Raw genomic sequence first — 55,216 nt, 5'->3', positions numbered from 1 at the left:
GGTGTACGACGCGGACGCCCATGCGACCTGCGTCGAGCCGCAGACCGGCCCGCCCGATGCATTCACGCTTGCGCCGCACGTGTTGCAGCCGGGGCAGCACCTCCGCCTTGCCTTCGAGCTCGCATGGTGCGCGGACGACGAGTGCGTGGCGGCGCGTAGCAAGGCCGACCACGCTGTTTCCTGATTACCGCAGGAGAACCACGATGCGCCCCAGTCGCACCCGCATGACCCCCATCCAGCGCATCGCCCTGGCGGCGCTATCGTGGATGTGCGTTGCAGCCCACGCCCAGGACGATGCGATGACCGCCATCGCCACGCCGGATCAGCCGACTGCGATCGTGCTCGGCACCGGACCAGGGCCGGCGGCGCCGCAGGCGGAAGCCTGGCATCGCCAGTACGGCAGCGTGTTCGCGCGCAACGTCAGCGTGGCCACGCTCACCCCGTTCCTGCCGGATCCGGCCAAGGCCACTGGCACGGCCGTGATCGTCGCGCCCGGCGGCGGCTTCCGTTCGCTCTCGATGCAGAACGAAGGCTGGGACGTGGCGCGCGCGCTGGCCGACCGTGGCGTGGCCGCCTTCGTGCTGAAGTACCGGCTGCAACCGACGCCCGCCGACCTGGACGGTTTCGCGCGCTCCATGCGCGAGATGCTTTCCGGCCCGGCGCCCGCGCACCGGATCGATCCGGCGGCCTCGATCCCGCAGCTCGCTCCGCAGATCGCCGATGCGCGCGCCGCGTTCGCGCTCGTGCGCGGTCGCGCGGAGGCATGGGGCGTCGATCCGCAGCGCATCGGCATGGTCGGTTTCTCCGCGGGTGGCATGCTGACGCTGGCCACCGTACTCGCCGGCGAAGACGCCAGGCCGGCCTTCATCGGCAACATCTATGGACCCCTGGCGCCGCTCGACGTACCGTCCGATGCGCCGCCGCTGTTCGTCGCGATCGCCGCCGACGACGGCCTGTTCGCCGATGGCGGATTCGGCCTGATCGAGCGTTGGCGTGCGGCGCGCCGGCCCGTCGAATTCCATCTGTACGAGCAGGGCGGGCACGGCTTCGGCATGTATGCCAAGCCGACGACGAGCACCGGCTGGTTCGACGCCTTCGCGGCATGGATGAAGATGCACGGCTGGCTGGAACAGGCGGGGAAGGGCAACCGCATCCGCACGAAGGAGCAGGCGCCATGACACCGTATCGCCTCGCGTTCGCCGCATGCCTTGCCGCCGTGCTGATGCTGCCATGGGTATGCGAAGCGTTCGGGCAGGAGCCGTCGGCCCCCACACCGCGGTCGAATCCGCTGTTCCGCGACAAGTTCACCGCCGATCCCGCCCCGCTCGTGGTGGGCGACCGGCTCTATCTCTACGTGGGCCACGACGAAGCGCAGCGCGACGAGATGTTCAACATGCGCGAGTGGCTGGTCTACTCGACCGCGGACATGGCGACCTGGGTCGACCACGGCCCGATCATGAAGGTGAAGGACTTCGCCTGGGCCAAGGCCGATGCCTGGGCGTCGCAGGTGATCGAAAAGAACGGCAGGTTCTGGTTCTACGCCGCCGTGGAGCACGACGATACGCATCCGGGCAAGGCCATCGCCGTCGCCGTATCGGACAGCCCGACGGGCCCGTTCGTCGATGCGAAGGGTTCGGCGTTGATCACCAACGAGATGACGCCCAAGGGCACCCACAGTCGGGAAGACATCGATCCGACCGTGTTCACCGACGACGACGGCACCACCTGGATCGCATGGGGCAATCGCCAGTGCTACATCGCCAGGCTGAAGCCGAACATGATCGAGATCGACGGTCCGATCACCGATATCACGCCGCCGCACTTCGAAGAGGGCCCGTGGCTGCACAAGCGGGGTGCGATGTATTACCTGACCTACGCCTCGCTCGATCGCGCCAAGCACCGCGACGAGAAGGTGTCCTATGCGACCGCGCCGTCGATCCGGGGACCCTGGACCTACCGCGGCGAACTGACCGGCTCGGGCAAGTACAGCTTCACCATCCATCCCGGCATCGCCGAGTTCAAGGGCCGCTGGTACCTGTTCCTGCACAACGCCACGCTCGCCATCGGCGACCAGAACGGCGCCATCGGCAGGCGCGCGGTCACCGTCGAGTATCTGCAATACAACGCCGACGGGAGCATGAAGCCCGTATTGCAGACCGAAGCGGGCATTTCCGTTCCGCCACCGCGGTAGCTTGTCGTCCTGGCCAGGCATCGCCTGGCAAGGATGCAGTCGAACCACGCAAGGCCGGCGGCATGTCTGGTCTTTGCGAAACATGCCGCATGCGACATTTCCACGACATCCGCGCCACATCATCGCGCCGGTGGGAAAACGGCGGCGGTGGCACCGCGCGTTCGTCGCGGTTCGGCAAACGGCTTCGCGGCAGGAATCCGGGAAGCCATCCTTGGTGGCCACGGTTGGCAAGGTGCTAGAGTCGGTCGCTCGCCATGCAAGTCGGCGACATTCCTGGTGACCGACGCTACTTCCGACATATCGCGAACGATCCTGGAGCAGGTGATCATTGCAGGCGAACCGGCCGTGAATAAAGCATCCCTGTCGATCCTCATCGTCGAGGACAACGCGCAACTGGCAGCCAACCTCTACGACTATCTGGAGGCGTGCGGGCACAGTCTGGATGCCGCGCCGGACGGCTTGTCCGGGCTGCACCTGGCATCGTCCAGGGACTACGACGCGATCGTGCTCGACTGGAACCTTCCCCGCCTGGATGGACTGACGGTGCTGCGGAGGTTGCGGCGCGAAGCGAAGAAGCGGGTTCCCGTCATCATGTTGACCGCGCGGGATCAGCTGGGCGACAAGATAGATGGATTCGATTCGGGTCTGGACGATTTCCTGGTGAAACCGGTCGCCCTGCCCGAGATCGAGGTACGCCTGAGATCGCTGGTTTCCCGCCTCAAGCAGTCCGCTGTTCCAGACGACATCCTCGTGGTCGGCGATCTCCAGTACCACATGGGAACGATGGAGATCCGGCGCGCGGGAAGGAAGATCGCCTTGACCCGGATCGGACATCGGCTGCTGGAGCTGCTCATGAGGGAAAGTCCGAACGTGGTGACGAGGCCACGTCTGGAGCGGGCGGCGTGGGGAGACCATCCGCCCGGGAACGACCTGCTGCGCTCGCACATGCACGTGATTCGCCGGGCGATCGATTCGGATGCGGAGAGGCCGCTCCTGCATACCGTTCCGGGGGCCGGCTACAGGCTCTGCGACCTCGGATAGGACCATGCCCAAGATCGGCAAGCCGCACGGCGTCCACTGGTGGATCAGCGTCGCCCTGATCTTGTTCGGGTTCGTCGCGTTGGTGGCATTGGCTGCCCAGAGCATCAGCGGCCAGCTCCTGGTCATGCACCCCTACTGGGTCGACTTGCTGGAATCCGTGTCCGCGGACCATGCGGCACGGGTGCGCGAAGGCCGAAGCGGCTCCCTGCCGAGCGAAGGCATCGTCCGATCCTGGTACGTGGAGAATGGAAGCGGGCCGCCACACCTACCGGCTTACCTGGCCAAGCTGCCGCCCGGCAACTATTCGACGGAGGGCAGCTACAGAAGCTTTTTCAAAGAGGTTCCGGACTTCCGCGGCACCGGCGCCTTCCATGCACGGGTCGTCGCGCTCCCGGCGGGCCGGCTCGTCACGGTGATCGATATCGAGAAGCTGGAAAGCCAGCAAAACCGCTATGCAATGATGAGCGTCGTCTGGGCGGTCCTTCTCGTCCTGCTCATCGGCGGAGCGATCGCGTGGCTGCACGCAAACCTGGTCCGGCCGGTGCGGGACCTGGCGAACCGGATGCGGACGATGGATCCCCAGGACAGAGGCTCCCGGCTGCCGACGGACTACAAGCGGGAAGAAATCCAGGTGATCGCCCAGGCCAGCAACGCGCATCTGGAACGCGTCGATCAGTTCATCAACCGGGAACGCAGCCTGCTGGACCAGGCCAGCCACGAATTCAGGACCCCCATCGCCGTGATCGCGGGGGCGGTCGACGTGCTCAAGAAGATCCGGTTGCCTGACGCATCGCGCCCTGCGCTGGAACGGATCGAGCATGCGGTCGAGGATCTGTCGGAAACGATGGTTGCATTGCTGTACCTGGCACGCGAACCGGATTCCGGGCCGATCGACGTCACCGTGCTGCACGAATTCCTTCCGCGCCTGGTCGGCGACCACGAACACCTGTTGCGCGGCAAGAGTGCGGAGTTGCGGGTGGGCGAACTGGAGCCCACCTTCATCGCCGCGCCCGAATCGATGGTACGCATCGCCGTAAGCAACCTGATACGCAACGCGATCGAGAACACCGAAGTGGGTCACGTCGAGGTGTCGTTGAAGAACGGCGTCGTTTCGGTGACCGACTCGGGTAGCGGATTCGATCCGGTCGAGGCGGCGCGGCGTTATCGCGACAGCCTGCGCCAATCGACGCCCGTTCGCGGACAGGGGCTCGGCTTATTCCTGATCGGCCGCATATGCGACCGTTTCCGCTGGATGCTCTCGATCGATGCGGCCATTGCGGGCGGCACCCGGGCCACGCTGGACGTCACCGCCAGCGCTTTCGCGCCTTAGCCGGATTTCCGGGGCGTTCGCCACGCCGGGAAGCAATACGACATTTTGGCGACATCGCCGGTTCACCCTGTCTGCCCAGCCATGGAACAGACCGGGAGTGCCTCGATGCAGTTTCCAAATTCCCTCTTGTTCGCCGCAGCCTTCCTGGCCGTCAGTGGCTGCGCAAGCCCTGGCGGTCACCTGGGTCAAACCAGCGGCGTACCTGTCGTGCAGGAAGTTGCGGAAGGCGACACGACGGATGATCCCGTCGCGCTTCCACCGCTGCCAACCGTTGAGCTGGAACCGGCAATGGCGGTGGTGCCAGAAGAAAGCATCGGCGCGTCCGCCGCTGCGGGGACACCCGTCGCTCACTCGCTCATGATCGATGTCGCGCCCGCGGGTCAGCCACCGGATTCGTCGCACGGCGGGGGACTACCCGAGGTCGAGCAGGATGCCCATGCGCTTTACACGGACGCCGTCCTGCGCGACCCATGGGAGAAATACAACCGGAGAATCCATCGGTTCAACAACCTGTTTGATCGATACATCCTCCGGCCGTTGGCCAAAGGCTATGCGAACGCCGTGCCGGCACCGGTGAGGTCGGGCGTATCGCGCTTCTTTTCCAACCTGGGAACGCCGGCGACCGCGCTGAACCAGCTGCTCCAAGGCCATCCCGTTCATGCATTGCAGTCGTTGGGGCGATTCACCGTCAACACGACTGTCGGCATTGTCGGCGTGCTCGACCCCGCGACGCGCATGAGGATACCGAAGCGCGATGAAGAGGACTTCGGGCAGACGCTCGCAACCTGGGGTTGGCGTGATTCGCGCTATCTGGTGATGCCGCTCCTGGGTCCGCGTACGGTGCGCGATGCCGCGGCCGTCGCAGCGGACCGGCGGCTTTCGCCCCTCGCATACGTCGAGGATGGGCAGGCGGCGGGCGCATTGCAATTGCTCGAGATCGTCGATATGCGCGCCGGACTCCTGCCCATGGACGAGGCCAGGCGCACGGCTTATGACGAGTACGCACTGGTGCGCGATGCCTGGGCACAGCGTCGCACGCAGCGGATCGAACAAGACCTGCGACGCGATGGCGATTGAACGGGCCGGGGCAGAATAGGTGACGCGAGCGTGAGCGCCGCCGCTCAGATGGATCATCCGGAAAGCCAGGCGCCGCTCCGGCTGCGCCAAGGCATCAGTGCGCTGGCTCGGCCGTGCTTTCGGTGTGCATGACGCATCGCCATTGCCCGTCTATCTTCACCCACGTGGACGTATCGTAGACATCCATCTGGACCGGCTTTCCCTGCATCTCCAACTTCTGGTCCACGCGGTAGGTCGCGATCGCAACGTCCTTTCGAGGGAAGATGACGTCCATATCCGACATCGCGTAGCTGACCAGCTTGTACTTGTCGTCGCTGGCCATCCGGGTATAGGTGGCGTGATCGAATTTCCTCGCGCCGTGGCCGCTGACCACCACGGCAGGCTCGGTGAGCATGTTCGTGGCGACTTCCGGCATGCCGGCGATCAGGGAGTCCCAGAATGCCCTCTCCAAGCCTTCGATTTCGTTCTGCTGTTCGTTCATGGCGTGCTCTCCATCCAGCGACGAGTGGTTACTAGATCGGATGTGGGGTTACCGAGAGGTGAGACTGTCGGTAAGCGTTGGCAACATCCGGCCGTCGGTTGCAGGCGGTATTACGTATCGCGGTATTCCTGGGTCGAGCCCGGGCCGATCCCAAAAACGACCGCGCCAGAAGCGCGAGAGGGCCTGTCATTCGTTTCGGGAGAGCGGCGGGAACCTGCCGGGGTCGCATTTCCGGGGGGCGAAGCATCGAGCTTGTTCCACACTGCCTGCAGCAGGTGTTTCATCGATGGCCAGGGAAGTCGATCTCCCTCGGGCATTCGAGTCTTGTATCTCTCCTCGAGCGCGACCCAGAGCTCGTCCAGTGGCCTTCCCTGGTGCTGGACAAAGGCGTCGTACGCGAACTTGAAACTCTTCACATATCTGCTGAAGGGCTCCCCATCATGGAAATCGCATTCGGGCAGCGCTCGCATCCAGTAAGCCAGCTCCGCCTCGACGTCGATGGCCGACCGAGGGTGATTGGAACCGTTCGGCATTTGTCTCTCCAGTCGCAAAACCACGCGCTGAATACGCACGGTCTCATAAAGAAGCTGGCGAGATAACGTTAGGTAATCGTTATTCCGTGATTGACGTTCAGCTGATCTCCCAAAAGCCCAAGCTCGCGAGGCGGAGAGGGGCGACCGGGGGAGGTGGGCGTTGCCCGCTGGGGGTAACACGACGACACGCAGGCGCAGCCGCCAGCTAGATGCCTCTCGCGTCGGCGTACACGATCCATGCGCCGCACAGGGCCACGAAGTAAATCAGGCCCATCAGCGAAAACACCTGCGACCTCCGCAATCGTGGATGGCGCTGCCCGACTGTCATCGCGTAAACCAGCAAACCGACCTTGCCGATGCCGTGTCCATCCCGGGCGGCTTGTTCGGCAATCCGCATGAAGTGATGAATGGCGAATACGAACGGAAACAACAGGACTGCCTGGGCCAACGCGACTACGAGTGTCACCGGAAGCCCGAACGGTCCGCTGCCAAAGGCCTTGACCAACACGGGTTGGACGTCGGGAAAGAACGTGACGCCGATAAACAGGACGTAGACAAGCGCCGGGAGTGCGTAGCTGGCTCTGCTTGCTTCAGGCATGGGATCAATGACTCGCACGGGAAAGGTGGGCTACATCGAAGCGACTCGCGCAAATCCCGGTCACGATCCGGCCGTTCATGGCGAGTGCGGAAGATATTCGAGCTGCATGGCGACCACATCCGCTGTCTTGTCTCCGTAACGGCCCGCGATGGCGGCGAGCGTCCGGTCGATCGTGGCGGCGGGCGCGGCCATTCCGGGGGCGTCGATGTATTCGGCGTTTTTTCCGGCGGGTCCAACGGCGTCAGGCAGTACCCGGATGCCATCGCGGTCGATCAGTGTCGCGCCGGCCGGCGCCCGCGCGACCGCGCGGGAGCGATACGTGCGGGACCATGCATCGGCGGCGATGGCCAGCGATACGGCATCGAACCCGGGCGCGACCGCGATCTCGAGCTCATCCCGTTGCCAGAACCGGAGCCTGTTGGCCAATACCGTGGTGGCGAAGGGACGCGTCATCCGGAACGCCGCGCTGGCATGTCCGGCATCCCAGTGTTCGACGCCGATGCTGCGCGCGACCTCAAGGGCCTTGCCGCGGCCGGCGATGGCTTCGATCAGGGTCAAGGCCATGGGCATGGATGCCGAGATTCCCGTCGTGGTGGCCAAGCCTGGCTCGACGACCCACCTGCGATCGGCCACGAGGGTAATCGACGGATCGATTCGCCGCAGCTTGTCGCGATAGAACCAGTGCGTCGTCGCCCGGTGGTTCCTTAACAGTCCCGCTGCGGCCAGTACCTTGGCGCCGGCGCATACGCCGATGAGGATGGCGCCTCTTCGCTGCTGGTCCCGCAGCCAGGCGGCAATGGCGGGATCGTCGTCGCGACGCATCGCCGGGACGATCACGTAGTCGGCACCGGCGGGATATTCGGCGTCGAACCCGGCGATGTCCATATCCGGTTGCACGCTCAGCGCCGGATACAGTTTCACGGGATTGTCCTCGACGGCGACCAGCTTCACTTCGGCGACATCGGCGCGGCGCAGGATGCCCGTGGGCATCAGGTAATCCGTGGTTTCGGTGCCTGCGTTCAGGCCGATCACCGCGACCACCGGACGCTGGGGGCGCTTGGGCGGATGCAGCCGGACCAGACTCGCGGCGCTTTCGGCCAAGGGCACCGCGGCGGCCGTCGCGACGACACCTTCCGGAAGCCGGACTATCCATGTCCCGCCAGCGACAAAGCCAATCAGCCCCGCGACGCAAGCCCATTTGATGATCGTGGGCAGCCTTCGCATTCCGGGCGCATTTCCTCTCATGGTGCCGCGACCGTGTCCTGTTCCGGGGCGAGATAGGCGTCGAGCCAGCCGGTCATTTCGTTCCATGCCGTGGGCGGGTAGTGCATGCCGTAAGCGTGTCGCGGGGCGATATCCGCCGCTTCAAGCCGCTGCCGGAGCTCCAGCAGCATCTCCGGCGCGAACCAGTCCTTCGGCCCCGAGGGCTGGACCAAGTCGCTGGTGTAGACGAGGCGGTTTGCTGGAAGCCACGCCAGCATCTGCCGCTCGCCGACCGCCGTGCGCAGCGGAACCAGCTCGACGCGGTTCTCGCGACTGTCGATCGCTGTGCGCGAGCCGATAGGGTGCAGCCGGGCACCACGCGGCGCGCGCTGCAACAAATCGGGCCGGGAGGCGTGGGAAGCGCGCAGCAGGCGTTCGACGACGGCGACGTTGAGATCGAGGGCGTAGATCGGAATGCCGCGGGCGGCATATTCGCGCAGCCCGGCGATGTGGGGCCACGCATCGGACGTGGTCACCACCGCCTTCACCGGCAGGCCGGGAAAACGGCTTGCGGCTTCCTGCAACACGCGGATCGAGTACCCGTTGCCGATCGGCGCTTCGATGACGACGACGCCATCGTGCTGGCGGACCAGGGTCACGTCCCATCGGCCGGGAATCCGGACCACGCCGGGTGCGATCTCGACCGGAGGCGACTGGGAGGATCCGAGCGGGATGCTGTCGACGTCGGCAGGAAGACGTGCGATGTCGTCACGCAACGTGCTGGGCAGGTTCCACGTCGCCGGGTCGAGGTGCGTGGCCAGTTCGAGCGCGCCTAGTTCCCAGCTCTGATCGGGCAAGCCATTGCGCACGTACGACCATTGCGATGGCACTCGCAAACCGTTCGGTCGCAGCGACCAGTTCTCGAAATGCATGCGGGTGTCCACGTCGCCCCACGCATTCCAGAAGATGTCGCGCGGGCGGGGTCCCGACCAGGCCACTTCCGACGGCAGATGGGTGTTCGTGTCGATGAGCACGCGGACCTTCAGGTCGCGCCAGGTCCAGGCGACGATGTCCTGCCCGGTGCCATGCAGGATCTCGTTGCCCCGCAGGCACGCATCGGGTGCCTGGGCTGCGGTGAGCAACACTTGCAGCGGATTGAACGCGAGCAGCTCCTGCATGTCCTGGACCAGGGACTGCCTCGCAGGCACCAGTTTGTCGCCGGCGCGGTTCGCCGCGATGCCGTCGGCGACGACGTACTCGACCGGTGCCGCGGGTCGTTCGGGCGGCGCCAGCCAGCCCAGGCGCGAGGTTCGCCGTTCGGTGCCGTGCGCACGTTCGTGCCGGAAGTCGAGCGTAAGCTGCAGCTGGTACATATCCTGGATCCAGGGTCCCTCCGGACGGATGGACTGCTCCAGCAGGTTACGTGCGACGTTCGCCCGCAATTCGACGGCGTCGATTCCTTCCAGCAACTTGCGTCCCCCCAATGCGCGCAGCGAGGTGTCCAGGACTTTGTCCGCCGGGGTTTTGCACGAGGCCGCCATGGAAATCGGCGCACACAGCGGCGTCAGCAAAAGCAGCGCAACAGGGATGGTGAAACGGCGCATGTGTTCCTTGCTCCGGGGTGGAAGGGACATGAACGCGAGCGCACGCCTGAAGTCGATGGGATCGACGGAATCCGGCAGGGGTTCGCTGCGAATCTTCTCAACCGCATGCAACTGCATCCGGAAGCGGAGGCGCTAGCAAACCAGCCGCGTCGCATGGGAAGCAGTGAAATTGGTCATGACCAAGGGGCCAATCGGCCCGTCTTGAGAGGAGCCAATCCACGCGCCAGGAAGATCAAGGGCCTGCAAGTGCGTTGCACGAGAATGGATGAGGGCCAACGCGAAAAACCGTGCGGCCTCCATGTCGGAAATGGTCTCAGCGCTCACGTTTCGATCTTGGTACTGCCGTCGAGATCGAGTGTGTCGCTGGATGATGGAAGTGCAAGAGCAGCTTCGAGACGATCAGGAAGGAGCGCGCAGTAGTGGGAAGAGACTGGTGATGGAAGTCGGGAAGAAGTCTGCGACGTTGCAAAACTGCTCGCTTGTCAGGGCCCGCTATTCACCTTTTGGCGTGGCTGTAAGCCGCAGATAGGTTTGTGACGGCCAAGTCAAAATACCCCGTTTTTCCATGAAAATTGATCGATTCCAGGCGCAAATCTCAAGCGTTGTCGCGTCTTCACAATCCTTCCACGTACGCCAACATCAACTGAAGACGGCTCCATGACTAGGGCAAAAAGGCCGCTATATTCCCAGCTCCCAAACGAAGGAGGATTCAAATGTCCCTGACCCATCAGCATCTGAAGACGGCGCGTTTGCTCGGCGTGGCGATCGTTGCCCTGAGCCTGGGCGCCTGCGCCACCTATAAGGACGAGTTTGCGACGATCAACTCGCGCCTCGATCAACTCGACACCAAGGTGCAGGGCGCGGCCCAGAGCGCCGAGTCCGCCAATCAGTCCGCGCAGCAGGCCAACCAGCGCCTGGATCAGATTGAAGGCCGCGTCCAGCAGCTCGAATCGGCCCCCCGCCGCTCGCCGCGCGGTTGATCGTTGTTGCACCATTCGTGACGAACGGTTCGAAGCCGGGACCCGGTGGCCTTTGCAGGCCACTGGTTTCCCTTCGTCACGCAGTCTTCGTTCCGAGGAAACGTCCCATTCGTACGTACACATATCCTGCAATCCGGGCCGTCTATGGCGCGCTGGCGATGGCGCTGGCGTTCGCGAGCATCGACGTGGCCAGCGCCGGCGATGCCCCCGCGCAACCGGTAGCCGCCGCCATCGATCAGCTTCCGCCAGACCAGGAAGTGTCCGATACGGTGATTGAACTTGCTGGCTGGGTGGTCGCAACCAAGGACAGCCAGGGCTATCCGTTCGCGATCATGGACAAGGCCGCTGCACAGGTCCTGGTGTTCGGCGGCGACGGCCGGCTGCGCGGCGCGGCGCCGGGGCTTTTTGGCTCGGCGACCGGCGACCATACGGCCCCCGGCGTCGCCGGCCTCGCGCTACGCGAGATTCCTGGCCGGGATCGCACGACGCCCGCCGGTCGCTTCGTGGGCGGTTTCGGCCCGTCGATCGACGCCGGACGCGTGCTGTGGGTGGACTACGAGTCCGCGGTTTCCATCCACCCTACCGCTACCGGCGTTCCGGCCGAGAAACGCCCCGAACGCCTGGCATCGCCTTCGCCTGACGACAACCGCGTCACTCATGGCTGCATCAACGTCTCGCCCGAGTTCTACGAGCAGATCATTCGCCCGACGTTCGAGCGGGGCGGGGTTTTCTACATCCTGCCGGAGACGGCGTCGCTGGCGGAAACCTTCCCTGAGTTCGTGAAAAGTCGCGCGACTGCGCAACGCAAGGGTGGAAAACGGGCGCGCTCCGCCCGTCGGTGAAGGACGCGGCGTATTGTCTTTGGTTTGCGAGGCAGCGCAGCGGCTGACGCCGCTTAGTGGCCGTTGGCGGATCGTTGCTCCTCCTGTTCCCCTGCATTGACTCTCGTCAAATTGGATTGACAGGCAAACGCGCACGGAATGCGCAACTGATGCGCGGATCGGCATGGCGCGTCGTCTTCGGGATGCCATGCTCGTGCGTGAACTGGCTGGCATGGCTCATGACCAGCAGGCTGCCAGGTTCGAGCGCGATGCGCAGGGCCCGTGCGCCTTTGTGTTGGCGGCGAATCAGCATGTCCCGGGGCGCGCCCAGCGACAGGATCGCGATCGGTGCGCCATCGACGAGATGGCGCGTTCGATCATGGTGCATGGCCACGCTATCGTGGCCGTCGCGATAGAAGTTCAGGCCGACATGGGAATATCGCGCCGGCGCCACGACGGCGATGCGAGCCGCCAGCTCGCGCAGGGCATCATCGTTGCCCAGCGCCACCGTCGCCTGCAGGCGGGGTACGTCGACGATGCGGTCGTACATTGGGCGCTGTTCGCTGTGCCAAGCAATGCCGTCCCGCAGCTGCGCGAACAATGCGTCGCCCTGTTCGGGAGCCAACCATTGCGGCCAATAGCGGATGCCGCCTTCCGCGTCGTCGACGAGTAGCAGCGGCCCGGTATCGAACAGGAGCGCGGCCGTGTTCATGGAACGATGCCCAAGGCCCCGAGGGCGTCGGCAGGCAGGCGCGCCGCGATCTGTGGATCGAGCGTCAAATGAGCATCGACCAGGTCGCGCATCGCCTGCTGCTGGGCGGGCGACAGCCATCCGGCCGCATGATCGGCATGGGCTTGGTGCAGCAGTCCTTCGAGCCGGTCCTGCTGTTGGCGCATGGCCGCCTTTAGCCATGCGCTCGCCGCGAAGTGCGCGACGAATCCCTCCGCCTGCCGGGCAGCGACGAACCGTCGCGCCGCCGCGTAGGCACCGCGATACCACTCGGTACCGCCACCGGCTTGGCCGCGCATGGTGATGGGCATGGGGCAGTGGTGCGCCGCGAGCGCGCGGTGCAGCTGGGTTTCCAGCGCCTGCGCATCCTGGCGGGTTTCGGTTTCGACCAGCAGGCTGTGCTCGAGATCGAAGGCTTCGAACCAGCGGGGATGGAAGGCGGACCATCGCGCGAGCGGATCGTGGGTCATGCCGACCTTGAGCAGGTCTTCGGGTCCGGACGCGACCAGCACGTACAGGAAGGCGCGGCCGCGGTAGCCGGTTTGCGCACCGGGGGCCGCATTCAGGGTGGAAACGAGTTCGGGTGACGTGGCAGGAGGCATCGCTAAGAGGCTGAATCGTCGGCGTCGCAACCCCTGCGATCCGGTTGCGGATGCTGGAGCGGTTGCAAGGGGAACCGGAAGGTATAAATATTTATACCATGAGCGCACTGACCGATCGCCAAGCCGAAATCCTGTCCTTCCTGGAACGTTTCACGGCCCGGGAAGGCATGCCGCCGAGCATCCCGGAGATCCAGGCCGCGTTCGATCTGGCCAGTCCGCGCGGGGTCGTGAAACACCTCGAAGCCCTGGCTGCCAAGGGTCATCTGGAACTGGTGCCGAACCGGGCCCGCGGCATCCGCCTGCGCACGTCACGACGGACCCGTTCGTCGCGCGACCAGCTCGACCTGCCGATCCTGGGCCGGGTGGCGGCCGGCGCGCCGATCGGCGCTGCGAATACCTTCGACGAATCGCTGGTGGTCGATCGGGCGCTATTCCGCCAGCGGCCCGATTACCTGTTGCGGGTGAAGGGCGATTCGATGCGCGACGACGGCATCTTCGATGGCGATCTGGTCGCGGTGCGGCAGACGAGTTCGGCGGAGAACGGGCAGACCGTGGTGGCGCGCATCGATGGCGAAATCACCATCAAGCGCCTGAAGATCACCACGCGCGGCATCCGCCTGCTGCCGCGCAATCCGGACTACGCGCCCATCGAGGTGCCCAGGGACGCCGACTTCGCGATCGAAGGACTGTATTGCGGGTTGGTCAGGCAGGACTGATGGGCGCCGTCGTTGCACTGGATCGATTGCTGGACGCGCGCACCGTCTGGCGCGGCGCCAACGCGTCGGTATCGCGCGACTCACGGCAGCCCACGGGGCATGCCGCGCTGGATGCACGGTTGCCGCAGGGTGGCTGGCCGGACCACGCCCTGACTGAAGTGCTGATTCCTGCCGATGGCGTGGGCGAACTGGCGCTGCTTTTCCCCACACTCGCGCGCCTGACCCAGGGCGGGCAACGCGTGGTGCTGATCGCACCTCCTTATCGCGTCCATGCGCCGGGCTGGGCCTATGCGGGCATTGCCTTGTCGTGGTTGCAGGTGGTGCAGGCCAATCCGCGCGATGCGTTGTGGGCGAGCGAGCAATGCCTGCGCTCGGCCGCGTGTGCCGCGGTGCTGTGCTGGCCGCAGCAGGCCGATGATCGCGCCCTGCGTCGCCTGCAGGTCGCCGCGGAGACCGGCCAATGCCTGGGTTTCGCGTTTCGCGAAGCCAGGCACGCACGCAATCCTTCGCCGGCGGCGCTGCGGGTGCAGTTGGAAGCCGGCACACGGCAGGTGCGCGTGCTCAAGTGCCGCGGTGGCCTGGCTCCGGCGCAGCCGATCGCGCTGGCCTCGTGAAGCGCCATGCACTGGGCCTGCCTGCGATTGCCGCATCTGGCGATGGACGCCGTCCTCCGCCAACAGCCCGAGCCCGGCATCGCACTCGCCCTGGTCACGGGCCCGGTGCAGCGGCGTGTCCTGCATGCGGTCAGTCCTGCCGCGCATAAGCTTGGCCTGCGCCGCGGCATGCTGCTGTCGGCCGCGCAGGTGCTGACGCGCGATTTCGCGATCCAGGAACACGATCCGAAGTGCGATGAGCAAGCGATGACGATGCTGGCCAGCTGGGCCTATGGTTTCAGCTCGCAGGTCAGCACGGACTTCTCGCATGCGCTGGTACTGGAGATCGGCGCCAGCCGCGCGCTGTTCGGCACGTGGCCGGACATCGAGCGCCGCATGCGCAGTGAGTTGGCCGAGCTGGGCTTCCGGCACCGGATCGTGGCCGCGCCGTATCCGCATGCCGCGCATGCACTGGCGCAGGCCTACGACAGCATCGGCGTCGATGCGTCGCATCTGCAAACGGCGCTGGGCCGGATCCCGATCGAACGCAGTGGCCTGCCGGAGCCGGTGACCACCGCGCTCTCGCGCTCGGGCCTGCGCACCCTGGGGCCGGTTTTCGCGCTGGCCCGCGAGAGCCTCGCGCGGCGCTTCCCGCCCGAGGTGCTCAAGCACTTGGATGCGATCCGCGGCTGGCAGGTACCGCCACTGGATTATTTCCAGCCGCCGGACCGGTTCGAGGCACGGATCGAATTCGAGTACGAAGTCGAGTCGAGCCTGGCGCTGCTGTTCCCGCTGCGCCGCCTGACCCGCGACCTGGCCACGTTCCTGTCCTCGCGCGATGGCGGCGTGCAGCGCTTCGTGCTGAAGTTCGAACACGAGCGTTTTCCCGACAGCGAACTGGTGGTCGGCCTGCTCACGCCCGAGCGCGACGCCACCGTGCTGTTCGACCTGGCGCGCAGCCGCCTCGACCATCTGCAGCTGCCGGCCGGCACCCGCGGCATGCGCTTGCTCGCCGAGGAACTGCCGCCGTTCGTGCCGGTCGCGCGCGACCTGTTCGACGCCCGGCCGTCGCAGGCCGTGCCCTGGGAACAACTGCGCGAGCGCCTGCGCGCCCGGCTCGGCGATGACGCTGTGCAGCCGCTGGCGGTGCAGGCCGATCATCGGCCCGAACGCGCATCGTCGTCATCGTCGGTTTCGGTGGTGCCGTCGTCGTTGCCCCCGCGCCCGGCCTGGTTGTTGCCGCAGCCGATCCCGCTGCGCGGTTTCGGCTTGCAGATCGTCTCCGGACCCGAGCGCATCGAATCGGGCTGGTGGGACGGCGATGTGCGTCGCGATTACTACATCGTCCAGACCCGCGAGGGACAACGTGCCTGGGCGTTCACGGCACCGGGCCAGGAAGGGCCCTTGATGCTGCATGGATGGTTCGCATGAGCGCGCCGGCCTATGCCGAACTGCATTGCCTGTCGGCGTTCTCGTTCCAGCGCGGCGCTTCGATCGCCCGTGAACTGTTCGAACGGGCCAAACAGCAAGGTTATGCCGCGCTGGCGATTACCGACGAGTGTTCGCTGGCGGGCATCGTTCGCGCCTTTGAAGCCTCGAACGAGACCGGTGTTCCCCTGGTCGTCGGCGCCGAATTCCAGGTCGAGGATGGCCCCAAGGTGGTCCTGCTATGCGAGACGATCGCCGGCTACCAGCAACTGTGCCAACTGATCACCGTCGCCCGACGCCGGGCGAAGAAAGGGCAATACCGATGCCTGCGCGAGGACTTCCCTGACGGCGTGGCCGGGCTTTTCTGTCTCCTCTGTCAGGGGTCCCTGACGGCCGAAGCAGACATCCTCTGGTTGAAACGCGTGTTCCCGGAACGGCTGTGGTTGGCGGTCGAGCGCCATCGCGGCCCGCACGACGACCGGCATTGGCAGCAGCTGCAGCAGCTGGCCGAAGTGCACGACCTGCCGATGGTCGCTGCCGGCGACGTGCACATGCACGTGCGCGGACGTCGTGCCCTGCAGGACACGCTGACCGCGATCCGCCACCACTGCACGGTCGCGGAAGCGGGTTGGCGCTTGTTCCCCAACGGCGAGCGCCACCTGCGCACCCGCCAGGCGCTGGCCGCGATGTATCCGGCCGAGTTGCTGGCCGAGAGCGTGCGCCTGGCCCAGCGCTGCACCTTCACCCTCGACCAGCTCCGCTACACCTATCCGCACGAACTGGTGCCTGCGGACCACACGCCGACCAGCTGGTTGCGGCATCTGACCGAGGAGGGCATCCACTGGCGTTGGCCGAACGGCATCCCGGACAAGGCCCGGGCCCAGATCGAGCACGAGCTCGCGCTGATCGCAGAACTGAAGTACGAGTCGTACTTCCTGACCGTCCACGACCTGGTCCGCTTCGCCCGCAGCCGTCAGATCCTGTGCCAGGGTCGCGGCTCGGCGGCGAACTCGACAGTGTGCTTTGCCCTGGGCGTGACCGAGTTGGACCCGATGCGCATCGATTTGCTGTTCGAGCGTTTCATCAGCCGAGAACGCAACGAGCCGCCGGACATCGACATCGATTTCGAGCACGAGCGGCGCGAAGAGGTCCTTCAGTACGTCTACGAACGCTATGGCCGCGAACGCGCGGCCCTGACCGCGGTGGCGATCAGCTACCGCAGCCGCAGCGCGATCAACGACGTGGCCAAGGCTCTGGGCCTGCCGCCCGACCAGGTCAGCGAACTGTCGGCAATGCTCGATTACTGGAGCGAACGCGTGCCCTCGGCTGCGCAGTTGCAGGAGCGGGGATTCGATCCCGAGTCGCCGGTCATCCGCCAGATCGTCGCCCTGACCGCCGAGCTGATCGGCTTTCCGCGCCACCTGTCGCAGCATCCGGGCGGGTTCGTGATCTCCGAACACCCATTGCACACTATGGTGCCGGTGGAGAACGCCTCGATGGCGGATCGCACGGTGATCCAGTGGGACAAGGACGATCTCGACACGCTCGGCCTGATGAAGGTCGATTGCCTGGCGCTGGGCATGCTGACCGCGGTGCGCAAGACGTTGGCGATGCTCCGCGCCGCCGGTCGTCGCGATCTGACCTTGGCGACGATCCCGTCGGAAGACGGGCCGACCTACGCGATGATGAGGCGCGCCGATACGGTCGGCGTGTTCCAGATCGAGTCACGTGCGCAGATGGCGATGCTGCCGCGGCTGCGGCCGAAGAAGTTCTACGACGTGGTGATCCAGGTCGCCATCGTCCGCCCGGGTCCGATCCAGGGCGACATGGTCCATCCCTACCTGCGCCGTCGCCGCGAAGAAGAACCGATCGATTATCCGCCACAGCTGAAGCATGTATTCGAACGCACCTTGGGCGTGCCGCTGTTCCAGGAGCAGGTGATGCAGGTGGCGGTGTCGGCCGCCGGGTTCACGCCGGGCGAGGCCGATAAGTTGCGCCGCTCGATGGCCGCGTGGAAACGACGCGGTGGATTGGAGCCGCATCAGGAACGCCTGACCGCCGGCATGCTGGCGCGCGGCTACACCCGCGAGTACGCCGAACAGTTGTTCGAACGGATCAAGGGCTTCGGCAGCTACGGTTTTCCGGAGAGCCATGCCGCCAGCTTCGCGCTGATCACCTATGCCAGCACCTGGCTCAAATGCCACGAGCCGGCCGCGTTCGCCGCCAGCCTGATCAACAGTCAGCCGTTGGGGTTCTACACGCCGGACCAGATCCTGCAGGACGCGCGGCGCCATGGCATCCGGACGTTGCCGGTCGACGTGCGCTACAGCGATTGGGACTGCGCCCTGGCATTTGCCTCCGGCAATGCTTCGGAAGATCCGGCGATCCGCCTGGGCCTGCGGATGATCAAGGGTTTCCCGCAGGATGCGGCCGAGCGGATCAGTGCGGCCCGCGCCAGGTATTCGTTCGTCGACGTCGCGGACCTTAGCGATCGCTGCCAGCTCGAGCCGCGACATCTGGCGATGCTGGCCGATGCCGGCGCATTGAAGGGATTGGCGGGCCATCGGCACCGGGCTCGGTGGAAGGTCACCGGTGTCGAGAAACCATTGCCCTTGTTCGACGGGCTGGCGGCGACGCCGGAGCCCACGCCAACATTGCCGGTGCCGACCTCGTTCGAGGACATGCGGGCCGATTACGCCACGACCCAGACCACGCTGGGCAAGCATCCGCTGGCCTTCATCCGTAGCCAGCTCTCGGCGCGTCGTTACCGGAGTTCCTCGGATCTGGCCCAGACGCCGCATGGCCGGCGCGTGCGCTATGCCGGTATCGTGCGGATGCGGCAGCGACCGCAGACCGCCAGCGGGGTGACCTTCGTGACACTGGAAGACGAGCACGGCATGGTCAACGCCGTCGTCTGGGCCCATGTGTCCGAACGCCAGCACCGGGTGCTGGTCGAAAGCCACCTGCTCGCCATCGATGGACGGCTGGAGCGGGTCGACGGCGTGCAGCACCTGATCGTCGACAGGATGGAAAACGTCGACGCGTTGCTTGCTGGAGTTGTGGCGCGCAGCCGGGATTTTCGTTGAGACCCATCGCGGTGGCTGGTGCCATGTTGCGCACCGGCTATTCTGAAAGTTTCCCGGCGGCGCGCTGCAAGTCGGACACGAGTTGCCTGCGCGCTTCCTCCCGTTCGGGCGAGCGCATCCTCAAGATCGCCGAGGGATGCCAGGTCGCCATGGCCTGGGTGTCCTCTCCCAGCGGATGCCATCGACCGCGTTCCCGTGTGAGGCGGAACGCGTTGCCGAACAAGGTTTGCGCCGCCATGGCCCCCAACGCAACGACGATCTGTGGTCGAACGCGTGCAAGTTCCGCGGCGAGCCACGGCCTGCACGCAGCCTGTTCGGATGAGTTCGCGCGTTTGTGCAATCGTACCTTGCCGCGCTGTTCGTACTTGAAATGCTTGACCGTATTGGTGAGATACAGGCTTGCGACATCGATGCCCGCTTCGGCGAGCGCATCGCGCAGCAGATGACCGGCCGGCCCGACGAAGGGTTCACCCTGCAGGTCTTCCTGCGAGCCAGGCTGTTCGCCGATCAGCATCATCCGTGCATTGCCGGGACCGGTCCCGAACACGGTCTGCGTGGCGAAGCGCCACAAAGGGCAACGCCGGCAATCGCTCGCCTCGCGCCGCAATGTCGCCAGGCTTCCCGTCAATACCTCATCCACGGGCTTGCCGAGCTTGGGCGGTTCGCGGGAGGTGCGGCGAGCCATGTCGCGACGATAGCCGGCGTGTGTTCGCCTGGAGTGAACAGGCAAGTGGCAGGCGAGAGCGTCCGCCGCACGCGCGATCAGGAAAAACCGTGTGATTGCGGCCTAGAAACGGGCAACGCGAAGAATCCATCGTCGACAAGCCAGACGGGGATCGGCAACGGACGGACCGGAAATGAAAAACCCCGCTGGCTGGCGGGGTTGGACGTGACGCGTCGATCGTCTCGGCGCAGACAACATGCGGGCATGTCGCACGCGGAAGATGGTGGCTATGGGTGGACTCGAACCACCGACCCCAGCATTATGAGTGCTGTGCTCTAACCGGCTGAGCTACATAGCCGCGTGAACCCCGTATTTTCCCCGGCTCTCGGGCCTACGTCAATTATCGGCCGGCCGGCTTGTGGCGTTGTCCGGGACATGGCATTGTCGGGGGCAGTAGATATTCAGGAGTCCGCATCGTGATCGATCCGGACGGCTACCGACCCAATGTCGGTATCGTGTTGATGCGCCCGGACGGCCGGGTGTTCTGGGCGCGACGGGTGCGCCGGGACGGCTGGCAGTTCCCGCAGGGCGGGATGAACACGGACGAAACCCCGCTCGAGGCCATGTACCGCGAGCTGCGCGAGGAAACCGGCCTGCTGCCCGAGCACGTGCTGGTGCTGGGCGCGACCCCCGGCTGGCTGCGCTATCGCCTGCCGCAGCGGGCGATCCGCCGCAACGAGCGCCACGTCTGCATCGGCCAGAAACAGGTCTGGTTCCTGCTGCAGCTGATCGGCGACGAGGCCCATCTGCGCCTCGACCTGACCGAAACCCCCGAGTTCGACCACTGGCGCTGGGTCGATTTCTGGTACCCGCTGGAGCATGTCGTCACCTTCAAGCGCGGCGTATACGCCCGCGCGCTGCGCCATCTGGCGCCGTTCGCGCAGATGGTGGCCGGCATGCAGGCGATTCCCCAGCTGATGCTGGAAGCCGCCAGCCTGGGCACGGGGCTCCCGCAGCCGCGTGGGCGGTCCCGGCGCCGGCCGGGCGGCAATCCCGGCAGCCGGGGCGGGGCGGGAAGGGACGGATCCGGTCAGAATTGACAATCATTCTCATCTGGGCTTGAATAGGCCCGGGCCATTCCGCGCCCGTCCGCATGTCCGATCCGCCATGTACGTCTGTGTCTGCAACGGCGTCACCGACCACCAGATTCGCGAAGCCGCCGCCAACGGTTGCCGCAGCGTGGCCGAGCTGACCATGCGCACCGGCTGCGGCGCGACCTGCGGCACCTGCCTGGACATGGCGGCCGACCTGTTGAACGAAGCCCGCGATGCGCAACGCGCTTCGCCGTTCCCGGTGCCGGTGCTGTCGCACGCGGCCTGACGCGCCATCCCGGCGCGCGTTTTCTTCGAAATGAACACGATTCGCGTTCCGTCATTGCGCGGCGCGCAGGGCTAAGCTGCGCGCATCTTCTCCCAAGGAACAGGTCATGAAGGGCGACGCCAAGGTCATCGAATTCCTCAATCGCGCGCTGTACAACGAGCTGACCGCGATCAACCAGTATTTCCTGCACGCCAAGATGCTGAAGAACTGGGGCCTGAAGGAACTGGCCGAGCACGAATACAAGGAATCGATCGACGAGATGAAGCATGCGGACAAGCTGTCCGAGCGCATCCTGTTCCTCGACGGCCTGCCGAATTTCCAGGCGCTGGGCAAGCTGCGCATCGGCGAGAACCCGGTGGAGCTGCTCAAGTGCGACCTGGCGCTTGAGATGGAAGCCGTCCCATTGCTGCGCGAGGCGATCGCGCACAGCGAAAGCGTCGGCGACTACGTCAGCCGCCAGCTGTTCGCCGACATCCTGGACTCGGAAGAAGAACACATCGATTGGATCGAGACCCAGCTGTCGCTGATCGAACGCATCGGCGAGCCGAACTACCTGCTGACCAAGCTGGACGAATAAGCTGAGTAGGGTGGGCACGCTTTTTGTGCCCACCATTGACCTCCGCGGCGGGTACAAAAAGCATGCCCACCCTACGTGCCGCAGCAGCCGTTATTCGATCGCCGTGCGCGGCGACTGCGATTCTGTCGCGAACAGCCTGCGCACCCCGCGGCTGAGTTTGCGCCACACCCACCAGATCGCCAGTGCGACCAGCACGCTGACCCCGACGACCAGGAACAGCGCAATCCACGGGTGGGCGAAGGCCAGCGCCAATGCGCCGGTAACGGCCACGTCTTCGGTGATCGAGGCGGTCCAGTTCGACACCGGTTCGGGCGAAGTATTGAGCAGCGCGCGCGAACCGGTCTTCAGCACATGGCTGGTCAGGGCGATTCCGGCGCCGGCGGCGAGGGCACCGCCGCTGAGGTGGCCGTCGGGCGACAGCGTCGCCGCGGCGAGGAAGGCGCCGGCGGGAATCCGCACCAGGGTCTGCAGCAGGTCCCAGCCCGAATCCACGCCCGGGATCTTGTCGGCGAAGAACTCCACCAGCGCCAGCGCGCCGGAGGTGCCGAGCACCCACCACGACTCGGCCGGCTCCAGCGCAGTCGGCAGGTCGACCCAGCCCAGCGCACCGGCCAAGCCGATGCCGAACACGGTCAGGTAGACCCGGATCCCGGCCATCCATGCCAACAGGATCCCAATTACGAAAAGATGCACCTCGGACATGGCGGCTTTTCCCCTAGACTGCGGAGACGGCGACCGGGTACAGGGGCCCGTGTCGCCGCCGAGTATAGGCCGGGAATCTGGCTGCCACCTGAGCGAAACAGGGGCGGCAAGGGGATGCATCGATGCGCAAAAACTCGCCGAACCCGGAGCGCTGACGATGTCCCGCGCCCCGTCCCGTTACCGCATCGTCCTGCGCGAACCGCGCCGCCGACGCTGGCTGGCGCCGTTGGCCATCGTCGCGTTGTGGTCGCTCAGCGTGGCGGTGGCCTGGCAATGGGCCGCTCACCGCGCCGCGCCAAGGCTGGCCGAGGTCAGCCGGCGCATGGACCAGGCCGAGCGGCAATTGCAGGCCCAACGCGATCGCCTGCATGACCTGGGCCAGCGCGACGTGACCCTGGCGCGTTCGGACCAGATCAGCCGCGACGCCAACCTCGACCTGCAGCACACCCTCGCCCAGCGCGAGGAGGAAATCGCCGGCCTGCGCGCCGACGTGGCCTTCTACGAGCGTCTGGTCGGGCCGACCAGCCAGCCGCAGGGCCTGAACGTGCATTCTTCGCAGTTCGTGTCCGCCGGCGGTGCGGCGTGGAAGTACCGCATCGTGCTGACTCAGAACCTCAACCGCGGCACGGTCAGCAGCGGACGCATGCGCTTCCTGATCGAAGGCGTGCGCGACGGTCGCCTCGCCCGGGTGGATTGGACGCAGCTGCACCAGAATCCCGCGGCGCCCGAGCAGCCGTACTCGTTCCGCTATTTCCAGGAACTCGAAGGCAGCGTGATGCTGCCGGAAGGTTTCGTCCCGCAACGCGTGCGCGTTTCGCTGCTCGGCGGCGACGTCGCGGTGGAGCGCGATTTCGACTGGCAGACCGCCAGGACCTGACATCCGGAGTGCCCTCATGTTCAAGCCCAAACCCGGCCGCCACGGCGAAACCATCGACACCCTGATCGGCCCCCAGGTGGTGATCCGCGGCGACGTGGTGTTCAGCGGCGGGCTGTACGTGGAGGGCCGCATCCACGGCAAGGTGCTGGCCGAGGACGGCGCGCCGGCAGTGCTGACCCTGGCCGAACAGGGCAGCATCGAAGGCGAGGTACGCGTGCCGGTGGTGGTGGTCGACGGCCAGTTGCAGGGCGACGTGCACGCCTCGGAACGGGTCGAACTGGCGTCGAAGGCGCGGGTGCTGGGCAACGTCCATTACAAGGTCGTGGAAATGCGCGCCGGCGCGACCCTGACCGGCCGGCTGATCCACAGCGACGCGGCCCAGGCCGAAGCCGTCGCATCGGCCGCCGCGCCCCTGCCGTTCCCGGCTGCCGCCAACGGCTGAGCTTCATCCGTCGGGCGTTATGCTGGCGGCATGAGCGACAACCCCGACCCGGCGCCCGCGTCCGCTTCGGCGCCTCCCGGCCCGCACCTGCAGCCCCTGTCGCGTTGGGCGCGGTTCCTGCTGTACGTGCTGGGCGTGTTGGCCCTGGTCTGGCTGGGCTTCGGCGCGTGGGGCGTGTGGAAGACCATGCAGGCCGCTTCGCCTTCCACGACGCCCAGCGCCGCGCAGTTCGAAACGCAACGCAAGCGCGTCGCCGAACTGGAACAGCAGGTCGCCACGCTGACCCGTTCCGACCAGATCAGCCGCGACGCCAACACCGACCTGCAGAGCACGCTGGCCGAACGCGACGAGGAAATCGCCGGCTTGCGCGCCGACGTGGCGTTCTACGAGCGCTTCGTCGGCGCCACCGCGCAGCGCCGCGGGTTGACCGTGCACGAGCTGAAACTGCAGGCGCAGGGCGAACAGGCCTGGCATTTCACCGCCACCCTGACCCAGAACCTGAACCGCGGTGCGGTCAACGCCGGCAGCCTGCAACTGGCGGTGGAAGGCACCCAGGGCGGCAAGCTGCGCCGGCTGGCCTGGGCCGACTTGCGCCAGCAGGCCAATGCGCCGGGGGTGGCGTACTCGTTCAAGTATTTCGAGCAGGTCGAAGGCGATCTGGTATTGCCGGTCGGTTTCTCTCCCACGCGCGTGGCGGTACGGCTGGTGCCGCAGCGCGGTGCGGCGGTGGAGCAGTCCTTCGGCTGGGCCGATGCCGTGGCCAAGCCCGGCGCGGGCGGCGCCTGATGCAGCGTTCCATCCGCGCGCTTGAATCGCCTTGGCCGCAACCCCATGCTTGAACCCATGAGCAGTCTCGTTTCCCTGCCCGGCGCCGCCCCCGATTACCAGTCGCTGCAGCGCCCGCTGAACTTCACCGCCGCCGCGGCCGCCAAGGTGCGTGAACTGGTGCGCGAGGAAGGCAACGCGGCGCTGGCCTTGCGCGTGTACATCCAGGGCGGCGGTTGTTCCGGCTTCCAGTACGGTTTCGAATTCGACGAGAACCGCGCCGAGGACGACCTCGCCATCGACACCGACGGCGTGACCCTGCTAGTCGATCCGCTCAGCCTGCAATACCTGATGGGCGCCGAGGTCGATTACAGCGAAAGCCTGCATGGCGCGCAGTTCGTGATCCGCAACCCGAACGCGAAGACCACCTGCGGCTGCGGCAGCAGCTTCAGCGTCTAAAACTCCTTTCCGCGTCGGATCGGTGCATAACGCCCGATAAAGCCCAATGTGCGGGCTCCGAATGGCCGAGCAATCCGCCGCTGGCGTTAAACTGGCGGCTCGCATGGACACTCGCCCCGCGCTTTCCGGCTACGCCTTCGCCGACACGCCCCTGGACCGCGCCGACAAGCTGCGCGACGACGTTGCGGCCTTGCTCGGGCTGTGGCCGCAGGCGCGTATCCTGATCGTCGACGACGAGGGCCGCGCCCACGCCGATGAAACCGGGCAAGCCATGGTCGTCACTGGTACACAGCTCGGCGGTGGACCGGGCGCCGCGATCTTCCTGGGCCTGCGCGAAGCGCAGGCATGGTTCGCGGTACGCGCGGACGTGGTTTCCTTCGAAGCGCCGCAACGCATCGACCTGCGCCGGGCCGCAGCCACGTGGCCGGCCTTCGAGGCGGGCGTGTTCGCGTTGGCCCGCGCGCTGCTGCATTGGCACGCAGGCACGCGTCATTGCGGCACCTGCGGCGGCGCGGTCGAATTCCGCCGAGCCGGCTATCAGGGCGCGTGCACCCAATGCGGACGCGAGCACTACCCGCGCGTCGATCCAGCGGTGATCGTCGCGGTCAGCGATGGCGAACGCCTGCTGCTCGGCCGCCAGTCCGGCTGGCCGGCGCGACGCTGGTCGGTGGTGGCGGGTTTCGTCGAACCGGGCGAGTCGCTGGAGCAGACCGTGGCCCGCGAGGTCTATGAGGAAACCCGCGTGCGTGTGCGCGCCAGCCGCTATCTCGGCGCGCAGCCATGGCCGTTCCCCGGCGCGCTGATGCTGGGCTTCGAGGCCGATGCCGAACCCGACGAGCCCCAGGTCGACGGCGAGCTGGAGGCTGCGCGCTGGTTCGGCGTCGATGAAATCGGCGAAGCCCTGCGGCGCGAGGCGGCGGGGGACGATGGCGAAGGCGTCCTGCTGTCCTCGCCGATTTCGATTGCCCGTTCGTTGATCGAGCATTGGTACATGCAGCGTGGGGCCCTGGCCTGAACGCCGCAGCACTGGTGCGGGGAATGTAGCCGCGGCCTCCACACGAGGCAGGCTAGGATCAACGGTGGAGGTTTTGCATGTTCGTCACCCTGGTGGCTGCCGTCCTTGCCCTGGTGCTGGGCCACGTCGCCCCGGCGCTGGTCGGCTCGGCGCGTCGCTACGGCTGGTTCGGCCAGTGGCTGCAATGGCTGGACACGCACGCGGGTGAGGGCAGCTTCTGGCGAGGCCGTTACGGCATCGTCCTGGCCCTGGTGCCGCCGCTGCTGCTGGTCGTGCTGATCCAATGGGGTTTGCACGCGCCATGGCTGGGCCTGCTGGGGTTCCTGTACTACGTCGCCGTGCTGGTTTACGCGTGGGGTCCGCGCGACCTCGATGTCGACGTGGAGGCGGTGATCGACAGCCACGAGGAAGCCGGGCGCCGCGACGCCATCGCGCGCCTGTGGCCGTCCGACGAGACGCCGCGCGACGATGGTCCCGCCCTGGTCGAAGCGGTGTTCTCCAGCGCATTGCGGCGCTGGTTCGGCGTGCTGTTCTGGTTCGCGGTGCTGGGCCCGTTCGGCGCGATCCTGTTCCGCCTGGTCGGTTTTGCCTGCGAGGGCGAATACGCGCAGCGCCTGCCGCCGGCCACCGCCGCGGGCGCGCGCGGTTTGCGCGCCGTGCTGGAATGGCCGGTTGCGCAGCTGATGACATGGTCGATGGCGCTGGTCGGGAATTTCGACGTGGTGTTGCAGGCATGGCGCGGCGCGGGCGGCGCCGAATTGCAACTCGATACCGGCTTCCTCGCCGCCGCGGCGCGGGCCAGCGTGAAGTCGGAGCTGGCGGAGGAAGCCGCCGATTACGTCGCCGACGGCCTGGTGCCGCGTCTGCGCGACATGCCCGAACTGCGCGATGCGATGAGCCTGGTCTGGCGCGTCCTGCTGCTATGGCTGGCGGTAATGGCCGTCTTCGTCATCGCCGGTTGGGTGAGCTGAGGCGAGCTTTGCGCGGCATTGCCGCGCAGCCTCAGCGAACGCCCGGCCATGGATGGCCGGGCTGGACCGTCCGAAGTCGATATGTTTCGCCACGGAAGGCGGCGGATGGTTGTCGAAGAAGATACGGCGCTTGCGCGGCATTGCCGCGCGCGTCAGCGAACGCCCGGCGTGCTTCGCCGGCCGCGCCTTCGTCTTAGCTTTGCTTCCCGATGCGGGAACGAAGTGCAGTCGAGCAAGCTCGACTCTACGAAAGCTTGTCTTGCGCTTCGCCTTTCTTTCGCAAGAAACGGGAAAGGCGTTTACGACAACAACCCGCCCGGCGCCAGCAGCGTGAACGGCCACCACGGCAGGTTGCGGGCGATCCAGTACAGCGGCAGCAGCACCAGCCAGAACTTCGGCTCTGCCAGCAGGGCGATCAACGGCTGCAGGAACTTCGGTTGCCAACCCAGCCGCCATGCCGCCAGCAGGGGCGACAGCGAGAGCATCGCCATCGCCAAGGGATTCATCGCGAACGCGCGTATCACGTCGCCGTGGGCCAGCGCATGCAGCATGCGGGTCATGCCGCAACCGATGCAGTAATAGCCGGTCAGCGCGCGGAACACGCAGCCCGGGAAGGGATTGCCCGCCGCATTGGGATCGAAATGGCGCAGCAACCAGAAACCGACGACGGCCGCGAATGCGGCCGCCGTCAGTCCTGCGAGATGCAGCGGTTTCAGCGCAAGGTTCAAGACTGCGCGGCTTGGATCTGTTCCATCGCCTGCATGTACTGCTGCAGGCCGCCGGTCGAGTAGGCCCAGATGTTGATCAACAGGCCGATGATGGCCAATGCGGTCGCCACCCAGCACCAGGTCTTGGCGGTGGCCGACGCGCGCTGCGCACCGGCGATGTCGCCCTGGCGCAACAGGGTGTTGACCTTGTTCGAGAACACGATGGCCACGATGCCGACGAGGCCGAGCGGGCAGCACAGGCAGGAGGCGAGCACGGTCGAGATGATCGACCAGGCCAGGTAGTTGGGAACGCTGCCGGCCATGCCGGGCGCGGGAGGAGGAACAGTGCTCATCGGGAGTGCTCCATTTGGGTGGTGAGTGAGTGGTTCCGGACGCAGTCTAATCGACTCAGTTTGCGCCGCCCAGCGCCCCGGCCATGCCGAGGACAACGACGAACAGCAGATACAGCGCGACCAGCCCGGCCCAGGCGCCCAGCGACCACCAGGCCCAGAACTTCGCCTTGTCCGATGCGGTGCGCGCGCCGGCGATGTCGCCCGCGGCGCGCAGGCCGTCGACCTTCGCGGCATAGACGATCGACACGATGCCCAGCGGCAGGCAGCAGAACAGCGTGGACAGGATCGCCCAGACCAGATTGTTGGGCACGTATTCCTGCGCCCCGCTGTGGATCGGCGGTGGTTGGTTCATGGAGTTCCCCTGGATGAAAGAGCGATAGTTTGCCGCAGGCCCGTGCGCTTGTCGCGCTCAGGCCGCGTCGCCGCGCAGGTCGTGCACCGCCGTTTCCAGCGACTCCGCCGTGGCGCCGGCACCGTCGACCGGTGCATCCGCGACCACTTCGACATGCGCACGCAGGCGCCGCGGCACGCGCATGCGACCCAGTCGCGAATCTCGACGGCTCCACATGCTGCCCCACATGTTCTTCAACGCCATCGGGATCACCGGCACGGGGCGTCGCTCGAGGATCTTTTCCACGCCCGACTTGAACGGTGCGATGTCGCCGTTTTTCGTCAGCGCGCCTTCCGGAAAGACGCATACCAGTTGTCCATCGGCCAGTGCCGCGTCCACCTCGTCGAAGGCGCGCTGCATCAGCACCGGGTCCTCCTTCGCGCCGGCGATGGGAATCGCCTTCGCGGTGCGGAAGATCCAGCTCATCACCGGGATGTTGAAGATCCGGTAGTACATGACGAAGCGCACCGGCCGCGGAATCGAAGCCGACAGGATCAGCGCGTCCATGTAGCTGACATGGTTGCACACGATCAGCGCCGCGCCCTCGTCGGGGACGTGGTCGATGCCGCGCAGGCGCAGCCGGTACAGCGTGCGCACCAGCAGCCAGCTGAGGAAACGCATCAGGAATTCGGGGACGATGGTGAAGATCCAGATCGCCACCAGGGTGTTGGCGATGGCCAGTGCCAGGAAGATCTGCGGGATGCTCCAGCCGGCCCAGGTACGCAACGCCAGGCAGATCAGCGAGGCGGCGACCACGAAGCCGGAGTTCTGGATGTTCAGCGCGCCGATCACCCGCGACAGTTCGGTCTTCGGCGTGCGGCTCTGGATCAGCGCGAACAGCGGCACCACGAAGAAGCCGGCGAACAGGCCGATGCCGACCAGGTCGACGACGATCCGCCAGCTGCCCGGCTGGGCCATGAAGCCGGCCACGTCCAGCCCGTGCGCCGTCGCCGTGCCGCTGCGGGCGAAATACAGGTCGAACAGGAACGCACTCATGCCGAACGCGCCCAGCGGCACCAGGCCGATTTCCACCGTGCGCGCGGACAGCTTCTCGCACAGCATCGAGCCGACGCCGGTGCCGATGGAGAACAGCGCCAGCACGAACACGTACAGCAGGTTGGAGCCGCCGAGGTTCAACGGCGCGTAATCCGGCAATTGGGTCGCGAACACGGTGCCGACGAACCAGAACCACGAAACACCCAGCACCGCGTTGCGCACGGCCAGTTGCTTGCGGGCCAGCCGCAGCACGTCGAGCGATTCGGGAAGCGGATTCCAGTTGATGCGCAGCTCGGGCAATGCCGCGCCGACGTGCGGAATCATCCGGCTGGCCAGGTTGCCGCACACCGCCAGCGCGATCACCGTCGCGCCCGCGACCCACGGACCGTGCGCGCCGGACACTTCGAATATCATGCCGCCGGCCAGCATGCCCAGCAGGATGCTCACCGACGTGCCCATTTCGACCAGGCCATTGCCACCGGTCAGTTCGCGCGGATGCAGCACCGCGGGCAGGATGGAGTACTTGACCGGTCCAAACAGCGTCGACTGCACGCCGGTGGCGAACAGCGCCACCAGCAGCAGCGGCAGTGCCTTGAGCACGAAGGCCAACGCCGCCAGCGACATGATGAAGATCTCCATCGTCGTGGTGATGCGGATCAGCCGGTCCTTGTCCAGTTTCTCGGCGATCTGTCCCGCGGTGGCGGAGAACAGGAAGTACGGCAGGATGAAGATCGCCGGGGCCAACGATGCGTACAAGGTGCGCTGCGCGGGCGGAGCCTGCATCCAGAACAGCAGGCCGATGATCGCCTGGCGGAACACGTTGTCGTTGAACGCGCCGAAGCACTGGGTCACGAAGAACGGCAGGAAGCGGCGCTGCCGCAGCAACTGGAACTGGTTATGGCTGGACATGCGTCCTCCCCGGGGTCGGCGCAGCCTAGCAGATCCGGTTCTGCGCCTTCCACGACGAAAGGATTACGAATCCGGGGGCGGAGGCTTCGCCACGCGGCATTAATTTTCGCTATGGTATTGACGCTTCTTCCGGGCTGAGCGAGTTGGCATGAGGGCTGCCATTCAAACACCGGCGCGCATGTGGCGGGATGTGCTTGCCATGGCGGCACTGATCGGTCTGCTGGACCGTTTGCTGCTCGAATTCACCCGTGGACCCGGCGAACTGGCCGCGATCTGGCTCGGCAACGGCTTCCTGACCGGCTGGCTGCTGTCGCGACCCACGGCGTCATGGCCTTATTACCTGCTGGCGGGCCTGCTTGCCGACGTGCTTGCGCGGCTTTCGTCCGGATTCGCGCCCCTGCATGCCGCGGCGATCGGCCTGGCCAATATCGTCGAGGTCCTGATCGTCGCCGGTGTGGTGCGCCGCAGGGTGCCCGATATCGGCGATCCGAAGCGGTGGATCGAGCTGGGCGGCATCGCCACGGTCGCCACGCTGGCGGCTTGTGCGGTGTCAGGGGTGCTCATTTCCATTGTGAATGCGCTGCGTGGCGGCGGGCACCTGCTCGGCGGTTTCGTCAGCTGGTATGCGGCCCACGTGGTCGGCATGGTGATCTTCGCCACGGCGACGGTGGTGGTGCATCGCGAGGGCCGCGCCCTGTTTACCGCGCCGGGCCGGCGCTGGTCTTTCGTCCTCAGCATGCTGCTGATCGTGGTCGTCAGCACGGTGGTGTTCAGCGTGCGCTATCCGGTGCTGTTCCTCGCGTACCCGCCGCTGCTGCTGGCCGCGTTCCGCCATCGTTTCGCTGGCGTGGCGGTGGGCATCCTGCTGTTCGGCGTCATCGGCAGCGTGGCCACGGCGATGGGCATGGGACCGATCATGCTGGTGGATGCGCTGGGCAGGAACGGACACATCGCCCTGTTGCAGCTCTACGTCGCCGGCGCATGCGTGATGACCATCCCGGTGGCGCTGGCGATGGCCGAGCGCAAGCGCCTGCACGCGCGGCTGAGCGAGAGCGAACTGCGCTTCCGCATGCTGGCGGACTACTCGCACGACGTGATCGTGCGGATGCGCCCCAGCGGCGAACGCGTGTACGTCTCGCCCTCGGCGCGCGACATCCTCGGCTGGTCGCCAGACGAGATGCTGGGCATGCGCTGGAGCCTGGTCCACCCCGATGATCGCGCGATGCAGCAACAGGCCATGGAAGAGGTGCTCGCCGACGGGAAAGCGCATACGGCGATCTATCGCGTGCAGCACAAGGACGGGCATTACGTCTGGATCGAAGCGGTGACCCGGCCGATTCCCAGTATCGACAGCGACGGCATGGACATCATCTACACCGGCCGCGACGTATCCGGCCGCGTGGCCGCTGAAGCCGCGTTGGCGGAGAGCCGCCGCGAGCTGGAACAGATGGCGCGCGTGGACCCGCTGACCGGCCTGGCCAATCGCCGCCAGTTCGAGGAACGCCTCCGCCTTGCTCTGTTGCGCATGCAGCGCCACCGCACGCCGATCGCGCTCATGTATCTGGACGTCGACCACTTCAAGGGCATCAACGATACCTGGGGCCATGCCGCCGGCGATCGGGTGCTGCGTTCGTTCGCCCAGCGCCTGACCGGGTGCGTGCGTCGCACCGACCTGGTCGCGCGCCTGGGTGGCGATGAGTTTGCGGTGATCATCGAGGACGTGGCCTTGCCCGATGCCGCGGAATCGATCGCGCGCCAGCTCGTCGCCGAGATGCATCACAGCATCGACATCGACGGCACCGGGCTGATCGCCACCACCAGTATCGGCATCGCTTACGCGGCCGAGCCCACCGACGCGGACACGCTCCTGCTGGTCGCCGACGCCGCGCTTTACGCGGCCAAGCAGGCGGGACGCAATACGTGGCGAATCCGCGTCGTGGCCGCCGCCGAGGATCGTGGGAGCGAACGCGCCGACGGTTGAAAGCCGCGCGGGACGGTGCGCTGCATTCGTGCGGGAGCTGCGCGGCGCTTATTCACGCGATGTTTACGGCGAACTCCCGCGTTCGGCTCCGAGCCAGCTTCGCGTGGTTACGCTGCGGGCGCATCCGCGAGGAGGTCGCCATGTCCACGGAAACCAAGACGCCGTTGGAGCAGGTCAACGACAGCCTGAACCAGCTCCGGGAAATGCGGCATTACGCCAAGAACTACGTCGAGCAGTTGACCGCGCAGTGGTTGCTGTTCGACGGCGAGCTGAAGAAGTTCGGCCAGGCCGATGCGATCGAGGCGCTGATGACGCGCCAGAGCGAACTGCACGATGCATTGGAACAGCAGATTTCGGCGCTGGAGGAATTGGCAGGGCAGTTGCAGCCTGCGCCGCAGGAGACGCAGGAGGGTGCATGATCACCACGGCGAAGGCCAACCGGCCCTCGCCGTGGCGCGCAGCGTTACTTGCGGTTGATGCTGTAGGTACCTGGGCCAAGGAGCGCGATGGCGACGGCGGTGGCGAGATACATGCCTTGCAGTTCCAACGCCCAGCCGCCCTGCTCGTTGAGCTGGCCGAACTGGCCCATATGCACCAGCGCCAGGGCGACCAGCATGTTGGCTGCGATCAACAGGCTGCCGATGCGCGCGTACAGGCCGAGGATCACCAGTACCGGGGCGAGTACTTCGCCGATCAGCACGCCGTAGCCGACGAAGCCTGGCAAGCCCTGGGCCTCGACCATGCCGACGATGCCGGCCAATCCGCCTTTCAGCTTGGCGATGCCGTGGAGCAGGATCAGGACGCCCAATGCAAGGCGCAACACCAGCTTGCCGAGATCGGCGCGTGCGTTGTCGTTCATCTCGCTTTTCCCCGTGCGTGGATGGAATCCGGAGTATCGCACCGGAAACGGCGGGGTTGGCGTTCCCCTGCGTCGCGCCGGAGGGTCAGCGGATGGACGGTTGCGCGGCGAACCAGGGCCGCAGCCGCCGCAGCGCTTCCTCGACCTGCCCGGTGCCCGGGGCGAAGCTGAAACGGATGAAACGGTGGCCGTCGACCGGATCGAAATCGATGCCCGGCGCGAGGGCGACGCCGGTTTCCTGCGCCAGCCGCATGCAGAAGGCGAGGCTGTCGTCGGTGAGATGGCCCACGTCGGCCCAGATGTAGAACGCGCCGTCGGGCGGCGCGATCCGTTGCAGTCCCATCGACGGTAGCGCTTCCAGCAGCAGGGCGCGGTTGCGCGCGTACACCTGGCGGTGGCCTTCCAACTCGTCGTCGCAGTCCATCGCCACCAGCGCAGCCTGCTGGCTGGGCGATGGCGGGGTCAGGAACAGGTTGCCGGCGTAGGCGCGTACGGTGTCGACGTATGCTTCGGGAACCAGCAGCCAGCCCAGGCGCCAATCGACCATGCTGTAGTACTTGGAGAAGCTGTTGACCACGAAGGCCTCGGGCGCGTATTCGAGGATCGAATGCGCGGCTTCGCCGTAATGCAGGCCGTGGTAGATCTCGTCGGAAACGATGGCGGTGCCGCGCTCGCGGCAGACGCGGACGATGGCCTGCAGTTCCTCCGGCGCGATGATCGTGCCGGTGGGATTGGCCGGGCTGGCGAGGATCACGCCGGCCGGCGCTGGGTCCAGCGCCGCCAGTGCCGCGGCAGTGAGCTGGTAGCGCGATTCGGGGCCGCAGCCGATTTCCACCGGTCGCAGGTGCGCGGCGCGCGCGGTGTTGCGGTAGGCGACGTAGCCGGGCCGGGCGAAAGCGATGCGCTCGCCCACCTGGAACCGGGTCAGCAGGGCCAGCAACAGCGCCGGTGAAGCGCCGCAGGTCAGGACGACCCGGGCCGGATCGACGTCCACGCCATGGCGTTCGCGATAGTGGTGCGCGATGCGTTGGCGCAGCGGCAGGCTTTCCCAGTAACCGGGCGGATCGCGGTCGAGCGCGTCGCGCACGGCGGCGAGCGCCCGGGCCGGTGCCGGCGTGGAGGGCTGGCCGAATTCCATGTGGATGACCGAGCGGCCCTGCGATTCCAGGGCGCGCGCCAGCTGGCTGATGGCGAACGCGCGGAACGGTTCGACGCGTTCCTGCATCGGCTTACTCCCCGCGTTCGCGGGCGATCGCCCGCCAGCCGATGTCGTGGCGGTGGAACTCGCCAGGCCAGGAGATCCCGGCGACTTCGGCGTAGGCCTTGCGCTGGGCTTCGGCGATGCTGTCGCCTAACGCGACCACGCACAGCACGCGACCGCCCGCAGTCACGACGTTCTCGCCCTCGGCCCGCGTGCCGCCGTGGAAGGCCTTGGTGTCGTCGACGTCCGGGGCATCCCAGGAATTGATGACGTCGCCGGTGCGCGGCGCGTCCGGGTAGCCTTCGGCCGCCATCACTACGCCCAGCGACGGGCGCGGGTCCCATTGCGCTTCGGCTTCGTGCAGGCGCCCGTCGATGGCCATTTCGACCAGTTCGACCAGGTCGGAGCGCAGGCGCAGCATCACCGGCTGCGTCTCGGGGTCGCCGAAACGCACGTTGAATTCGATCACCTTCGGGGCGCCGGCCTTGTCGATCATCAAGCCGGCGTAGAGGAAGCCGGTGAACGGCATGCCGTCGGCGTTCATGCCGGCGATGGTCGGGTTCACCACTTCGCGCATCACCCGCGCATGCACTTCCGGCGTGACCACCGGCGCGGGCGAATACGCGCCCATGCCGCCGGTATTGGGGCCGGTGTCGCCATCGCCGACGCGCTTGTGGTCCTGCGAGGTCGCCATCGGCAGTGCGGTCCTGCCGTCGACCATCGAGATGAAGCTGGCTTCCTCGCCGTCGAGGAACTCCTCGATCACCACGCGCGCACCGGCATCGCCGAAGGCGTTGCCCGAGAGCATGTCGCGCACGGCGGCCTCGGCCTCTTCCAGCGTCATCGCCACGATCACGCCCTTGCCGGCGGCCAGGCCGTCGGCCTTGACCACGATCGGCGCGCCCTTGTCGCGCACGTAGGCCAGCGCGGCATCGACGTCGGTATGCACTTCGTAGAACGCGGTCGGGATACCGTGGCGCTTGAGGAAGTCCTTGGCGAAGGCCTTGCTGCCTTCCAGCTGCGCGGCAGCGGCGGTGGGGCCGAAGATGCGCAGGCCGGCTTCGCGGAATTTGTCGACCACGCCGGCGACCAACGGCACTTCCGGGCCGACCACGGTCAGCTCCACCTTCGCGTCCTGCGCCAGCCGCAGCAGGCCGTCGAGGTCCTTCACTTCGACGTTGGCGTTGCGGCACTTGTCCTCGCGCGCGGTGCCGGCGTTGCCCGGCGCGACGATCACTTCGGAAACGCGCGGCGATTGCGCGAGCTTCCAGGCCAGGGCGTGTTCGCGACCGCCGGAACCGATGACGAGGATTTTCATTCGAAAAACTCCTAGATCGTCATTCCGGCGAAAGCCGGAATCCATCTTGCCGTTGTTTTTTTACGTCGAACTGCGAGGCAAAGGCAAAGTCAAAATGGACCCCGGCTTTCGCCGGGATGACGGCAGTGAAGCGTTAGTGGCGGAAATGCCGCACGCCGGTGAACACCATCGCGATGCCGTGCTCGTCGGCCGCGGCGATCACCTCGTTGTCGCGCATCGAGCCGCCGGGCTGGATGACCGCCTTGATCCCGGCTTCGGCGGCGGCGTCGATGCCGTCGCGGAACGGGAAGAACGCGTCGCTGGCCATTACCGAGCCGGGTACGACCAGGTTCGCGTCGACCGCCTTGATCCCGGCGATGCGCGCCGAATACACGCGGCTCATCTGGCCCGCGCCGACCCCGATGGTGCGCTGGTCCTTCGCGTAGACGATCGCGTTCGACTTGACGAACTTGGCCACCTTCCACGCGAACAGCAGGTCGGCGAACTGGGCTTCGGTCGGTGCGATCTTGCCCACCACCTTCAGCTCGTCGCGGCCCACCACGCGGTCGTCGGCGGTCTGCATCAGCAGGCCGGAACCGACGCGCTTGGTGTCGATGAAGTTCCTGCTGGCCGGGGCCAGCGGGATACGCAGCACGCGCACGTTGGCCTTCTTCTTCGCGTAGTCCAGCGCGCCTTCCTCGTAATCCGGTGCGATCAGCACTTCGACGAACTGGCGGTCGAGGATGGTCTTCGCAGTCGCCGCATCCAGCGTGCGGTTGAAGGCGAGGATGCCGCCGAACGCGCTGGTCGGGTCGGTTTCGTAGGCCTTTTCGTAGGTCTCCAGCACGCTGGCGCCGACGGCAACGCCGCAGGGATTGGCGTGCTTGACGATCACGCAGGCCGGCACGTCGAACTGGCGCACGCATTCCCACGCCGCGTCGCTGTCGGCGATGTTGTTGTAGCTGAGTTCCTTGCCCTGCAACTGGACGAAGGTCGCCAGCGAACCCGGCGCCGGATACAGGTCGCGGTAGAACGCGGCCTGCTGGTGCGGGTTCTCGCCGTAGCGCAGGTCCATGACCTTGACGAAGGAACCGTTGGCCTGGTCGGAGAACCGCTTGCGGTTCTTCGCGCCTTCGTCCGAGGGAATTTCGATCGCCGAAAGCACGTTGCTGATCGCCGCATCGTACTGGGCGACGCGGTTGAACGCGGCAACGCCCAGCTTGAAACGGGTCTGCGCCGACAGCCGGCCGTCGTTCGCGCCCAGTTCTTCGACGACGCCGGCGTATTGCGCCGGATCGGTGGCGACGGCGACGTAGGCGAAGTTCTTCGCCGCGGCGCGCAGCATCGCCGGGCCGCCGATGTCGATGTTCTCGACGATGTCGTCGAACTTCGCGTCGGGGTTCGCCGTGACCTTCTCGAACGGATACAGGTTCAGCACCAGCAGGTCGATGCCTTCGATGCCGTGTTCGGCCATCACCGCATCGTCCATGCCGCGCCGGCCCAGCAGGCCACCGTGCACCTTCGGGTGCAGGGTCTTGACCCGGCCGTCCATGATCTCGGGGAAACCGGTGATGTCGGAAACGTCTTTCACCGGCAGGCCCGCATCGCGGATCGCCTTGGCGGTACCGCCGGTGGACAACAATTCGATGCCGCGGGCGGCGAGGGCTGTCGCCAGTTCGACCAGGCCGGTCTTGTCGGAAACGGAAAGCAATGCCCGGCGCACGGGCAGGAGATCGGCAGACATGGGGAGGGGTGCAGCGGGTGGGACGCAAATTATAGCGGCGGGGCGGTATCGGCGTTGCCGTTGCCCCTTGACCAGCCATTCGGCTGTCGAAAGCGCGCGAAACCCGCTGAAAAGCAAATCCCCCTCAGTACCCCTTTTTCAAAGGGGGGAGGAAGAACTTCAGGCCAGCCCGTAGTCTTTCAACTTCTTGCGCAGGGTGGCGCGGTGGATACCCAGCAGCGCAGCGGCGCGGCTCTGGTTGCCTTCGCAGTGGTTGAGCACTTCAACGAACAGCGGGATTTCCATCTCGCGCAGCACGATCTCGTACACGTCATCCGCGTCGCAGCCGTTCAGGTCGCGCAGGTAGCGGCGCACGGATTGGGCCACGTGTTCGCGCAATGGCGGTTTCGACGGGCCACGATTGGCGTCGTGGCGGGTGGAGGCGACGTTCAAGGAAAGTCCCGTGGATGAATCGGCAACCCGCCGGCTGCGGCGGGGAGGGGAGTCTAGCGCGTGATCCGCCCGCGTGCACATGCCCGCTGGTCGGAACGTGGGAAGAATCAACGGAACTCGAACTGGAAAGCGGCCGCGGGCGCGGCCGGTTCACGAATACGGAACGCAATCCGTGCGCTCTGTCCGCTTTGCAGCAGGTCGGCGGGCGCGCGGCCCAGGTATTCGCGCGGATCGAAATCGCGCGCGCCGACCTTGCGGCCGTCGGCATCGGCCAACGACAACTGCAGGCGTGGCCAAGACTGCGCCCAGCGCGCATCGTTGCGGAACGTCGCATGGACCTGGAGCTCGCCCGGCGAACCGGGAATGGGACGCACGTCCCGCTCGATCATGGTGAAGGCCTGCGGCTCGCGCCACGGCGGCAGCTCGCAATGCAACACGCCGCACAGCGACGCGAGCAACGGGCGCCATTCGGCATCGGCGGCGAGGCGCGAACGGTCGGCCAGCAGCAGTTGCAGCGGCAACGCGAACAACAGCAATCCAAGCGCGATCCATTGCCACAGCGCGGCGCGGCGGGAAGTCGCGGGTTCCACCGTGCGCCGGGCAAAGCTGGGCGAAGCCTTGACGGTTGCAGATGCCGGATTGGTTGCAGGCGGCATTGCTGCGGCCGGCCTCGCAGGGGTCTCCACCGCGGAAGCGACTTCCGCTTTGGCAGGGGCAGAGCCTGCGTTTTCCGCCTTCTCCGTATCGATGCCGGCGTCGGCCAGGGATTTTGCCGACGTGTCGTCGGACGTCGGCGTGCGCAGGAACGTGGCGATGCCCATCGGCGCGGAATTCGCTTGCGCAGCGCGCAGCTGTCCACCGCAACGCGGGCATGCCGCGGGCACGGCGTCGTCGCCCCAATCGGGGTCGAATGGAAAACGGCAATGCGGGCAGATCCGGGGCACGCGCTATTCAAGCATGCCCGGCGCGGGACGAGGAAGCCGTCAGCGGCGCACGCCGTCGATGCGCATCCAGTCGCCGTCCTGCGTCGCGGCCAAGCGATCGAACCACGCGGCATAGCGCTGCAGCAGTTCGCCTTCCTGTCCGTGCAGGATGCCCGACAGCGCGATCCGCCCGCCCGGCGCGACGCGCGCCGCGAGGGTTTCGGCCAGCGCGTCCAGCGCGGAAGCGAGGATGTTGGCGACGACGACCGGGTAGGTGGCGACGGGTTCGTCCGCCGGCAGGTACACCGCCAGCCTGTCGCCGACCTCGTTGCGCTCTGCGTTGTCGTGGCTGGCGACCAGCGCCTGCGGGTCGTTGTCGACGCCTACCGCGCGCGCTGCGCCGAGCTTCAGCGCGGCCAGGGCGAGGATGCCGGAGCCGCAACCGAAATCCAGCACCGGCTTGCCCTGCAGTTCGCCATGCGCAGCCAGTTCGTCCAGCCAGCGCAGGCACAGCGCGGTGGTCGGATGGGTACCGGAACCGAAAGCCAGGCCGGGATCGAGTCGCACCACTGCGGCATCCGACGTGTTCGCTTCGTCGGGCAGCTCGTGGTTCCACGGCACAATGAAGGTGCGCGCGCCGAAGCGCATCGGCTGGAACTGGTCGAGCCATGCGCGTTCCCAGTCTTCGTCCTCGACCGTGCGGAACGATGCCTGCGACCAGTCGAGGCCGGGATCGAACGCTTCCAGCGCGGCGAGCAATGCCAGTGCATTGGTTTCGGCGGGGAACAACGCGATCAGCACCAGCGAGTTCCACAGCGGTGTTTCGCCGACGCCCGGCTCGAGGATCGCGCGTTCGTTCGAGGTGTCCGCATCGGCGTCGAGCATGGTCACCGACAGCGCGCCGACGTCCTCCAGCGCGTTTTCGTAGCGTGGTTGCCGATCTTCGGTGCAGCGTAGGGAAAGCTCGAGGTAGGGCATGGGACGGAGCGAAGAGGGTAAGCAGACGGGAAGCGTACGCTTTTGTTCGCCATTTCGGTGCAAGCCCGGATCAGGGCTCGGCCGTGCACGTCATTCCGGCGAACGCTGGGATCCATTTTGCCGTTGCTCTTTCGGCCAAAGGCAGAAGCAACCGCAAAAATCAAAATGGATTCCTGCTTGCGCAGGAATGACGAGCAAAAGCAAAGCGGCAGCAAGGCTGGATCCGGCTTGCGCCGGGATGACGAAAAGCGGTGCAGCGATTCCCGCCTGCGCGGGAATGACGCCCGGCGCCGCAGGCAGCGGCGCCTCACCCCAGCGAAATCGCCTTGTTCTTGCGTTCCGCCAGGCGCTTTTCCAGGTAGTGGATGTTCTGCCCGCCGGCGCGGAAACCCTGGTCGCGCATGATCCGCTGCTGCAAGGGGATGTTGGTCTTGATGCCGTCGACGATGAACTCGCTCAGCGCCACGTGCATGCGCGCGATCGCGGTTTCGCGGTCGGGGCCGTGCACGATCAGCTTGCCGATCATCGAATCGTAGTTCGGCGGCACGCGGTAGCCGGTGTAGATGTGCGTGTCCACGCGCACGCCGGGACCGCCCGGCGGATAGAAGCCGGCGATCGTGCCGGGGTTCGGCAGGAAGGTCTCCGGATCCTCGGCGTTGATCCGGCACTCGATCGCATGGCCGTTGATCTGGATGTCTTCCTGTTTGATCGACAGCTTCTGCCCGGCCGCGATGCGCAGTTGTTCGGCGACCAGGTCGATGCCGGTGATCAGTTCGGTCACCGGGTGCTCCACCTGGATGCGGGTGTTCATCTCGATGAAGTAGAAGCGGCCGTTCTCGTACAGGAACTCGAAGGTGCCGGCGCCGCGGTAGCCGATGCGGATGCAGGCTTCCACGCAGACCTTGCCGATCTCGGCGCGCTGCTCGGCGCTGATGCCGGGGGCCGGCGCTTCCTCGACCACCTTCTGGTGGCGGCGCTGCATCGAGCAATCGCGTTCGCCCAGGTGGATGGCGTTGCCCTGGCCGTCGGCCAGCACCTGGATCTCCACGTGGCGCGGATTCTCCAGGAATTTCTCCATGTAGACCTCGCCGTTGCCGAACGCGGCTTTCGCTTCCGACTTGGTCGTTTCGATCGCCGCCTTCAAGGCGCCTTCGGCGTGGACCACGCGCATGCCGCGGCCGCCGCCGCCGCCCGCGGCCTTGATGATCACCGGGTAGCCGATCTCGCGGGCGATCTTGGTGTTGGCGATGATGTCGTCGCCGAGCGGACCGCCGCTGCCGGGCACGCAGGGCACGCCGGCGGCCTGCATCGCGCGGATCGCTTCGACCTTGTCGCCCATCATGCGGATGGTGTCGGCCTTCGGGCCGATGAAGATGAAGCCGGATTGCTCCACGCGTTCGGCGAAGTCGGCGTTCTCGCTGAGGAAGCCGTAGCCGGGATGGATCGCCTGCGCGTCGGTGACCTCGGCCGCGGCGATGATCGCCGGGATGTTGAGGTAGCTGTCCTTCGACGCCGCCGGGCCGATGCACACCGACTCGTCGGCCATCGCCACGTGCTTGAGGTTGCGGTCGACGGTGGAATGCACCGCCACCGTGCGGATGCCCAGCGTGTGGCATGCGCGCAGGATGCGCAGCGCGATTTCGCCGCGGTTGGCGATTACGACCTTGTCGAGCATCGCGCGCGCCTCAGTTGATCACGAACAGCGGCTGGTCGAATTCCACCGGATGGCCGCTTTCGCCGAGGATGGCGACCACGGTGCCGGAAACGTCGGCCTCGATCGGGTTGAACATCTTCATCGCCTCGATGATCGCCAGCGTGTCGCCTGCCTTGACCGTCTGGCCGACGGTGACGAACGGCGGCTTGTCCGGTGCCGAGGAGGCGTAGAAGGTGCCGACCATCGGCGCGCGCAACACATGGCCCTCGGGCAGGCCCGGCGACGCCGGCTTGGCGCTGCCGCCGGAGCTGGCTTCGGTCGGCGAACTCATCGGCATCGGCGCGGCCGGCGCGGGCGCGGCCACGACCGGCGCGGCGGCGACCGGGGCGTAGCCGCCCTTGGGCGCGCGCGCCAGGCGCACGGATTCCTCGCCTTCCTTGATCTCGATTTCGGCGAGGTTGGATTCTTCCAGCAGGTCGATGAGTTTCTTGATCTTGCGCAGGTCCATGGTGGCCTCTGGGTTGAATTCGAAAAGTCGGTCGCGCGGACGGGCGGGGGCCCGATCCGGCGGGAACGGTTACTCGGTACCGTCGATCTGGCGCATCGCCGCGACCAGCGCCAGGCCGTAGCTCAGCGGGCCGAAGCCGCTGACCACGCCGACGGCCAGGTCGCTGAAATAGCTGGTCTGGCGGAACGGCTCGCGCGCGTGCGGGTTGGACAGGTGCACTTCGATGAAGGGCAGGCCGACCGCCGCCAGGGCGTCGCGCAGGGCGACCGAGGTATGGGTGAAGGCGGCCGGGTTGATCAGGATGAAGTCGGTGTCGTCTTCGCGCGTGGCCTGGACCCGGGCGACCAGCTCGTGCTCGGCGTTGGACTGGAAGGTCTCCAGGTCGTGACCCTTTTCCATGGCCCGGGCGCGCAGGTCGGCGTCGATGTCGGACAGGGTCTCGTGACCGTAGATCTGCGGCTCGCGCGTGCCCAGCAGGTTGAGGTTGGGCCCATGCAGGACCAGCAATTTCGCCATGACGCGCCTCCGTGAGTGGGCGGGAAGTCTGCGCGAAGCCGGCTTTAGTGTCCAGTTCGGCGGAGTTGTCGGCGATTTAAATGATTGTTTGAATTCCGGATCCGGTCCCGAAGGGCAGCACTACGGGACTTATCGGGCCCAGTCGCGGATTTCCCCGGCCTCGAATGGCCCCAGTTTGCGCTTGGCGATGCGGCCGTCGGCGCCGACCAGCACGCTGTAGGGCAACAGGCCACGGGTATTGCCCAGGCGCACGCTGGCGTCCGCCGGGCCGGGCATATCCAGCACGATGGGGTAGCCGACCGGCACCCGGCCAAGGAATTCGCGCACGGCTTCCGGAGTATCCAGCGCCAGGCCAACGACCTGGGTCCCGTGGGTCCCCTGTTCGCGGGAGAAGCGCTCCAGTTCCGGCATTTCCTTCACGCACGGCCCGCACCAGCTGGCCCAGACGTTGATCAGCAGCGGTTTTCCGGCGAAGCGGGTGCGCAGGTCGACGATCTTGCCGTCCAGGTCGGGCAGGGCGACGGAGGGCAAGGGATCGCCCACCTCGGCCCCGGCGACGGCCGGTGCCGCCGCGGGCGCGGAGGAAGAAGAAGTGAAGCGACCTTCCCGCCACAACCCGGCCGCGACGCCGAGCACGCCGGCGGCCAATGCCGCCAGCACGATCTTCGTTGCGGGTTTCATTGCGCGGCCCGCTGCAACGCGCCGTCGACGATGGACTGGGTCACGATCGTCGGCAGCACTTCGCCTTCGCCGCCGTTGCGCGGGTAGACCACGTACAGCGGCACGCCGACCGCCTTGTGTTTTTCGAGGAAGGCGGTGATCGCCGGATCGACGTCGGTGTAGTCGCCGACCATGTAGACCGCGTTGGCGGATTCGAGCGCGGCGCGGAAGCCGGCGCGGGAGAACACGGCCTTCTCGTTGACCTTGCAGCTCACGCACCAGTCCGCGGTCATGTTCACGAATACCACGCGGTGTTGCGCGCGCAGGTCGGCCAGCGCCTGTTCGGAGTAGGCGACGCGGGCGAGGCCGTCGCGTGCGGTCGCGGCCGCCGCTTCGGGTTTCGGCAAGCGATACAGGTTCACCAGGGGCCATGCCGTCGCGACCAGGACCAGCAGCGCGGCGATCCTCCAGCCGTTGCGCCCGGTCTGGCGCGACCGCGTCCAGGCCCACACGACGAACGCCAGCGCGATCGCCGCCAGCAGCCATTGCCACACGGCTTCGGCACCGCGAAGCGAGGCCAGCACGAACACCAGCCACGCGGCGGTGACGTACATCGGGAAGGCCAGCAACTGCTTCAGCGTCTCCATCCACGCGCCTGGCTTCGGCAACAGGCGCGCCAGCGCCGGCACGAAGCCGATCAGCAGGAACGGCAGGGCCAGGCCGAGGCCGAGCATCAGGAACACCAGCATGCCGCCCGCCGCGGGGCCGGCGAAGGCGTAGGCCAGCGCACTGCCCATGAACGGGGCGGTGCACGGCGTCGCCAGCACCACCGCCAGCACGCCGGTGAAGAAATCCGCGCGGGTGCCGCCGCCTTGCATCAGCGCGCTGCCGCGCTGGCCGATACCGATGCTGGCGTACCACAGTCCCGACAGGCTCAGCCCGAACACGAACACCACCAGGGCCAGCACCGCGACCACCAGCGGTTGCTGCAACTGGAAGCCCCAGCCCAGCGCCAGTCCGGCCTTGCGCAAGGCCAGCACCAGTGCACCGAGTGCGGCGAAGCTGACCAGCACGCCGGCCGTGTAGGCAAGGGCGTGGCGGCGTGCGTGTTCGCGGCTCTCGCCGCTTTGCGCCAGCGACAGCGCCTTAAGCGACAGCACCGGCAGCACGCAGGGCATCAGATTGAGGATCAAGCCGCCGCCGAGGGCGAGCAGCAAGGCCAGCCACAAGCCGATGCTTGGCCGATTTCCGGCATCTGCAGGCGGCGGCTGGCGCGGCGGGTTGGCCGCATTGGCGGGCACTGCGGCATTCGTCGGTGCGGCCGTCGGACTTTCGATCGCGGGCGCGCTCGCATTGGCATCGGCACCGGGCAGCGGCGCGAGCATCGGCGTCGCGACCGGCGCTTCGATTTCCGACGGCTTGCTGACCGCGCCCTTCGGCACCGACAGCTTCACCCGCCGGGTCATCGGCGGATAGCAGATGCCCTCCTTCTGGCAGCCCTGGAACGTCGCCTTCAGGGTCGCGTCGAAGGCGAGCCCGTGCTCGCGCAGCAGCGGCACCGGGACATCGATCTGGTCGAAGTAGACCACCACGTCGCCGAAATGCTCGTCGTGGTAGTTCGCGCCCTTCGGCCATTTTGGCCGTTGCAGGGCGATGCCCTTCGCGCCTTCCAGCGCCAGGCTGGTGCGATCGCGGTACAGGTAGTAGCCGGGCGCCGGGGTGAAGCGCAGCAGCAGTTCGTTGCCGTTGTTGGCGATGGCCTCGAACCGGAACGCCTGCTCGGCCGGCAGCGGCGCCGCATCGGTGGCGCCTGCCGTCGAGCCGGTGCCCACGCCGAACAACGATGCGCCTGTCGGACGTGCGCCCGGCAACGGCGTCGCCGCGGCCGCAGCCGGCGGCAAGGTCACGGTCAGCGTGCGGGTCTGCGGCGGATAGCAGATGCCGGCGTCGGCACAGCCCTGGTACTTGACCTTCAGCGTCACCTTGTCGGCGCTGGCGGTGCCGGTGAGCACGCCGAGCAGTTCGCCGCGATAGGTCTCGACCTTGCCGAAGAACTCGTCTTCGTGCGGCGTGCCCGGCGGCAATTGCAGCGCGCCGGCGGTGAAACCGGTCGCGGTGGCGCTGGTGCGATGGCGATACAGGTAGTAGCCGTCGTGGATCTTCCAGTGCAGCTCGATGCGGTCGCGGCTCGGTGCGCTGGCGCTCAACACATAGGCCTGGTCGACCGGCAGCAGGTCGTTCTCGTCGACCGCGGCGGCGGGGAAGGCGAGGGCAAGGGCCAGCAAGGCCAAAAGGGGACGCAACCAGCTCATTCGTTTCGCTCGTCGGGGCGGGTCTCGGCGGCGACCCAGTCCAGGTAGGCCGGCAGGCCGCCGGTGGCTTCGACCGCAACCAGCTCCGGCAGTTCGTACGGGTGCAGCTGCGGCAGGCGCTGCCGCAGTGCCGGCAGGCAGTCGGCGGTGGTCTTGATCAGCAAGAGGACCTCATCGGCCTGTTCGATTCGCCCCTGCCAGCGATAGGTGGAGGCTACCCCGGGTAGCCGGTTCACGCAGGCTGCCAGCCGTTCCTCGACCAGCGCAGCGGCGATGCGGGCGGCGCTGCCGGTGTCCGGACAGGTGCAGAAGGCGATGACGACGGGCATCGGCGGATTATCGCAGACCGCCTTTTTCCGGACCGGCGGCAAGTCCCGAACGCCCGCTCAGGGCGCCGTGCGACGGCTCCGGCCGGTACGCTGCGTGGCGAGGGCTTCCATCACTTCCAGCATCGCCACCCGCGCGCGCAGGGGCGCTTCGCGAAAGGCCAGCACCAAGCGGAATTCGGTCGGATCCTCCACCAGGATGGCCTCGGCCGTGGCGATGGAATCCAGCGCGGTTTCCTTCAGCAGGGTCATGCTGCCGCGGCCGGTGGCCAGCCATTCGAACTGGCTGGACGTGGCCAGGGCGACTTCGCGCAGGTGCGCCACGCTGGGACTCTTGCCGTTGGGGGCTTCCCAATGGCTGACCGCGCTGCGCTGCACGCCGACCATCTTGGCCAGCTGGTTTTGCGACAGGCCGGCCGAGCGGCGGGCCAGGCGAATGCGTTCCTGTGGGGTCATGGGTGTTCTCTGCTACCGCTTCCCCATTGCGGGTCGCGGGTGGTGGCGGCGTGTTTTTCGCTACCAATAATAACCAGGTGAGCAATAATAGGCGCAGGATGTTCGCTTGTGGTATCCAAAGTTTTAGGAAGGCGAATAAAAACAACGGGGTACTAATGTTATCGGTACTGGAACTGGCTGGTTTTTGAGCTGCCTGTTGCAGAATTCGGCTTCCCAGACTCCTTTCCCGGGGCTATTTCTATGCACGCCGGCAAGGACGCTGGCAGACAGGATGTCGGCGGCGGGAGTGGCGCAGGTTTGGATTCACCGCAAATGGATGTTCCCCAGTTCCCTCGGAGCGCACATGACTCGTCATGTGCGCTCTTTTGTTTGGCGACCCGCATTTCACGGTGACCTGCCATCGGACAGGTGAGCTGCGCGACGGATGTTCCCCTCGGGTTGGTGCGCCATTGCCGTCGCCCCCTTGAAAGCCGGTCTGGCCGCCCCATCTCCATGGCACCCCGGGCTTTGCCCGGTTTCTTCGTCCGCGATTCTGGCACTCGGCTTGCCCGACTGCTAAAATCGCCGGGTTTTTCCCCAACAATCAACCATTTGCAGAGGTTGCCATGTCCAACATCAAGCCGCTGTACGACCGCGTGGTCATCAAGCGCATGGAAGAAGAGAAGCTGTCCGCGGGCGGCATCGTGATCCCGGATTCGGCCACTGAAAAGCCGATCAAGGGCGAGGTCATCGCCGTCGGCGCCGGCAAGGTGCTCGATAACGGCAACGTGCGCGCGCCGCAGGTCAAGGTCGGCGACAAGGTCCTGTTCGGCAAGTACAGCGGCACCGAAGTGAAGCTGGATGGCCAGGAACTGCTGGTGGTCAAGGAAGACGACATCTTCGCGATCCTCTGATCGCCCTTCGTCTCCCACAGAACTCATTCCTACTGAATTCCTTTTGAGGTAATCGCAATGGCTGCCAAAGACATCCGTTTCGGCGAAGACGCCCGTTCGCGCATGGTGCGCGGCGTCAACGTGCTCGCCAACGCCGTGAAGGCGACCCTGGGCCCGAAGGGCCGCAACGTCGTGCTCGAGAAGAGCTATGGCGCCCCGACCATCACCAAGGACGGCGTCAGCGTCGCCAAGGAAATCGAACTGGCCGACAAGTTCGAGAACATGGGCGCGCAGATGGTCAAGGAAGTCGCTTCCAAGACCAGCGACAACGCCGGCGACGGCACCACCACCGCCACCGTGCTGGCCCAGGCGTTCATCCGCGAAGGCATGAAGGCCGTGGCCGCGGGCATGAACCCGATGGACCTGAAGCGCGGCATCGACAAGGCCGTCGTGGCCGCCGTCGACGAGCTGAAGAAGCTGTCCAAGCCCACCGCCGACGACAAGGCCATCGCCCAGGTCGGCACCATCTCGGCCAACAGCGACGAGTCGATCGGCAACATCATCGCCGACGCGATGAAGAAGGTCGGCAAGGAAGGCGTGATCACGGTCGAAGAAGGTTCGGGCCTGGAGAACGAACTCGACGTCGTCGAAGGCATGCAGTTCGACCGCGGCTACCTGTCGCCGTACTTCATCAACAACCAGCAGTCGCAGAGCGCCGACCTGGACGATCCGTTCATCCTGCTGCACGACAAGAAGATCTCCAACGTGCGCGACCTGCTGCCCGTCCTCGAGGGCGTGGCCAAGGCCGGCAAGCCGCTGCTGATCGTGGCGGAAGAAGTCGAAGGTGAAGCGCTGGCGACCCTGGTGGTCAACACCATCCGCGGCATCGTCAAGGTCGTGGCGGTGAAGGCCCCGGGCTTCGGCGACCGCCGCAAGGCGATGCTGGAAGACATGGCCGTGCTGACCGGCGGCACCGTGATCTCGGAAGAAGTTGGCCTGTCGCTGGAGAAGGCCACCCTGAAGGACCTCGGTCGCGCCAAGAAGGTGCAGGTGTCGAAGGAAAACACCACGATCATCGACGGCGCCGGCGACACCGGTGCGATCGAATCGCGCATCAAGCAGATCAAGGCGCAGATCGAAGAGACCTCTTCGGACTACGACCGCGAGAAGCTGCAGGAACGCGTGGCCAAGCTGGCCGGCGGCGTGGCCGTGATCAAGGTCGGTGCCGCGACCGAAGTCGAGATGAAGGAAAAGAAGGCGCGCGTCGAAGACGCCCTGCACGCGACCCGTGCGGCGGTGGAAGAAGGCGTGGTGCCGGGCGGCGGCGTCGCCCTGATCCGTGCCAAGGCGGCCATCGAAGGCCTGAAGGGCATCAACGAAGACCAGAACCACGGCATCCAGATCGCCCTGCGCGCGATGGAAGCCCCGCTGCGCGAGATCGTCACCAACGCCGGCGAAGAGCCGTCGGTGATCGTCAACCAGGTCAAGGCCGGTTCGGGCAACTTCGGCTACAACGCCGCCAACGGCGAGTTCGGCGACATGGTCCAGTTCGGCATCCTCGACCCGACCAAGGTCACCCGCACCGCGCTGCAGAACGCCGCGTCGATCGCGGGCCTGATGATCACCACCGAAGCGATGGTGGCCGAGGCCCCGAAGAAGGAAGAACCGGCGATGCCGCCGGGCGGCATGGGTGGCATGGGCGGCATGGATTTCTGATCCGGCGCCCTCCGCCAAGCTCGACCACGAAGCCCGGCCTTGTGCCGGGCTTCGTGTTTGCGGCAGAGTGCGCCGCATCGAACCGAAGGAGCATGCCTGCGCGATGAGCCGCCATCCCGTTCCGCCGCCTCCCTTGCTCCTTTCGCGCCGCCAGGCGCTGGCGATGCTGTCTTCGTCCATCGCGCTCGCCGCCTGCGGTGGCGGTGGGGGCGGAGGCAATTCGAGTCCCGCTCCGTCGCCGCCCTCTCCACCGCCCCCGCCGCCACCCCCGCCCGTGACCGGCCCCGCCTGGTTCGGCTATGGGCGCGATGCGCAGCACACGGCGGCGAGCGCGATCGCCTCGCAGGACTTGGGGCACGTCGCCTGGACAACCAAGGTCGATCTCGACCCGCAATACACGCCGGCCGGCGCGTTGCTCACCCACTACGGCTCGCCGGTCGTGACGACCCACAACACCGTGGTCATTCCGGTGAAGAAGACCGCCACCGGCGGCTATCGGATCGAAGGCCGCAACGGCGCGAACGGCACGCTCATCTGGTCGGCGGATACGGACTACGTGATGCCGCCGCACAACTGGCTGCCGCCCTACAGCCCGCTGCTCACTGCGCAAGGCCGTCTCTATGTGCCGGGCGCTGGCGGCAAGCTGCTGGTGCGCAACGACGGGGACGCGCCCAATGGCACGTTGGCGCCGCAGGTCTTTTACGGCACTGCCCAATACAACGCCAATCCCGCCGCATTCGACGGCAGTGTATTCATCAACACGCCGCTTACCGCGGACGCGCAAGGCAATGTCTTCTTCGGCTTCCAGGTGACCGGAGCGAATCCCGCCGGGCTGGTGAGCGGCGTTGCCCGGGTCGCGCCGGATGGCACGGCGATCTGGGTCGGCGTTGCCCTTGCGGCCGGCGATTCCACGATCCAGAAGCCGGTGCTCAATTGCGCGCCGGCGCTCTCGATCGACGGCACCACCGTCTATATCGCGGCGAACCGCGGCGCGCCGGGCACGACCCAGACCGGGGTCCTGCTGGCCCTGGACAGCACGACGCTCGCGACGCGCGCCAGCGTCGTGCTGATGGATCCGAACCTGGGCGTTCCGGCGCGCGTCAGCGACGACGGCACGGCATCGCCGGTAGTCGGCCCGGACGGCCGGGTGTTCTACGGCGTGCTGGAAAGGACGTTCGGAACCCACAACGCGCGCGGCTGGCTGCTGCAGTTCGATGCCCTGCTGAATCCGGTGGGCGTACCGGGCAGCTTCGGCTGGGACGTGTCGCCAAGCGTGATCCCGGCGTCGATGGTGCCGTCCTACACCGGCACTTCGACCTATCTGCTGGCGCAGAAGTACAACAACTATGCCGGCGTCAACACGGGCACGGGACTGAACCAGCTCGCGGTCCTCGATCCTGGCGCGAGCCAGGCCGATACGATCGTGCCGACCATCCAGGTGATGCGCGAGGTGCTGACCATCCTCGGGCCGACGCTGGACGTCGGCTCGGCCACGGCGCGGCGCGAATGGTGCATCAACACCATGGCCGCGGATCCGCTGCGAAAGTCGATCCTCGCCAACAACGAAGACGGCGTCCTGTATCGCTGGGACCTCACCACGAACACGTTCTCGCAGAACGTGCGGCTCAACTCCGGCCTCGGCCAGGCCTACACGCCGACCTGGATCGGTGCCGACGGCGGGGTCTATGCGATCAGCAACGCGACTCTGTACGCGATCCGGGCCAGCTAGCGCCGGAACGGATCGCCGAAGCGGGGGTCGGTGCTGAGCACCGGGTCGTCAAGCGTCTTGAGGAAGGCGACGAGCGCCGCGCGGTCGGCCGCGCTCAGGTCCAGGCGCCGTGGCCCGGATCCTTGGCGCAGGCGCGGATCGAGCGCGGGGCCGTCGCGCACACCGGTCGCGTAGAAATCGACCACTTCCGCCAGGGTCGCGAACCGGCCGTCGTGCATGTAGGGCCCGGTCAGGCCGACACTGCGCAGCGATGGCGCCTTGAACAGGCGCGTCTCTCCGTCGTCCAGGCCATTGCTGCGCGCGTCCGCTGCCAGGGCGAAGGTCGGAGGCAGGTGGCAGGATGCGCAGCCGGCGCCGCCTTCGTCCACGCCGGCCATGAACAGGTGCCGGCCGCGGTTTTCCTCCGGCGTGAAATTCGGCAGGTCGACGTCCAGCGCCCGCATCGGCGCGGTGGTGGAGAAGACCTGCGCATAGCCGGCGTCCCAACGACTGTCCCGCGAGACCATCGCACGTACGAACTGGGCGAGCGCCTGCTGGATGCGCGGCTCGGTGATCGTGGTGTCGCCGAACGCCCAGGCGAACAGCTCCGGGTAATAGGCCGTCGCCGCCATCTTGCGGATCAGCGCGTCGATGCCGCCCGCGGGCTCGTTCCAGCCCATCTCGACCAGGCTGTGTAGCGGATGGCTCGCCTGCGCCTCCGCATTGGCGGCGCGCCTGTCCCAGAACGTGGTTCCCGGTTGCCAGTAACGCAGGTTGCCGAGCCGCATGGCGTGGAAATCGGTGGTGCCGGCAGTGCTGATCCCGTTGCTGAAGCGCATCGGATCGGTGAAGCCGAACCGTTGCTGGTGGCAGGAGGCGCACGAAGCGCGGTTGTTGGTGCTCAGGCGCAAATCATGGAACAGCACGCGCCCGAGCGTCGCCACTCGATCATCGATGGGGTTGGACGCCGGGCTGTTGTCCAGCGCCGCGACCGTCTCGTCGAAATAAGCGGGAAGCGGCGGTGCGGCGTAATTGGCGACATGCGCGAAATCGATGCGGGTGGCTGCGGTGACGCCTGCCGGCGTGGGTGGCTCGGCACTGTCGCGACCGCACGCTGCCAACGCGAGGACCGCGGCGGCCAAGGTGAGTCCTCTCATGTTCCGCAAGCTCGATCTCTCCCCGTTCTTCCAGTCATCCTAGCCCGGTTGGCCGCGGGAGCGGCGGCTTGTTCCCCCTCGAAAAACCCGGTCGGGCTGAGGCTCGGCAGGGCGAGATCGTGATCCATGCGGGCGTCGATCCGTCGGTCATCCGCAGCGCGAAACCCACCGCGAGGGTTTTTTTTCCGGGGCCGAAGAGCGTTCAGCTTCGCCTGTCGCCCTGAACTCCCCGGTACTGTTTTGCACTGCAGCGTGCAAGATTGTGTGCGGCTGAGCACGATGCGCTCGCTACCCGACGTGGGGGAGGGAGCAGAGCCCGCAACTGGCCTCGCCATTGCGGGCTTTTTTATGCCCGCGATTTGCCGGCCGACCCGCAGCGGGCTGGTGCGCAGGGGCGGCATGTCAGAATCCGTGCGTGGATCCCGCCGTCTTCCCCGAACTCGACGCCCTGCGCGCCCGTGCCCTGGCGCGCCTGCCCGAACTGCCCGACGACCCGTCGCTGCGCGAACGCCTCGGCGCTCTGGCCGTGGCCAGCGACTTCGCCATCGAAACCCTGCGCCGGCAGCCCGAACTGCTGGCGCAGCTGGCCACGGATGCGGCTACGCCGCTGCCGTCGCCGGAGCTGACTGCCGATGCGCCGGCGACGTGGCCGGAACGCCTGCGCCGCTATCGCACTGCCGAATCGACCCGGCTCGTCTGGCGCGACGTGGTCGAAGGCGCGCCGGTCGAGGAAATCCTCGCCGGCAGCACGCGGCTGGCGGAGCGATGCCTGCAGACCGCCCTGGCCGCGCTGGAAGCCGAATTCGCCCAGCGGCATGGGGTGATGCGCGCCAGCGACGGCAGCATGCAGCGGCTGGTGGTGTTCGGCCTGGGCAAGCTCGGTGGCGGCGAACTGAATTTTTCCTCCGACATCGACCTGGTCTATTGCTACGCGCAGGGCGGCGAATCCGATGGCGCGCGCCCCCTGGCAGCCGAGGAATATTTCGCGCGGCTCGGCCAGCGTTTGGCGCGCCTGCTGGACGAACCCACCGCCGACGGGTTCAGCCATCGCGTCGACCTGCGCCTGCGTCCGTTCGGCAATGCCGGCCGCGTCGCCTTGTCGTTCGCCGGCATGGACCAGTATTTCCAGCGCGAGGGCCGCGACTGGGAGCGCTATGCGTGGATGAAGGCGCGCGCGGTGGCCGGCGACATCGCCGCGGGCGAAGCCTGGCTGCAGAGCCTGCGTCCGTTCGTCTACCGCCGTTACCTGGACTACACCGCGCTCGACGGCCTGCGCGAAATGAAGGCGGCCATCGCCGCGGAAGTGGCGCGGCGCGAACTGGCCGACGACATCAAGCGCGGGCCCGGCGGCATCCGCGAAATCGAATTCCTCGCCCAGGCCTTGCAACTGATCCGCGGCGGTCGCGAAGCGAGCCTGCGCGAACGCCGCCTGCTGCCCGCGCTGCAGGCGCTGGTGCAGGCCGGACAGATCGATGCGGGCAATGGCGCGGCGCTGGCGGATGCGTATCGCCATCTGCGCAAGCTGGAGAATCGCCTGCAGATGCTGCGCGACGCGCAAACCCATGCGTTGCCGGAAGACGCGTCGGATCGCGCGCGCATCGCCATCGGCATGGGCCATGCGGATTGGGAAGCGCTGCTGGTCGAACTGCGTGAGGTGCGCGCACGCGTCTCCACCGAATTCGCCCAGTTGCTGGCGCCACGCCGCCGCGACATGCAGCCTGGGGCGCTGGCCGTGTACTGGCGCGCGTTGCCGGACGGCGGCGAAACGGAAACGCTGGCATCGGCCGGGTTCGCCGATGCGGGCAGCGCGGATGCCCTGCTGCGCGATTTCGCCCAGTCGGGTGGCGTGCGCGCGCTGTCCGACGCTGCGCGAGTACGGCTCGATCGCGTGCTGCCCGCCTTGCTCGAAGCGGCCGCGCGTTCCGCTCAGCCCGATGCCGCGCTGAAGCGCGCGCTGGGCCTGTTGCAGTCCGTCCTGCGCCGCACCAGTTACCTGGCCCTGCTCGACGAGCAGCCCAGCGCGCTGGCGAGGCTGGTCGACGTGCTCGCGCGCAGCGCGCTGCTGGGCGAACGCCTGGCGATGTATCCGCTGCTGCTCGATGAGCTGCTCGATGCGCGTGTCGCCGGACCGCTGCCCGACCAGGCCGGCCTGCAGGCGGAGATCGAAGCGGCATTGCAGGAAGAGGACGCCGAACAGCAATTGCGTTCGCTCAACGAGCGCCGCCAGGCATTGAGCTTCCGCGTCGCCCTTGCGGCGCTCGACGGTCGCCAGCCGGCACAGGACAGTACCCGTCAACTCGCCTGGCTCGCCGATGCGGTGGTGCGGGCGGTGCTGCGCATGGCCGAGGCCGAGGTCGTGGCCGCGCATGGACGCATCGCCGGCGGACGTTTCGCCGCGATCGGCTACGGCAGCCTGGGGGGAGAGGAACTCGGCTTCGGTTCGGACCTCGACCTGGTGTTCCTGTACGACGCACCGGCACAGGCGGAATCCGAAGGCCTACGTCCGCTCGACGCCACGCGCTGGTATGCGCGGCTGGCGCAGAAGCTGGTCGCGCTGCTCGGCGCGCAGACCGGCGCCGGCCGCTTGTACGAAGTGGACACGCGGCTGCGTCCGGATGGAAGCAAGAGCATGCTGGTGTCGTCGCTGGCCAGCTATCGCGATTACCAGCGCGAACGCGCCTGGACCTGGGAACACCAGGCGCTGGTCCGCGCACGCGGCGTGGCCGGCGACGCATCGTTGCTGGCCGACTTCGACGCGATCCGCCAGGAGATCCTGTCGCGTCCGCGCGACACGGCGAAGTTGCGCGACGACGTGATCGGCATGCGCGCGCGGATGCGCGCCGAGCTCGATCGCAGCGACGCGTCGCGCTTCGACCTGAAGCAGGGGGCGGGCGGCCTGGTCGACCTCGAGTTCCTGCTGCAATACCTCGTGCTGCGGGAGTCGTGGGTGCATCCCACGCTGTTGGCACCACGCAACAGTGCTGCGTTGATCGTCGCGCTGTGCGAGGCGGGGTGTTTCGGCGAGGACGCCGGGATATCGCTGGCACAGGCGCACGCCACGTTCCTGCGCGAAGGCTTGGCTTGCACGCTGGACCGCAGGCCCCGCATCGTCGTCGAGAACGATGCCGTCGCTGCGGCGCGTTCCGTCGTGGCCAGCGTATCGCACGACTGCGGGCTGGATTTCGATTCGCGCGGGTAGGCGCCTTGTGGGAGCGGCTATAGCCGTGATTGCTTCTGATTGAACTGAAATGCGAAAGGCATCGCGGCTATAGCCGCTCCCTCAAATGCAGGCGCTCGCGCAGGATTGCGGCGACCCTTGCGGTTTCGCGCAAGGGTTGTACGTCGAAGGATTGCAATGCGCCATCCATAGCGCGGATCCGTCCACGCGCAAGCAGGGCGTCGAGGAAAGCGCGCGGCCGGCCGCGCACCCGGCCCGGGTCGAACACGTGCACCGGCACGCGCGTGGCGCAGGCTTCGGAAACCATGTTGACCGAATCGGGCGAACACACGATGCGGTCGGCCCAGGCCAGCAGGCCGGGGTAGGGGTTCTCGCCGTCTTCCTCGCCGCACCAGACCACGCCGGGCGTTTCCACGTAGCGGTGGCGCAGCGCGGCGATGACCTTCGCATCGGTGCGCCGCGAGGCGGTGACGAGCACGCTGCCGCCGTCGCGGGCCAGTGCGACTTCCAGCCGTG

56 protein-coding genes and 1 tRNA gene (2 of these 57 running past the window's edge) are annotated in these 55,216 nt (G+C 66.8%); 27 read left to right on the top strand and 30 right to left on the bottom strand.

The genetic code is table 11. From position 1 onward, the window contains the following. From J5837_RS02705 to J5837_RS02680, 6 genes are all read left to right on the top strand, one after another. Positions 1-184, top strand: partial view of an aldose epimerase family protein gene (locus J5837_RS02705; RefSeq protein WP_210535178.1) — the 3' portion only. It extends 704 nt beyond the left edge of the window; 184 of the gene's 888 nt are visible here — the last part of the coding sequence; the start codon falls outside the window, past its left edge; the stop codon is at positions 182-184. A 19-nt stretch (positions 185-203) separates the two neighbouring features. After that, positions 204-1,178, top strand: a complete 975-nt coding sequence (locus J5837_RS02700; RefSeq protein ID WP_210535177.1) for an alpha/beta hydrolase — start codon at positions 204-206, stop codon at positions 1,176-1,178. Beyond that, positions 1,175-2,191 (top strand): glycoside hydrolase family 43 protein, encoded by a 1,017-nt coding sequence (locus tag J5837_RS02695; RefSeq protein ID WP_210535176.1) that lies wholly within the window; start codon positions 1,175-1,177, stop codon positions 2,189-2,191. Before J5837_RS02700 ends, J5837_RS02695 begins: the two co-directional genes overlap by 4 nt. 360 nt (positions 2,192-2,551) lie before the next feature. Further along, the gene (locus tag J5837_RS02690; RefSeq protein ID WP_210536112.1) at positions 2,552-3,232 is read left to right on the top strand and encodes a response regulator transcription factor; all 681 of its coding nucleotides are present in this window, start codon (positions 2,552-2,554) and stop codon (positions 3,230-3,232) included. A gap of 4 nt (positions 3,233-3,236) precedes the next feature. Then, complete coding sequence (locus tag J5837_RS02685; protein WP_210535175.1) at positions 3,237-4,562, top strand: sensor histidine kinase; 1,326 nt, start codon at positions 3,237-3,239, stop codon at positions 4,560-4,562. Positions 4,563-4,667: 105 nt separating this feature from the next. Beyond that, the gene (locus J5837_RS02680) at positions 4,668-5,639 is read left to right on the top strand and encodes an MlaA family lipoprotein (protein WP_210535174.1); all 972 of its coding nucleotides are present in this window, start codon (positions 4,668-4,670) and stop codon (positions 5,637-5,639) included. 94 nt (positions 5,640-5,733) lie between these two features. On the opposite strand, the gene J5837_RS02675 is transcribed toward J5837_RS02680, so the two are convergent. From J5837_RS02675 to J5837_RS02655, 5 genes are all read right to left on the bottom strand, one after another. Then, the gene (locus J5837_RS02675) at positions 5,734-6,120 is read right to left on the bottom strand and encodes a nuclear transport factor 2 family protein (RefSeq protein ID WP_210535173.1); all 387 of its coding nucleotides are present in this window, start codon (positions 6,118-6,120) and stop codon (positions 5,734-5,736) included. 110 nt (positions 6,121-6,230) lie between these two features. Next, positions 6,231-6,653 carry a hypothetical protein gene (locus J5837_RS02670; protein WP_210535172.1) on the bottom strand — a complete coding sequence of 141 codons (423 nt, stop codon included), beginning with the start codon at positions 6,651-6,653 and terminating at the stop codon, positions 6,231-6,233. 205 nt (positions 6,654-6,858) lie between these two features. After that, positions 6,859-7,251: a hypothetical protein gene (locus J5837_RS02665; RefSeq protein WP_210535171.1), complete on the bottom strand. Its 393-nt coding sequence runs from the start codon at positions 7,249-7,251 to the stop codon at positions 6,859-6,861. A gap of 75 nt (positions 7,252-7,326) precedes the next feature. After that, entirely contained in the window at positions 7,327-8,475 is a 1,149-nt protein-coding gene (locus J5837_RS02660; protein WP_210535170.1) for a DJ-1/PfpI family protein, read from the bottom strand. A gap of 17 nt (positions 8,476-8,492) precedes the next feature. Beyond that, complete coding sequence (locus J5837_RS02655) at positions 8,493-10,175, bottom strand: MBL fold metallo-hydrolase (RefSeq protein WP_210535169.1); 1,683 nt, start codon at positions 10,173-10,175, stop codon at positions 8,493-8,495. Positions 10,176-10,771: 596 nt separating this feature from the next. On the opposite strand from J5837_RS02655, the gene J5837_RS02650 reads away from it, so the two are divergent. Together J5837_RS02650 and J5837_RS02645 are read left to right on the top strand one after the other, a co-directional pair. Then, positions 10,772-11,038: a hypothetical protein gene (locus tag J5837_RS02650; RefSeq protein ID WP_210535168.1), complete on the top strand. Its 267-nt coding sequence runs from the start codon at positions 10,772-10,774 to the stop codon at positions 11,036-11,038. A 158-nt stretch (positions 11,039-11,196) separates the two neighbouring features. Then, a complete protein-coding gene (locus tag J5837_RS02645) occupies positions 11,197-11,880 on the top strand; it encodes a L,D-transpeptidase (RefSeq protein WP_210535167.1) in 684 nt (227 codons plus the stop codon). Between the two features lie 106 nt (positions 11,881-11,986). Here the strand turns inward: J5837_RS02645 and J5837_RS02640 are convergent, their stop codons facing one another. Both J5837_RS02640 and J5837_RS02635 read right to left on the bottom strand, forming a co-directional pair. Continuing rightward, a complete protein-coding gene (locus J5837_RS02640; RefSeq protein WP_210535166.1) occupies positions 11,987-12,571 on the bottom strand; it encodes an alpha-ketoglutarate-dependent dioxygenase AlkB family protein in 585 nt (194 codons plus the stop codon). Next, the gene (locus J5837_RS02635) at positions 12,568-13,191 is read right to left on the bottom strand and encodes a GIY-YIG nuclease family protein (RefSeq protein WP_210535165.1); all 624 of its coding nucleotides are present in this window, start codon (positions 13,189-13,191) and stop codon (positions 12,568-12,570) included. Before J5837_RS02635 ends, J5837_RS02640 begins: the two co-directional genes overlap by 4 nt. Before the next feature lie 98 nt (positions 13,192-13,289). Between J5837_RS02635 and lexA the strand changes: the two genes are divergently transcribed. The 4 genes from lexA to J5837_RS02615 are packed head-to-tail and all read left to right on the top strand — an operon-like array spanning position 13,290 to position 19,014. Beyond that, on the top strand, positions 13,290-13,907 hold the full coding sequence (lexA, locus tag J5837_RS02630) for a transcriptional repressor LexA (RefSeq protein ID WP_210535164.1): 618 nt from the start codon (positions 13,290-13,292) through the stop codon (positions 13,905-13,907). Then, on the top strand, positions 13,907-14,521 hold the full coding sequence (gene imuA / locus J5837_RS02625; RefSeq protein WP_210535163.1) for a translesion DNA synthesis-associated protein ImuA: 615 nt from the start codon (positions 13,907-13,909) through the stop codon (positions 14,519-14,521). Before lexA ends, imuA begins: the two co-directional genes overlap by 1 nt. Before the next feature lie 6 nt (positions 14,522-14,527). After that, positions 14,528-15,931 (top strand): Y-family DNA polymerase, encoded by a 1,404-nt coding sequence (locus J5837_RS02620; protein WP_210535162.1) that lies wholly within the window; start codon positions 14,528-14,530, stop codon positions 15,929-15,931. Then, positions 15,928-19,014, top strand: coding sequence for an error-prone DNA polymerase (locus J5837_RS02615; protein ID WP_210535161.1), 3,087 nt, complete (start codon positions 15,928-15,930; stop codon positions 19,012-19,014). The genes J5837_RS02620 and J5837_RS02615 overlap by 4 nt, the downstream gene beginning before the upstream one ends. A gap of 37 nt (positions 19,015-19,051) precedes the next feature. Here J5837_RS02615 and J5837_RS02610 read toward each other — a convergent pair whose 3' ends face one another. Both J5837_RS02610 and J5837_RS02605 read right to left on the bottom strand, forming a co-directional pair. Next, positions 19,052-19,699 carry a UdgX family uracil-DNA binding protein gene (locus J5837_RS02610; protein ID WP_210535160.1) on the bottom strand — a complete coding sequence of 216 codons (648 nt, stop codon included), beginning with the start codon at positions 19,697-19,699 and terminating at the stop codon, positions 19,052-19,054. A gap of 260 nt (positions 19,700-19,959) precedes the next feature. Further along, positions 19,960-20,036, bottom strand: a tRNA-Met gene (locus tag J5837_RS02605). Between the two features lie 118 nt (positions 20,037-20,154). On the opposite strand from J5837_RS02605, the gene J5837_RS02600 reads away from it, so the two are divergent. The 3 genes from J5837_RS02600 (at position 20,155) to bfr (ending at position 21,635) form a co-directional block, all read left to right on the top strand. Further along, complete coding sequence (locus J5837_RS02600; protein WP_210535159.1) at positions 20,155-20,778, top strand: RNA pyrophosphohydrolase; 624 nt, start codon at positions 20,155-20,157, stop codon at positions 20,776-20,778. 67 nt (positions 20,779-20,845) lie between these two features. Then, the gene (locus tag J5837_RS02595) at positions 20,846-21,058 is read left to right on the top strand and encodes a bacterioferritin-associated ferredoxin (RefSeq protein ID WP_210535158.1); all 213 of its coding nucleotides are present in this window, start codon (positions 20,846-20,848) and stop codon (positions 21,056-21,058) included. A 106-nt stretch (positions 21,059-21,164) separates the two neighbouring features. After that, positions 21,165-21,635, top strand: coding sequence for a bacterioferritin (gene bfr, locus J5837_RS02590; RefSeq protein ID WP_210535157.1), 471 nt, complete (start codon positions 21,165-21,167; stop codon positions 21,633-21,635). A 90-nt stretch (positions 21,636-21,725) separates the two neighbouring features. Here bfr and J5837_RS02585 read toward each other — a convergent pair whose 3' ends face one another. Further along, positions 21,726-22,337, bottom strand: a complete 612-nt coding sequence (locus J5837_RS02585) for a DUF4126 domain-containing protein (protein ID WP_210535156.1) — start codon at positions 22,335-22,337, stop codon at positions 21,726-21,728. Between the two features lie 157 nt (positions 22,338-22,494). On the opposite strand from J5837_RS02585, the gene J5837_RS02580 reads away from it, so the two are divergent. The 6 genes from J5837_RS02580 (at position 22,495) to J5837_RS02555 (ending at position 26,866) form a co-directional block, all read left to right on the top strand. After that, entirely contained in the window at positions 22,495-23,214 is a 720-nt protein-coding gene (locus tag J5837_RS02580; protein ID WP_210535155.1) for a DUF6776 family protein, read from the top strand. Positions 23,215-23,230: 16 nt separating this feature from the next. Further along, the gene (locus J5837_RS02575; RefSeq protein ID WP_210535154.1) at positions 23,231-23,656 is read left to right on the top strand and encodes a bactofilin family protein; all 426 of its coding nucleotides are present in this window, start codon (positions 23,231-23,233) and stop codon (positions 23,654-23,656) included. A gap of 30 nt (positions 23,657-23,686) precedes the next feature. Next, positions 23,687-24,442, top strand: coding sequence for a DUF6776 family protein (locus J5837_RS02570; RefSeq protein WP_244755532.1), 756 nt, complete (start codon positions 23,687-23,689; stop codon positions 24,440-24,442). Positions 24,443-24,499: 57 nt separating this feature from the next. Next, a complete protein-coding gene (gene erpA / locus J5837_RS02565) occupies positions 24,500-24,880 on the top strand; it encodes an iron-sulfur cluster insertion protein ErpA (protein WP_210535153.1) in 381 nt (126 codons plus the stop codon). 103 nt (positions 24,881-24,983) lie between these two features. Next, positions 24,984-25,895: an NAD(+) diphosphatase gene (gene nudC / locus J5837_RS02560; protein ID WP_210535152.1), complete on the top strand. Its 912-nt coding sequence runs from the start codon at positions 24,984-24,986 to the stop codon at positions 25,893-25,895. Between the two features lie 77 nt (positions 25,896-25,972). After that, the gene (locus tag J5837_RS02555) at positions 25,973-26,866 is read left to right on the top strand and encodes a cobalamin biosynthesis protein (protein ID WP_210535151.1); all 894 of its coding nucleotides are present in this window, start codon (positions 25,973-25,975) and stop codon (positions 26,864-26,866) included. A 299-nt stretch (positions 26,867-27,165) separates the two neighbouring features. On the opposite strand, the gene J5837_RS02550 is transcribed toward J5837_RS02555, so the two are convergent. Genes J5837_RS02550 through J5837_RS02535 form a run of 4 tightly spaced genes read right to left on the bottom strand, consistent with a single transcriptional unit; the run spans position 27,166 to position 30,222 of the window. Next, a complete protein-coding gene (locus tag J5837_RS02550; protein ID WP_210535150.1) occupies positions 27,166-27,594 on the bottom strand; it encodes a DUF2752 domain-containing protein in 429 nt (142 codons plus the stop codon). Next, complete coding sequence (locus J5837_RS02545) at positions 27,591-27,926, bottom strand: CD225/dispanin family protein (protein ID WP_210535149.1); 336 nt, start codon at positions 27,924-27,926, stop codon at positions 27,591-27,593. The genes J5837_RS02550 and J5837_RS02545 overlap by 4 nt, the downstream gene beginning before the upstream one ends. Before the next feature lie 55 nt (positions 27,927-27,981). Beyond that, positions 27,982-28,278 (bottom strand): CD225/dispanin family protein, encoded by a 297-nt coding sequence (locus J5837_RS02540; protein WP_210535148.1) that lies wholly within the window; start codon positions 28,276-28,278, stop codon positions 27,982-27,984. 57 nt (positions 28,279-28,335) lie between these two features. Beyond that, complete coding sequence (locus J5837_RS02535) at positions 28,336-30,222, bottom strand: MFS transporter (protein ID WP_210535147.1); 1,887 nt, start codon at positions 30,220-30,222, stop codon at positions 28,336-28,338. Positions 30,223-30,421: 199 nt separating this feature from the next. Between J5837_RS02535 and J5837_RS02530 the strand changes: the two genes are divergently transcribed. Further along, on the top strand, positions 30,422-32,203 hold the full coding sequence (locus tag J5837_RS02530; protein WP_210535146.1) for a sensor domain-containing diguanylate cyclase: 1,782 nt from the start codon (positions 30,422-30,424) through the stop codon (positions 32,201-32,203). Positions 32,204-32,343: 140 nt separating this feature from the next. Continuing rightward, a complete protein-coding gene (locus J5837_RS02525; RefSeq protein WP_210535145.1) occupies positions 32,344-32,622 on the top strand; it encodes a hypothetical protein in 279 nt (92 codons plus the stop codon). Positions 32,623-32,666: 44 nt separating this feature from the next. Here J5837_RS02525 and J5837_RS02520 read toward each other — a convergent pair whose 3' ends face one another. The 14 genes from J5837_RS02520 to J5837_RS02455 form a co-directional block, all read right to left on the bottom strand. Continuing rightward, positions 32,667-33,062, bottom strand: a complete 396-nt coding sequence (locus J5837_RS02520; RefSeq protein WP_210535144.1) for a DoxX family protein — start codon at positions 33,060-33,062, stop codon at positions 32,667-32,669. An 85-nt stretch (positions 33,063-33,147) separates the two neighbouring features. Next, entirely contained in the window at positions 33,148-34,287 is a 1,140-nt protein-coding gene (locus J5837_RS02515) for a pyridoxal phosphate-dependent aminotransferase (protein ID WP_210535143.1), read from the bottom strand. 4 nt (positions 34,288-34,291) lie between these two features. Continuing rightward, the gene (gene purD / locus J5837_RS02510; protein ID WP_210535142.1) at positions 34,292-35,581 is read right to left on the bottom strand and encodes a phosphoribosylamine--glycine ligase; all 1,290 of its coding nucleotides are present in this window, start codon (positions 35,579-35,581) and stop codon (positions 34,292-34,294) included. Between the two features lie 133 nt (positions 35,582-35,714). Further along, complete coding sequence (purH, locus tag J5837_RS02505) at positions 35,715-37,304, bottom strand: bifunctional phosphoribosylaminoimidazolecarboxamide formyltransferase/IMP cyclohydrolase (protein ID WP_210535141.1); 1,590 nt, start codon at positions 37,302-37,304, stop codon at positions 35,715-35,717. A 159-nt stretch (positions 37,305-37,463) separates the two neighbouring features. Next, positions 37,464-37,736, bottom strand: a complete 273-nt coding sequence (gene fis / locus J5837_RS02500; RefSeq protein ID WP_210535140.1) for a DNA-binding transcriptional regulator Fis — start codon at positions 37,734-37,736, stop codon at positions 37,464-37,466. 107 nt (positions 37,737-37,843) lie between these two features. Beyond that, a complete protein-coding gene (locus J5837_RS02495; RefSeq protein WP_210535139.1) occupies positions 37,844-38,557 on the bottom strand; it encodes a DUF3426 domain-containing protein in 714 nt (237 codons plus the stop codon). Positions 38,558-38,719: 162 nt separating this feature from the next. Continuing rightward, positions 38,720-39,637 (bottom strand): 50S ribosomal protein L11 methyltransferase, encoded by a 918-nt coding sequence (gene prmA, locus J5837_RS02490; RefSeq protein WP_210535138.1) that lies wholly within the window; start codon positions 39,635-39,637, stop codon positions 38,720-38,722. Positions 39,638-39,944: 307 nt separating this feature from the next. Then, a complete protein-coding gene (accC, locus tag J5837_RS02485) occupies positions 39,945-41,312 on the bottom strand; it encodes an acetyl-CoA carboxylase biotin carboxylase subunit (protein ID WP_210535137.1) in 1,368 nt (455 codons plus the stop codon). Positions 41,313-41,322: 10 nt separating this feature from the next. Beyond that, positions 41,323-41,799 carry an acetyl-CoA carboxylase biotin carboxyl carrier protein gene (gene accB, locus J5837_RS02480; RefSeq protein WP_210535136.1) on the bottom strand — a complete coding sequence of 159 codons (477 nt, stop codon included), beginning with the start codon at positions 41,797-41,799 and terminating at the stop codon, positions 41,323-41,325. A gap of 69 nt (positions 41,800-41,868) precedes the next feature. Continuing rightward, positions 41,869-42,315, bottom strand: coding sequence for a type II 3-dehydroquinate dehydratase (gene aroQ / locus J5837_RS02475; RefSeq protein WP_210535135.1), 447 nt, complete (start codon positions 42,313-42,315; stop codon positions 41,869-41,871). Positions 42,316-42,444: 129 nt separating this feature from the next. After that, the gene (locus tag J5837_RS02470) at positions 42,445-42,996 is read right to left on the bottom strand and encodes a TlpA family protein disulfide reductase (protein ID WP_210535134.1); all 552 of its coding nucleotides are present in this window, start codon (positions 42,994-42,996) and stop codon (positions 42,445-42,447) included. Then, positions 42,993-45,287, bottom strand: coding sequence for a protein-disulfide reductase DsbD family protein (locus J5837_RS02465; RefSeq protein ID WP_210535133.1), 2,295 nt, complete (start codon positions 45,285-45,287; stop codon positions 42,993-42,995). The genes J5837_RS02470 and J5837_RS02465 overlap by 4 nt, the downstream gene beginning before the upstream one ends. Continuing rightward, a complete protein-coding gene (gene cutA, locus J5837_RS02460; RefSeq protein WP_210535132.1) occupies positions 45,284-45,616 on the bottom strand; it encodes a divalent-cation tolerance protein CutA in 333 nt (110 codons plus the stop codon). The genes J5837_RS02465 and cutA overlap by 4 nt, the downstream gene beginning before the upstream one ends. A gap of 57 nt (positions 45,617-45,673) precedes the next feature. Next, the gene (locus J5837_RS02455) at positions 45,674-46,069 is read right to left on the bottom strand and encodes a helix-turn-helix transcriptional regulator (protein ID WP_210535131.1); all 396 of its coding nucleotides are present in this window, start codon (positions 46,067-46,069) and stop codon (positions 45,674-45,676) included. Positions 46,070-46,674: 605 nt separating this feature from the next. Between J5837_RS02455 and groES the strand changes: the two genes are divergently transcribed. From groES to J5837_RS02440, 3 genes are all read left to right on the top strand, one after another. Beyond that, a complete protein-coding gene (gene groES, locus J5837_RS02450) occupies positions 46,675-46,962 on the top strand; it encodes a co-chaperone GroES (RefSeq protein WP_210535130.1) in 288 nt (95 codons plus the stop codon). 57 nt (positions 46,963-47,019) lie between these two features. Next, a complete protein-coding gene (gene groL / locus J5837_RS02445; RefSeq protein WP_210535129.1) occupies positions 47,020-48,657 on the top strand; it encodes a chaperonin GroEL in 1,638 nt (545 codons plus the stop codon). A gap of 274 nt (positions 48,658-48,931) precedes the next feature. Continuing rightward, a complete protein-coding gene (locus J5837_RS02440) occupies positions 48,932-50,386 on the top strand; it encodes a hypothetical protein (protein WP_210535128.1) in 1,455 nt (484 codons plus the stop codon). Here J5837_RS02440 and J5837_RS02435 read toward each other — a convergent pair. Further along, positions 50,383-51,507 carry a cytochrome-c peroxidase gene (locus J5837_RS02435; protein WP_210535127.1) on the bottom strand — a complete coding sequence of 375 codons (1,125 nt, stop codon included), beginning with the start codon at positions 51,505-51,507 and terminating at the stop codon, positions 50,383-50,385. The two genes, J5837_RS02440 and J5837_RS02435, sit on opposite strands and share 4 nt — an antisense overlap. A gap of 430 nt (positions 51,508-51,937) precedes the next feature. Here J5837_RS02435 and glnE point away from each other — a divergent pair, with 430 nt between their 5' ends. After that, the gene (gene glnE / locus J5837_RS02430) at positions 51,938-54,721 is read left to right on the top strand and encodes a bifunctional [glutamate--ammonia ligase]-adenylyl-L-tyrosine phosphorylase/[glutamate--ammonia-ligase] adenylyltransferase (protein ID WP_210535126.1); all 2,784 of its coding nucleotides are present in this window, start codon (positions 51,938-51,940) and stop codon (positions 54,719-54,721) included. A gap of 67 nt (positions 54,722-54,788) precedes the next feature. On the opposite strand, the gene J5837_RS02425 is transcribed toward glnE, so the two are convergent. Then, positions 54,789-55,216: the 3' portion of a mitochondrial fission ELM1 family protein gene (locus J5837_RS02425; RefSeq protein ID WP_210535125.1), read on the bottom strand. The gene runs 517 nt beyond the window's last position; only the last 428 of its 945 coding nucleotides appear in the window; its start codon lies off the right edge, out of view — the gene reads right to left on this strand; its stop codon occupies positions 54,789-54,791.

The sequence above is a fragment of the Pseudoxanthomonas helianthi genome (assembly GCF_017939625.1).
In the GTDB taxonomy this organism is placed as follows: Bacteria; Pseudomonadota; Gammaproteobacteria; order Xanthomonadales; family Xanthomonadaceae; genus Pseudoxanthomonas_A; species Pseudoxanthomonas_A helianthi.
This window is presented reverse-complemented; position numbering and strand designations above follow the sequence as displayed.

Excerpts from the sequence above, each read along its gene's own strand:
- J5837_RS02700 (WP_210535177.1), top strand. The coding sequence starts at position 204 with ATGCGCCCCAGTCGCACCCGCATGACCCCCATCCAGCGCATCGCCCTG.
- J5837_RS02695 (WP_210535176.1), top strand. The coding sequence starts at position 1,175 with ATGACACCGTATCGCCTCGCGTTCGCCGCATGCCTTGCCGCCGTGCTG.
- J5837_RS02685 (WP_210535175.1), top strand. The coding sequence starts at position 3,237 with ATGCCCAAGATCGGCAAGCCGCACGGCGTCCACTGGTGGATCAGCGTC.
- J5837_RS02680 (WP_210535174.1), top strand. The coding sequence starts at position 4,668 with ATGCAGTTTCCAAATTCCCTCTTGTTCGCCGCAGCCTTCCTGGCCGTC.
- J5837_RS02675 (WP_210535173.1), bottom strand. The coding sequence starts at position 6,120 with ATGAACGAACAGCAGAACGAAATCGAAGGCTTGGAGAGGGCATTCTGG.
- J5837_RS02670 (WP_210535172.1), bottom strand. The coding sequence starts at position 6,653 with ATGCCGAACGGTTCCAATCACCCTCGGTCGGCCATCGACGTCGAGGCG.
- J5837_RS02665 (WP_210535171.1), bottom strand. The coding sequence starts at position 7,251 with ATGCCTGAAGCAAGCAGAGCCAGCTACGCACTCCCGGCGCTTGTCTAC.
- J5837_RS02660 (WP_210535170.1), bottom strand. The coding sequence starts at position 8,475 with ATGCGAAGGCTGCCCACGATCATCAAATGGGCTTGCGTCGCGGGGCTG.
- J5837_RS02655 (WP_210535169.1), bottom strand. The coding sequence starts at position 10,175 with ATGCAGTTGCATGCGGTTGAGAAGATTCGCAGCGAACCCCTGCCGGAT.
- J5837_RS02650 (WP_210535168.1), top strand. The coding sequence starts at position 10,772 with ATGTCCCTGACCCATCAGCATCTGAAGACGGCGCGTTTGCTCGGCGTG.
- J5837_RS02645 (WP_210535167.1), top strand. The coding sequence starts at position 11,197 with ATGGCGCTGGCGTTCGCGAGCATCGACGTGGCCAGCGCCGGCGATGCC.
- J5837_RS02640 (WP_210535166.1), bottom strand. The coding sequence starts at position 12,571 with ATGAACACGGCCGCGCTCCTGTTCGATACCGGGCCGCTGCTACTCGTC.
- J5837_RS02635 (WP_210535165.1), bottom strand. The coding sequence starts at position 13,191 with ATGCCTCCTGCCACGTCACCCGAACTCGTTTCCACCCTGAATGCGGCC.
- lexA (WP_210535164.1), top strand. The coding sequence starts at position 13,290 with ATGAGCGCACTGACCGATCGCCAAGCCGAAATCCTGTCCTTCCTGGAA.
- imuA (WP_210535163.1), top strand. The coding sequence starts at position 13,907 with ATGGGCGCCGTCGTTGCACTGGATCGATTGCTGGACGCGCGCACCGTC.
- J5837_RS02620 (WP_210535162.1), top strand. The coding sequence starts at position 14,528 with ATGCACTGGGCCTGCCTGCGATTGCCGCATCTGGCGATGGACGCCGTC.
- J5837_RS02615 (WP_210535161.1), top strand. The coding sequence starts at position 15,928 with ATGAGCGCGCCGGCCTATGCCGAACTGCATTGCCTGTCGGCGTTCTCG.
- J5837_RS02610 (WP_210535160.1), bottom strand. The coding sequence starts at position 19,699 with ATGGCTCGCCGCACCTCCCGCGAACCGCCCAAGCTCGGCAAGCCCGTG.
- J5837_RS02595 (WP_210535158.1), top strand. The coding sequence starts at position 20,846 with ATGTACGTCTGTGTCTGCAACGGCGTCACCGACCACCAGATTCGCGAA.
- bfr (WP_210535157.1), top strand. The coding sequence starts at position 21,165 with ATGAAGGGCGACGCCAAGGTCATCGAATTCCTCAATCGCGCGCTGTAC.
- J5837_RS02585 (WP_210535156.1), bottom strand. The coding sequence starts at position 22,337 with ATGTCCGAGGTGCATCTTTTCGTAATTGGGATCCTGTTGGCATGGATG.
- J5837_RS02580 (WP_210535155.1), top strand. The coding sequence starts at position 22,495 with ATGTCCCGCGCCCCGTCCCGTTACCGCATCGTCCTGCGCGAACCGCGC.
- J5837_RS02575 (WP_210535154.1), top strand. The coding sequence starts at position 23,231 with ATGTTCAAGCCCAAACCCGGCCGCCACGGCGAAACCATCGACACCCTG.
- J5837_RS02570 (WP_244755532.1), top strand. The coding sequence starts at position 23,687 with ATGAGCGACAACCCCGACCCGGCGCCCGCGTCCGCTTCGGCGCCTCCC.
- erpA (WP_210535153.1), top strand. The coding sequence starts at position 24,500 with ATGAGCAGTCTCGTTTCCCTGCCCGGCGCCGCCCCCGATTACCAGTCG.
- nudC (WP_210535152.1), top strand. The coding sequence starts at position 24,984 with ATGGACACTCGCCCCGCGCTTTCCGGCTACGCCTTCGCCGACACGCCC.
- J5837_RS02555 (WP_210535151.1), top strand. The coding sequence starts at position 25,973 with ATGTTCGTCACCCTGGTGGCTGCCGTCCTTGCCCTGGTGCTGGGCCAC.
- J5837_RS02545 (WP_210535149.1), bottom strand. The coding sequence starts at position 27,926 with ATGAGCACTGTTCCTCCTCCCGCGCCCGGCATGGCCGGCAGCGTTCCC.
- J5837_RS02540 (WP_210535148.1), bottom strand. The coding sequence starts at position 28,278 with ATGAACCAACCACCGCCGATCCACAGCGGGGCGCAGGAATACGTGCCC.
- J5837_RS02535 (WP_210535147.1), bottom strand. The coding sequence starts at position 30,222 with ATGTCCAGCCATAACCAGTTCCAGTTGCTGCGGCAGCGCCGCTTCCTG.
- J5837_RS02530 (WP_210535146.1), top strand. The coding sequence starts at position 30,422 with ATGGCGGCACTGATCGGTCTGCTGGACCGTTTGCTGCTCGAATTCACC.
- J5837_RS02525 (WP_210535145.1), top strand. The coding sequence starts at position 32,344 with ATGTCCACGGAAACCAAGACGCCGTTGGAGCAGGTCAACGACAGCCTG.
- J5837_RS02520 (WP_210535144.1), bottom strand. The coding sequence starts at position 33,062 with ATGAACGACAACGCACGCGCCGATCTCGGCAAGCTGGTGTTGCGCCTT.
- J5837_RS02515 (WP_210535143.1), bottom strand. The coding sequence starts at position 34,287 with ATGCAGGAACGCGTCGAACCGTTCCGCGCGTTCGCCATCAGCCAGCTG.
- purD (WP_210535142.1), bottom strand. The coding sequence starts at position 35,581 with ATGAAAATCCTCGTCATCGGTTCCGGCGGTCGCGAACACGCCCTGGCC.
- purH (WP_210535141.1), bottom strand. The coding sequence starts at position 37,304 with ATGTCTGCCGATCTCCTGCCCGTGCGCCGGGCATTGCTTTCCGTTTCC.
- J5837_RS02495 (WP_210535139.1), bottom strand. The coding sequence starts at position 38,557 with ATGGGCATCGCCACGTTCCTGCGCACGCCGACGTCCGACGACACGTCG.
- prmA (WP_210535138.1), bottom strand. The coding sequence starts at position 39,637 with ATGCCCTACCTCGAGCTTTCCCTACGCTGCACCGAAGATCGGCAACCA.
- accC (WP_210535137.1), bottom strand. The coding sequence starts at position 41,312 with ATGCTCGACAAGGTCGTAATCGCCAACCGCGGCGAAATCGCGCTGCGC.
- accB (WP_210535136.1), bottom strand. The coding sequence starts at position 41,799 with ATGGACCTGCGCAAGATCAAGAAACTCATCGACCTGCTGGAAGAATCC.
- aroQ (WP_210535135.1), bottom strand. The coding sequence starts at position 42,315 with ATGGCGAAATTGCTGGTCCTGCATGGGCCCAACCTCAACCTGCTGGGC.
- J5837_RS02470 (WP_210535134.1), bottom strand. The coding sequence starts at position 42,996 with ATGAAACCCGCAACGAAGATCGTGCTGGCGGCATTGGCCGCCGGCGTG.
- J5837_RS02465 (WP_210535133.1), bottom strand. The coding sequence starts at position 45,287 with ATGAGCTGGTTGCGTCCCCTTTTGGCCTTGCTGGCCCTTGCCCTCGCC.
- cutA (WP_210535132.1), bottom strand. The coding sequence starts at position 45,616 with ATGCCCGTCGTCATCGCCTTCTGCACCTGTCCGGACACCGGCAGCGCC.
- J5837_RS02455 (WP_210535131.1), bottom strand. The coding sequence starts at position 46,069 with ATGACCCCACAGGAACGCATTCGCCTGGCCCGCCGCTCGGCCGGCCTG.
- groES (WP_210535130.1), top strand. The coding sequence starts at position 46,675 with ATGTCCAACATCAAGCCGCTGTACGACCGCGTGGTCATCAAGCGCATG.
- groL (WP_210535129.1), top strand. The coding sequence starts at position 47,020 with ATGGCTGCCAAAGACATCCGTTTCGGCGAAGACGCCCGTTCGCGCATG.